The following is a 55262-nucleotide window of genomic DNA, read 5'->3' on the forward strand; positions in this document are numbered from 1 at the left end:
ATGGTGCGCAGCTTCAAATCGGAATGCTGCGCGTGATCACGTCGGAATGGTGCGCACGATCAAATCGGAACACTGCGCGTGATGACCCCGGAATCCGCAATTTCGGATCAGACTCTAAAGAAAATGACGAAAATGAAGATACGAACCGCATTGCGCAATCTGGACAAGCATGGCCAGCAGCGCGCGCCGGAGGTGATTGCAGAAGAGGGCCGGCAACTTGAAAACCATCTTAAGCGGTTTCGTTCTGAGTTGGTCCGGCTTGAGGTCGTCACCTCGCAGACGAAGGGCAAGACGCGAATCCAGGTCAGACTGCGGCTGCAACTGCCCTCAAGCGTGATCGCGGCGCAGGAAGAGGGGTTCGAGATCGAGCCTGCCTTGCGCAAGGCCTTTGCCGACCTGCGCCACCGCGTCGACCGGCATGCGGCGCGTCTCAAGCACGAGTCGGAGTTCAAGCGTCCCGCCCGCCGGCGCCGGATTGGCGCCCCACTCCCGCCCGCGCGGGACGCGGCGGAGGCGGGGCGGCGCCAGCTTTTCTTCGGCCTGATCGAGGACCACCTCGATACGGTCTATGATGCGGTCCGGCGCGAATTGACCTATTTCGAATGCAGTGGATCGGTGCCCCAAGGATACCTGAGTGTTCGCGATCTCGTCGATGCGACGATCCTCAAGGGGCTCGAGCGGTTCGAGCGGCGGCCGATGCGGTTCTCAGTGGGCGACTGGCTCGCCCAACTCGCCTTCGAGACCATCGGCGAAGAGGCCCGCGCCGCCCGCCGGGTTGTGCCGGAAAACGCCGCCTCGCTCGATGCCGCGCCCGAACAGCCGGCACAGGATCCGACTGAGACTGATCAGGAGCTGTTCGAATTTCACCAGCCTGACGAAGTGCTGCGGCTGGAGGATCTGGTCGGCGACGGCACGGCGACCGACCCCGAATCGGCCCTCGACCGCCACGAAACGGCGCTGTGCCTGCACCGCGCACTTTCCGCACTGCCCGCGCTCTGGCGACAGGTCCTCTATCGGACCTGCATCGAGGACGAGGCGGCGGCAGACACGGCGGCGCTTATCGGCATACAAGAGGACGAGGTGGCGACCATCGCCGCGGCCGCCCGCGGTTTCCTGCGCGCGAGACTGCGCGAAGCGGGGCTGGCGGTCCCGATCGCAGAGGATGATTGCGTTGACTCCGAGATCGCCCGCGCAATGCGCCTGCCCCAGCCGATCGACGAGCGCCGCCGCGTGGCTGCCGCCCTGAGCGAAGGCTCCACCGGCACAACGGCCTGACGAAACTGTAGGGGAGATGAGACGATGACGACAACCTCGGAAACTGCTTCGAACTCGATACAGGACATGCTGTGCACCCTTTCGCGCAACTGGTGGCTGTTCGGTCTGCGTGGGGTGCTGGCGCTGATGATTGCTGGGCTCGCTTTCCTGATGCCGGCCGAGTCGCTTCTGGCCCTGACGCTGGTGTTCGGCGCCTTCTCTTTTGCCGACGGAGTGTTCGGTCTGGTCGCCGGGATACGCAACATCCGCAAGGGCGAACGCGGGGGCTGGCTGATGTTCAGCGGCCTCCTGGGGATCGCCACGGGCGTGGTCGTGGTCGTCTCGCCCTTCGTCGCAACGCTGGTCCTCGCTACATTCCTCTGGGCCAGCATCGCGTTCTGGTCGGTGTTTTCCGGCGTCCTAGAAATCGCGGCGGCGATCCGCCTGCGCAAGGAAATCAAGGGAGAGGTCTGGCTCATCCTGAGCGGCCTCATCTCGGTCGCGCTGGGTGTAATCGTGACCTGGATGCTGCTGACGCGTCCGCTCGAAAGCTTCCTGGCCCTCGGCTGGCTGCTCGGCTTCTACGCCGCCCTTTTCGGAGCAATGATGATCCTTCTGGGCCTGCGGCTGCGGCGCGCGAATCAGGCAGGGCACGACAAAACTCCCGGCGTCAACCTGTCCGCTGGCAAATGACGCGCTTGGGGAAAGCCGGGCGGCCCGTCGGCGATGACGACGATCTCACCCATTGGGACGAGACGATCTTCGAGCGCTGCCTGAGGGCCGGCTTCAATCCCTTCGGCAGCGGACCGACACCGGTCTTTCTTCGACAGGCAGACCAAAAACAAAGCTGCGAGAAGCCTGATGCTTGGCTGGAGTCAGATTGCGAAGAGGACGATCGCCAATGAATTTCGGACTGCGCGACCTTGCCTATATGGTTGTCGCCGCCTCGTTGGGGATCGGCGTCTATTTCATGTTCCGCGCCATATATTTGGTGGAAGAGCCTCTGCCGTTCGCCCAAGAGATGACACTGGTCTTTCTGGGCGCCGTCGTCACGATCGCGCTGACCGCAGCTCTCCTCAACCGTCAGACAGAACTCGAACTTCGAAAAGAAGGAAGAGTGCTCATCCTTCAGCAACAATGCGACATTTACATGTCGTGCATAGAAAAGGTGGCGGAAATTGTCGAGAAATCAGAACATGATGAGAGACTGATCGACGATTTGAGGGTTCTGAACCACAAGCTTGCAGTGGTTGCCAGCGAAGAAGTTCTGACCTGCTTCGAGGCCGTTCTCGACACCTTGTTGGCCGGCCTCACGGATGGCGTGCTTGTCGAAGCAGACGGCGAGAAGGTGATGCAGTCCGTCGCCGATCTGACCTCGGCGATGCGATCTGATGTCCTTCACAACGTGCCTCCAACGTCAATGGATATAGCGAGCGCCATTCGCCGAAATTCGAGCCGAATGGAACAACTTGACGATCTCAGTTTCGAGGCGGAGGTTGCGACGAATAAGGAGAACAGCAATGCGCGCTCATAACTGAAGCGTCCCGGGTTTTCCGGAGGCGGTTTCATTTGAGTCATGCGACCATATCGAGGTTCTCTCTGGCTGCATAGTAATTGGCTTCGGCCTCGGCGGGCGGGATATGCCCGATAGGGCCGAACAGCCGGTGATTGTTGAACCAGTCGACCCAGCGCAGGGTTGCCATTTCCACAGCCGATACGCTCGGCCATGATCGCTGTCGCCAGATGACCTCGGCCTTGTAGAGCCCGTTGATCGTCTCGGCCAAGGCGTTGTCGTAGCTGTCGCCAACACTGCCCACCGACGGAACGAGGTTGGCCTCAGCCAGGCGCTGGGTGTAGTTCATGGCCAGATATTGCACGCCCCTGTCACTGTGATGGATCAGGCCGTCATCGGGCCCGGGCCTGCGCGCATGGATCGCCTGCTCGAGGGCATCCAGCACGAAGTTCGCTGTGGCGCTGGTGCTAACCTTCCAGCCCACGATCCTGCGGGCGTAGGCATCGATCACGAAGGCGACGTAGACGAACCCCGCCCAGGTATGCACGTAGGTAAAGTCGACCACCCACAGAGCATTGGGCCGACTGACGCGGAACTCGCGATTGGCCTTGTCGAGCGGGCATGGCGTCTTCGGATTGCTGACGGTGGTGACCGTTGTCTTGCCGCGCCGCACGCCTGCCAGCCCCATGGTCCGCATCAGCCGTTCCACGGTACACTTGGCTACCGCGATGCCCTCGCGGCGCAGCTGGTGCCAGACCTTGCGTGAGCCGTAGAGGCCAAAGCTGTTCTCGTGGACACGCTTGATGTCTTCCTTGAGGTCGTCATCGCGTCGCACACGGGCCGGACGCCTGCCGGGATCGGCAAGACGGACGGCATGCTCGTGGTAGGAGGATGGGGCGACCGCCAGTTCGCGGCAGATCGGCTCGATACCCAGTTCCTCGCGGTGAGCGTCGATAAACGACATCACCATTTGCCGTGGCGGTCGAGCTCCGCCTGAGCAAAATATGCGGACGCCTTGCGCAGGATCTCGTTGGCCCGGCGCAACTCCTTCACTTCGCGTTCCAGCGCCTTGACCCGGTCCCGGTCGCTGGCGGCCTGCGCCGCTGGTCCCGCTCGTCGGCCAGCCTCCTCACGGCACCAGCGGCGCAAGGTCTCGGTCGTGCAGCCGACCTTCCCGGCAATCGAGGACATCGCCGCCCACTCCGACGGGTAATCCCCCCGGTGCTCCTCCACCATCCGCACCGCGCGATCGCGAAACTCAGGCGAAAACTTGTTCCTTATAGCGCTCATCGTAGCTCCTTCTCACAAATAGGAGCCTCCGGAAAACCCGGGACGCTTCAAACCGTTGGGGGCGTACCTTCAAATGAAAGCAACCCGTGGGTAATTAGTCCTGTCAAGGTGTTGTTCGCCTTCCCTGTGTGTGCCGCGCGATCAGACGGATACAGCGATACTCGAGATCAGCCTGATTGTGATGTGGCGGATCAGCCGACAAAGGCTTGCCGTGCGCGTGAAAAAGCAGTGGGAAAAAAATGTGGCTTGGCGCGAGACCCAGCGCCGCCCCGCAGCGTAAGTGATCCTCCAACTTCACGGCCGGATTGCCACTCTCAATTTCGCGCAGCCACCGAATGCTAATACCGACCCGCGCTGCGAACTGTCGTTGCGAGAGGAATTGACGTCGTCGTTCTCCCTCAATCCGTCGACCTGAAGATTCCTTCAGTTGCGCCAGCAATGCATCGTGACTGGTGGTTACGATTGTCATTTTAATTCCTGCCCGAAATGGCCAAGCATTGACTGCGTTCGGCAGGTGCAATGCTGATCGGCCATCGTGAGCCGGGCAACGGGAACTGCTTGCAAACCGAAAGTTTCGTTCAGCTTGTCGCCAGATTGGGATCACCCGGATCCCGCTCCGTTTAGAAATGGCGCGCTCATCGGCGGACCCGCTTTGCACTCTCCTGCCTGCTATGGGCAGCACGGTGCCCCCTGCCTTGTCCCGCCGCGCCGTAACCGCGATCCACCCTCCACATGAACAGCGGTCAGGGCGCAATGATGTCTTCATGCCCAGTCTCCGCCCCGGTCAATGTCGAATGGCGCACTCCGCGCTGAGGAGGACACATGCTACGCAATTTTGCCGATGATTGCTCTTCGCGCCTTTTGTCCGTCGCAAGCCTTCCGCTGATTGCGGCGTTGTTCAGCATCAGCCCCGCCGCCAATTCCCAGGAAATCGGCGAGAGGATGGCACTGGCAAAAGCTGCTGCCGACGCGGAGCAACAGCTCCACCAGACCTTCACCAATCTCCAGTTCGAGGACTTCGGGCCGGCACCGGTGAAAGGACCGCTCTACCAGGCAAGTGCCGGTGGCCGCATCGTGTACTATGCCCCCGAGAGCGAGCATCTGCTGTTCGCGTCGATCTTCGACAAGAACGGCGTCAACCTGACGGCGCTTGCGCAGGAGGCCGGGGCGGCGAAGCGACTGAAGGCGATCGACACTGCGGTCGCATTCGCTGTCGGCCCCGAGAACGCGCCGACCATCATCGAGTTCACCGATCCCGATTGCCCCTATTGCCGCGCGCTCGACCGCTATTGGGCGGCGAAAGCAGCGGAAGGCAAGCCGGTCCGACGCCTGGTCTTCTTCGTCAGCGGCATCCATCCCGAGGCGGCCGCGAAGGCCGAGCATATTCTCTGCTCATCGGACAAGGAGGCTGCATTCAAGTCTATCTACGCCGGCTCCGCGCCCGCGGTGCTCCGAACTTGCGCCGAGGGCCGCACCAAGGTCGAGGCCCACGCGCGGATTGTCGGCTCGGCCGGTATCACCGGCACGCCGACACTGATCGCCGGCGGCAAGCTGATCTCCGGCTTCCAGCAAGCCGAGATCGAGGCGTTCCTCTCTTCAGCGAAGACCGCCCATGCGCCTCGCTGACGCCTTCCCCTTTTTGGCGGACGCCCGAGCACCGGGAGCATCATCGCTCCCTGCCCGGGCGCACCGGAATGCCGGCGGCGGCGCCCCCATCGGGCCGTCCAGCGCAGTCGTCGGCCGACAGCGATACTCGTCGATGCCGGCAGGCAGGTCAGCGGACAGCCCGACTTTTGAGAAAGTGAGTAAGGTGATCAAAAATCTCCGAAACAATGCGCTCTCGGTCGCCAACATCGGCATCCCGGTGCTGCTGCTGTCGATCATCGCCGCGAGCGCGCATGCGTTCACCGCGCCGGTCGCCGGCGACCTCGGTTACGACATCTACGACATCGTCGTGAACCAGGGGGTCAAGGGCCCGCTCGGCTTCGTCGGCGGCGTCGCCGCCTTCCTGTTCGGCGTGTCGCGGCTATTTTCCAACATCATGATCGGCATCCCGACGATCGTGGCGGCGGTCTGCCTGATCAAGGCGGACTCGATCCTCCAGACCTTTGGCATGGTGATCTGACGGCATCGGATTGCAGGCGATCGTTCCGGTTCCACCGTTCGCTTGCAATCCGGTCACCGGGAGGATGGCTCCCGGAAAAAGCCCCGTGGCCAGCGCCTGCGGACGCGGGGTTGTGAAGCAGGAGGAGAAGGGTCGATGGACGAACGCCTGCCCCAGTATCTGCACAAGCCGGTCCAGATCCTCTGGTTCGGATCGGACGAGTTCGTGCTGGTGGTCACGACCATCTTCGTCGCCGTCATCGTCGGCGGTCTGGTCGGCTGGGCGTTCATCGCGGCCCTTCTCCTTTTCCTGCCGTGGAAGCGCGCGCAGCCGCGCGGCTTCCTCGCGCATCTCGCGTGGCGATGGGGAATGCTGCGCTTCCGTCATTATCCGGGTCCGACTCAGACCCGCTTCTACGAATGAGGGCGCCCATGTTTTCGCGTTCCCGCAAAACCGCTCCCGTCGACCCGCTGGTTGGCAAGCCGGCGAGCTTCGGCATCCACCGTTATGTCCAAGGCTCGTCGAACCTGTTCGAGGAGAACCGGCTGCTCAAGTTCGCGATCGTCGGGCTGTTCGGCATCACCGCGGTGCTCGGCGCTGTCATCTACAGCTCCGACCAGAAGCAGCGCACCGTGGTCGTGCCGTTCGGCGCCGGTGGCGATCTCTATGTGACGGGCTCGAAACCGTCAGCCGCCTATATCCGCACGATCACGCGCAACATCGTCGCGCTTGCCGGAACCTATTCGGCCTATTCGGCCGATCGGCAGTTCCAGGAACTGCTCTCGATCGTCCATCCGTCGGCCTACAACAGCATGCGCGACAGCCTGAACAGCATCCTCGACGAGCTTGCCGGCAACCCGACGCTGTCGATCGCAACCTATATCCGCCCCGACCAGCCAGTCCAGTGGACCGACCGCGACATCCTCGTCCCCATCGAGAAGGTGCGGGTCATCGGCGGCGTCATCCGCAAATTCCGCGGCAACCTTCGCATTCGCTACGCCATCGAGAACGGCCGCTTCTGGCTGGTCTCGCTCACCGAGGAGAGTTTTGATGTCCAGGCTCGCTAGGACGGGCGTGGCGCTCATTTGCGCCGCGTCGCTGCTGCCGACTTCCGCATTCGCGCAGGCGATTACCGCGTTACCCGATCAGGTCAGCACGATCCGGCTCTCGAACCGCGACGTCAATCATATCGTCTGCGTCGGCGGCGAGATCGAGGATGTGAAGTTCTCGGCCGAGAAGGCTATCGCCGTCGAGCGCGCTGGCTCGGACGCCTGGATCAAGTTCCTCGTCAAAGAGATCGACGACATGGGGGCGGTCACCCGCACCTATGTGACGACACCGAGCGAGTTCTTCATCTCCTGCAATGGCGCCATCTATCCGCTTCACGCCGAGCCGTCGGATATCCCGGCCCAGACCGTGACTCTCGTACCCGGTCGTCCGCAACGCGCGCGGGCCAACGAGGATTTGCTCGGCCCACTGGTCGAGGAAGAGCGGGCCATCTCGATCAGCCTCGCCATGCTGCAGGACCGCGTGCCGGCGAGCTTCACCGAAGTCGCACCGCGATCAGGCCTTTTCACGATCCAGGCTATGCCGTCGGCGACACTCACCGAACGCCGCCAGCTAGAGATCGAAGGATCTGGCCTCTCGGCTTCCGAATATCGCATCACCAGCGACAGCGATGCGGCTCTGGAGGAACGGCAGTTCCTCGACCGTGCGCTCGGCTCCGACATCTTTGCGGTGACGCTCGACCGGCTTTCCCTCAAAGCTGGCGAGAGCGCCCGGCTGGTCGTCATCCGGCGCGGAGATGGACAATGACCGCCGCCCCCGAACAGGAGGCGCTCGACCTCGGCGAGATTGGCCAGCCGCTACCACCTGAATCCGCGCGGCCCGAGCGTGGCCCAGCCCTGCTCGCGCTCAAGGAGCGCTGGGCGAGGATGAACTCGAAGCAGAAGCTACGCGCCAAGCAGCTCGGCGTCGCCGGCGTCGTCGCGCTGCTCGGCACCGGCCTCTACACCGCCAGCACGGGCGGTGATGACAGCAAGCCCGAAGCCCCCGCGGCGACCAAGCTCGACATGGGTGCGGGGCTCCGCGGCGACAGCCTCGAGGTGAAGCTGCGCGGCGACCTCCAGAAGATCCTCGAAGGCCAGTCGCTGCTCGGCGAGCGCGTCGCGGCGATTGAGGAAGGCAAGGTCATCCCCGGCAGCAAACCCGCCTCGTCTCCCGATGGCGATCCGGGGCTGCCGCCCGCGCTGCCCGGCGCCATTCCCGATTACCCGCCGGCGCCCGGCGAAGCCGAAGGCATGGCGGGGGCGCCGCCCATGCCGCCTGCCGCTCCCCCTGCCCCGCCCGCACCACCCGTCGAAAAGACGATCGGCGCGATCGGTGCCGCCGTGTCGGCGCCAGGAGCGGTCGCTGCGGCCGACGGGAAGGCCGCGCCAGGTAGCGCTAAAAAAAAGACGCGGACGATCTATTTGCCGCCTGGTTTCATGAAGGCGAGGCTGCTGACCGGGATCGACGCGCTCGCGAGCCGCGATGCGACTTCGAACCCCGAGCCGCTGATTGCCCGCGTCCAGGCGCCCGCGGTCTTGCCCAATGATGTGAAGGCAAACCTCTCGGGATGCTTCGTCATCGGCAACGCGACGGGCAGCCTCGCGAAAGAGCGGGTCGAGGTCCAGCTCGTCTCGCTGTCCTGCGTCGATTTCGACGAACGCTCGGTGGTCGACCAACCGATCAAGGGATTCTTCGTGGACACGGACGGAAAGAAGGGGCTGTCGGGCAAGGTTGTCACGCGCGCCGGGGCGAGCCTTGCCCGCGCGTTCCTGGCCGGCACGATCAGCGGCATCAGCCAGACGGTCGAGAACACCATCGGCGACGTCTCGACGTCAGCGCTTGGGTCGGTGCGGACGCTCGATGCGGGCGACGCCGCCAAGGCTGGGATCGCCGGAGGTCTTTCGAAGTCGTCGGACAAGCTGACGGATTTCTATCTCGATCTCGCGCGCCAGGCCGGTCCGATCGTCGAAGTCGGCGCCGCGAAAGATGTTGTCGTGGTTATCCAGGAGGGCGTTACCCTCGAGATCAAGCCGACGGCCGGAAGCAAATTCTGATTTGGCGGGTTGCCCTGCCGTCCTTTGCGGCGACTGCCGCGAGATCGCGGCCGCCCATGGTCCCTATGACCTGATCATTGCCGGTCCTCCTTATTGCATCACTACCCTCTGCTGGGACAGGCGTGTCGAAGGCCGGCATGCGCTCGCCGCGGCATTGCTCAAGCCCGTAGGCTCGCTTTGGGTCTTCGGTTCGTTACGCTATCTGCTCGCCGACGCTGGCCGTTTCGAAGCAGTGGGGTTGCGTTACGCCCAGGACATCGTCTGGCGCAAAGCCAACGGAACCGGATTTGCAGCCGACCGCTTCAAACGAGTCCACGAGATCATCGTGCAATATTATCGTCACGACGCGCTTTGGAGAGACGTCTACAACGACGTTCAGCGCGTACCAGCGACAACGCGAAACAAATCGGTTCAACTGAGGCGAGCGCGGACGAAACACACCGGGTCAATCGGCGGCGGCGCCTATCATGACGACGGCACGCGGATCATGAAATCGGTGATCGAGATAAACAGCGTGCGCAGCGGCCTCCATCGCACCGAAAAGCCCGTGGCGTTGCTCGCGATCCTTATGCGCACCTCCTGTCCGACTGGCGGTCTCGTCGGCGATTTCTTCGCCGGCTCCGGCGCCGCCGGCGAGGCGGCTGCGTTGACCGGGCGCCGCTATGTCGGCTGCGAGGTCGATCCGCTCATGGCTGCAAAGGCGCGGGCGCGATTGAACGCACTGCATAACCGTCCCTCCTAAGCCGGCAGCAAAAAGAAGGGCCGGCTCACGCCGACCCTGCGAAGTTTTGGGAGAGGATGCCTGAAAGGCATCAGGGATATGGGTATCCTCATTTCATGCTGCAAGTGCGAACAGAAGAAATTCTGACCGGTTAGTTTCGGCCGACGGAAGGGAAGCACGACGCTGCCTCCGACCGGCAGGTTCCTGCCCCTGCCCTTGTTCGCGACCCGGAAACGCGGCCATCCAAAGATTACTAACCCCGGTTCGCGAGCATCCAATCCACAATGATTGGTCGACCCTCGCACGGCCGCTCTCACCCCGCGCCACCGGCGCAAAGGAGGACTCATGATGCATTGCCGCCCACACGATCGCCCCATTCGCAAAGCATGGCTGTCATCCCTCGCTGTCATCCCCACGTTGCTGTCGGGCTGCACGGCGCTCGGATCGGCGATGTCGCCCTACAGTGAGAAGTTCAGCTGCAAGAACGACGATCACGGCCAATGCATCCACCCCGAGAAGGCCTATGAAGATGCGGCGCTGGGCCACGCGTCGCACTCGGACCCGCCGGTCACCCGCGACAAAGCTCTGCTCAAAACGAACTCGCGCGGCGCGGTAGGCCGCGGCCGCGGCGACACCGGCGCCTACGGTAGCTATCGCGACAGCGTCTATCGCGAGCTCCAGGGACTTATCGACGCACCCGATACGCCGATGCTGCGGCCCGCCCAGGCCGTGCGGACGCTGATCCTCCCCTATGCTGATCGCAATCGGCCCGACCGGCTCTACATGCCGCGCTTCGTCTACTCGGTCCTCGAAACCCCCTCCTGGGTGGTCGGCGGCTATCTTGTCCCGCCCGTCTCGGCCGCTACGCGCGCGCCGGTGCTCGAACAGGTGCGCGAGACGCCCGGGACCGAGCCAGCCCCAACGATATCGCTGCCCGCCGAGCTGCGCCCGTGAAGGCGCCCGGGACGCGAACGGGCGGCGGCCTCACCTTTGCCGACCTCCATCGCGGCGTCGCGCGCGACCGTTATTCGGACTTCCTGCCGCTCGTAGCGTGGGTCGAGGAAGAGGAAGCCTTTCTCTGCATCGACGACGGCTGGGGCTATGCCTGGGAACTGACGCCCGCGGCCTATATGTTCGCGCATGTCCACCAAGCCCTTCTCGGTCTGCTCAATATCCAGTTCCCCGAGAACAGCGTCGTCCAGCTCATCAGCTTCGCCGACCCGCTGATCGCGCCCGCGCTCGACCAATATCTCGATCTCAAGACGCGGCCCGATCCGCTGATCCAGGCTTCGGCGCGGCGAACCCATGCCTATCTCAACGAAGGGCGAAATGGTCTCGCCGCGCTTCACGGCATCCCCGTGCGCGATTTCCGGACCTTGCTTGCCGTCAAGACGCGCGCGCCGATGCACAGCGACCTTCGCCGCCAGATCGAGGAGCAGCTTGCCAAGCTCGGTATCCGCCGCCTCGAGCCCGAAGAAATGGTCGCCTTCTATCGGCGCATCTTCAATGGCGTCTTCGACGCCGCGCCCGGCGTCTACGCCACGGCTGCAGCCGCCCACGCGGCGCCGCCGATCCGCAAGCAGATCATCGATGCCGGCCCCGATCTCGCGTTCGATGGTCCGGAAGTCTTTCTCGGCAACCAGGTCGCGCGCTGCCTGACGCCGAAAGCACCGGCGCGGCGCGTCACCGCGGAGCGCGCCAACCGGTTGACAGGCGGGATGCGGGGGAGTGCCGAGGACAGCGACCAGATCGGCGGGCCCTTCCTCTATTGCCTCAACATCCTCTTCGACCATTCGCAGTTCGAGATTCACAAGCGCGCGCAGATCCTCTCGGCGCAGAAAGCCGCGGGAAGCTTCGCGGTCGAGGTCGGCAAGCAGATCGAGGAGATCGGCTGGGTACTCGACGAGGCAGGCAACAGCCGCTTCGTCTCGGTGATGCCCTGCGTCTGGGTGTTCGGCCGCGACCGCCACCAGGCGCGCGAGATGGCCGCGCGCGCGAAGCGCCTCTGGGAAAGCGAGCCGCTCCCCTGGATGGTGCAGGAAGAATCCTACCTCAATCCCATCCTGCTCACCGCGAGCCTGCCGTTCGGCCTCTATCCCGAACGCCGGACGATCAGGATGCTCGAGCGCGATTTCAAGATGCCGGTGAAGGCGACTGCCCTGATGGCGCCGATCCAGACCGATTTCCGCGGCGGCGGCCGCCCTGCCCTGCTCTACACCGGACGCAAGGGCCAGCTCATCACGCTCGATCTCTTCGACCCGCGCATCAACAATTATAATTTCATCGTCGCGGCCGAAAGCGGCGCCGGCAAGAGCTTCCTGCTCAATGACCTTTGCCGCCAATATTTCGCGCAGAACGCGCTGATCCGCATCATCGATATCGGCGGCAGCTACCGCAAGCTCTGCACCCTCTGTTCGGGCCGTTATATCGACGTCGGTGAGGAACGGCTCGTTCTCAACCCCTTCGATCTCGGGCTTGCGCTCGACGGCGAGGACAAGCAGTCGGCGATCGCGATGGCGGTCGCGATCGTCGCCGAGATGGCGAATGCCGCGACGCGCAAGGGTGTCTCGACCTCGGAATGGAACCTTATCAAATCGGCGGTCCAGTGGACGATCGACGAGGGCCATGCCGACGAAGGCATCGATTCCGTCCGTGCGTGGCTCGGCGCCTATCCGCAATTTGCCGCAGCCGACCTCGACCGCGTCGACCATCTGAAGCCAGTCGCCCGCGAACTCGCGTTCAACCTGCGCGATTTTGGGTCGGACGGAGCCTATGGGCATTTCTTCAATGGGCCGTCGACCTTCGACATCAGCTCGGACGAGTTCGTCGTGCTCGAACTCGAACGCCTGAAAGCCATACCCGACCTGTTCAACGTGGTCGTGATGGTCGTGATCAACGCGGTGACGCAAGAGCTCTACCTCTCGGCCCGCGATCGCCCGCGATTCGTGATCTGCGACGAAACCGCGCAGTTCATGCCCAACAACCCGGGCCAGGATTTGTCCCGCCTCGCCGAAGCCATCGCCCAGGGCTATCGCCGCGCGCGCAAATATCGGGGCAGTTTCGGTATCATTCTCCAGAGCATGAACGACCTTCTGCTGTTCGGGGGCATCGGCCAGGTGATCCTCGAAAATGCCGCCACCCGGTTCCTGTTGCAGGGATCGACCTACGACAAGGCGGTCGAAAACAAGATCCTCGATTATTCGGGGTTCGTTCTCGACCTCCTGAAGTCGGTTCGCAACAACAAGCCGAACTACAGCGAGGTCTTCATCGACAGTCCGCTCGGGCTCGGCATCGCTCGCATCGTTGTCGATCCCTTCTCGTACTGGATCAACACGTCGGCGCCCGAGGATGTGGCGGCTTTCGAGGCGCTGGTACGCAGCGGTCGTTCGCCGCTCGAAGCCGTGTGCGAACTGGCGGGCGTGGACCCGCGCGAGATTCTCGGCGAGCGGTCGTTGCCAGCCACCGCGCATGAGCACCTGCCATGACGCGGCGCGCGGCTAACGCGGACCAGCTTCGGCTCGATCTGGCCGCCATGCTGCCGTCCGACCGCATGCGCTTCGAGGCAGCTGTCGCGGCGGAGGCCGAGCGTCGTGCCTTCTATTGGCGCTTCCGCCTTGTCGCGATCGAGACGGTGATGATGTCGGGACTGGTGCTGATCGCCGGCCTGCTTGTCGAACAGCCGACGGACATCGTCGTCCAGGCATCCGTGACGGTCGGCATCGCCTGCTTCGCAAGCGGGATGCTGCTGATCTGGCTGTCGAACGTCGCGAGCGGGTTGATGATCCGGTGGCGCGGGCGTCGGCAGCGGTGAACGGCATCTTCTCCAATGCGCCGTCGCCCGGCGTGATCCGGCTCGTGGTCTCAGGGCTCCTCTTCGGCGTGGTGCAGGCCGCAATCCTGCTGGTTGCGCCTGCGAACATGCCTTCCCCTCGGTCGCTGATCATCCTCCTCGGTCTGCTGACCCTAGGCTGCTTCATCGGCGCGGTCATCGGCGAAAGCGCGGTCGATCCGAAGGACAGGTGGAGAAATCGCGGTGGACCATGACGCCCAGCGTATCCGGCTCGCGGCCTTGCAGTTCGGGATGTCGATAGGGCTTGTCGCCGCCGCCGTCTTCATAGGCGCGTCAGCGCATGGTCAGACGTCGATCATTGGCCGGACCTGGCCGATTGCCGAGCCCGACGCCCTCGCCGAGATTGAGGCGCGCGCGGCGCGGCAGCCGCCGAGTATCGCCGAGCGGTTCGGGCCACGAGAAGGCTGGAGCGCTATGAAATCCGCGGCCCTCGGCGTCGCGGCGGTGGATCGGCGGCGCACCGTCATCCCCTTTCATACGCTCGATTTCGAAATTCGCTTGCCCGATGGCAAGCTGCTCTACCCGAAGGGCTACACCTTCAATCCCCTTGCCTATGTATCGTTGCCGCAGCGGCTCGTGGTCGTGCATCCGCGTGATATTGGCTGGGCGATCATGCAAGCCCGTCCGATCGACTGGATATTGCTGGCCGGGGGAGAGACAGCATCGACCGATCCGATCGCGCTCGGTGAGAAGGTGGGACGACCGCTTTTCATCCTCGAAGAGCGTATCAGGGATCGGCTCGGACTGACCGTCGCGCCCGTCATCGTGGAGCAGGTTGGGCAGAAGCTCGAACTGCAGGAGTTCGAGATCGAACGTCGACGTCCGATTAAATAGACCGCGCGCCCTTCGCAACGATTGGCCATTGCTCGCTGCCCAGAGCGGAACGATCTTTCGCGTCCTGGCCTTTTGGCGCTTTCATCCAATCCCGAATCGAACAGAGCGCATAACCCGGCACTGCGACCCAGGAGAGCTCTCCCTCGGCAACGAGGACAGGGATCTTCATCTTGACACCCATTCGGCTTCGGCCGGGTGGGTGTCATTTTTTTGATCGTTATTCGACGAAGTTGGCGAGCTTCTTGAGCATCATATCCATCCCGGCGCGACAATCGCCTTCGCTGATCCCGGACGGAACATCCGCCGCAGCTATCGTAACCTTTGTCCCGTCTTTGACTTGCTCGAGTATGGTCGTGATCGACAATTCTCCCTGCGAGGGAGGGTTTGCGATGTCGAAGCGGACGCTCTCGACGATCCGCTCGTCGGGAAGAATTTCCGCGAACCTGCCGTCGACGACACCGGCAACCTTGCTCGATTCGCTCTCCTCTGGCCCCTCCCGCGATTGCTGAAATGCGATGCGGTAAGCCCCGCCCGGGCGAGAGTCGAAATGTTCGATCTGGGCCGTCACGCCGCTCGGCAGGCGCCACGCCGGAATCGTCTCAGGGTCGAGCATCGTGCGAAATATCGCGCGCGGCTTCGCGAGGATGACGCGGGAGTTCTTGTGAGTCGCCGGGAAGGTCATGACCTTCCCACCTATTGCGACGACAGCCGCGAGAACAAGACATTCCTGCGCCGGCACGCCAATCTCGTGAAATACTAACCAGAGCGACGCGGCTTCCAGGCCGCCGACGATCGATGCGCGCTGGGTGATCACCGCTGAGGCGCCAGTTCGAGCGGATCGTCACTCGTCATTAGTCCGGATAGTTCGCGGGGATTCCCGAAGCCTCCGCCGGCAAATGCGGAACAGCCGCGCCTCTCGTCGGCACGTTCGCGCCCCACCCGTTGTTGCGGGGCGTTCAGACCTGCATTCCTGCCCGCGGATAGGGCCGAGATACCGGCAGATCGCAGGATCGAACACCGCCTTTCCATCTTTCGCTGACCTTCACGCGCCCCGAGCGGCGCAACGGAGATTCTATGCTCGCTCGCTCCGTCCCTTTCGACGCGCCGTCCGGCACCGAGCCGCGCGGCGCGAGCGCGAAGCGGGCGAGACGGTTGAAGTTCGCCGCGCTTGCCGCCGCGCTCCTCGCCGGAATCGCGTTACCTGCAGCGCCCGTCCACGCCTCCAAATGCCCCTCGGACGCGATCTTCAACCCGATCACCAAGGTACGCTGGAACTGCATCTTCCCGATCACGATCGGCGGCGTGCGCGTCGGCAGCTATGACAAGCTCGACAAGGCGCTCGACGCCCAGTCGGCCTCCAGGCCGCTTTGCGCCTGCCGCAAGGGCGCGAGTTTCTGGTTCGGCGTGAAGGTGAGCTTCTGGACGCCCAACCGGATGATCGACGTCGTGACCGAGCCCGGCTGCATGATGGCGCTTGGGCTGGACATCATGCCGACCGGCGGGCGCCTGCAGGGCAGTCAGTCGTCGATCTCGGATGGCACCAACACGACCAAGCTGTTTGCACAGATGCATTATTACCAGGCGCCAGTCTGGAAGATGCTCGACATGCTCACGGACCTTCCTTGCCTCGAAGATGACGGGTTCGACGTTGCGCTGATGACCGAGGTTATGCCGACCTGGCAGTCGGGAACATTGGGTGCGATCATCCAGCCCGAAGGCATCCTCTTCGGTAACCCCGCGGCGGGTCTCGCTTGCATGGCAGACAGCGCGGCCGCCGCCGCCGGCAAGGTCGTCGATCCGCTCTTCTGGTGCATGGGAAGCTGGGGCTCGACCTATCCAGTCGCCGGCGACATCCACATGGGCGACCGGGTCGAGGCCTGGGCAGGGCTGGCCGCGCGCGGCACCTTCATGATGGGCCGCATGGGCGCGCTCACTATTCATTCGGCGGACGGCTGCTCGTTCAAGCCGCAGCCCATCTGGACCAAGAGCCGATACAAGCTCCAACTGATGGAGCCGGTGAAGGGCGGCAAGTGCGTCAACATCGGCCGCCCGGGCGCACTCTGGACCTCGGGCAAGCATGCGCCCGGCAAGGACAACGCCCAGTTCATGCTCTTCGAGAAAGCGATTTGCTGTGCTGGCATCTCGACGCCCTGATGCGGCGCCGGTTCCGGCGCATACCGATCGCCTTGCGCGCAGCCCGGAATCGGCCCGGTCTGCCCGCCACAGCCCTGGTGGCTGCCGGCAGGCGCGCGAGGCGGGGGCGGCGCCCTGCCCCCTCTCCTTGGGCGCCGCTCCACCTTCAGCCGAGGCGGCCACCGAACCTCGGACGGCGGAAAGCTGTGCCTCAACCCCGCTGCGTTCGCAGGTGAAGGCCGTGCTCACCGTCTTCGAAGGCCAGGCGGCGTTTCGGCTCCTCCCGCCCGGATGCGATGATTTCCGGGCGGGAGACCTGTTTCGCGTGGCCCATGGCTCGCGCACCATCGACGGGAATCGCTCGTGACCCCGCGGTTTCTTGCCCTGTTGCCTATCTCGGCCGCGCTCCCCGGCGTGGCGCTGGCCCAGACGATCGAGGACCGTGCGCGCACCGCGGCCGAGGCCTCGCGCTCCAAGAGCAGCGACAGCGAAGCCATCCTCGAAAATTACATCAGCCCCGGCCTCGCCGGGCAGTCCATCGCGACGGTCGACAAGAGCAAGAGCTTCACGCCGAACCTCGCCTGCCAGAAGACGGCGAACTTCCTTGAAATCCTGATCCAGCCTGGCGCGGGCGGCGATATCACTACCGTCCGCATCGCGCGCGACAAGGATATCGACGGCCAATTCGATAGCGTGACGACCTTGCCCGTGCCGGTGTCGGGGATTTGCGCCAACGGCGTGATCTCCTGCCGCCCCGGGAGCTGGAGCGACTGCCGCAGCTTCCAATGGGATGTCGACAGCAGCGGCGACCTCAAGCTCGCCGAAGTCGAGATGCCTGCGCTCGCCGGCTGCTATTGCGTCAACAACAGTTGCGGCGCGAACCTCGTCATGGGCAATCTGCCGTCGGTGCTGAAAGATCTTGGCGGCGGTGCGGTCGGCGCGCTGTCGAGCCACGATCCGCGCAACGGTGTCGCCGACGCACGGGTGAACGGTCCCGTCATTCAATATGTCGGCGCGCAATCGACCGCGTGCAGCCCCGATCCCGCCCTGCCCCAGACGGCCTATCGCGCGAACCCGACCGCAATCCAGGGCGACGCTTTTGCCGCATCGCGGTCGAACAGCCTGTTCCAGTCGCTCGCTGGCTCACCTGCCGGCACGGGCCGTGCCGAGCAGGTCCGGGCCTGCACGATCGAGCGCGAAGTGACCTTCCTGCCGCTCGGTTACGACGATATCGTCTCCGCGTCGGGCTCCATTTATTCGGTTCGCGACTGCGGCGAGGGATGTCGCCGCTATCGCATCATCGGCGACGGCGATTGCAGCGGATCGCCGCCAATCTTCACCGCGCGCTTCGAAGTCAGCGACCCCGCGAAGCTTATATCCGCACAGATCGTCGAGATGGGCGCCGACGACTGGGTCCAGGGCCGCGTCAACGGCCGCATCGTCAGCTCGGCCGGACCGCGCCCCTGGCTGACCACTGGATTGCCTTCTGGCGATTGCCGCACCGACGGCGGCGCGGCGCGCAACTATACGCCTTATGATTTCACGGCCGACCTCCGGGCAGGTCCCGCAACCGTATCGGCGCGCGTGCGGGGCGGGGGCGGCGGCGCGCCGCTCACGACCCAATGGGGTCTCGTCGATGTCGAGATCCGCGTCTCGCCCGGCTGCGAGCCCAGCGAGCGGCTCGTCGACCTGTGCGCGGGCACAGGCGGCGATACGAAGTGCCGCCTCGACAGCGAAAATGTCGACGGCGTCCAGACCTTCCGCAATGGCATCAGCGCCGGCCTGAGACCCCTCACCCAAACCCGCCTGTTCGGCACCGGGTCGTGCACCATCCGACTCACCCGCGACTTCTTCCGCCGCGAGCGCAGCTATAAATGCGTCGTCGACACGGGCTCCATGCCCGAGCCCGATCTCAGGCGCGGCGCGTGGATCATCGACCATTCGACCGAGACGATGCTCGCCGACCGCGTGCGCACCGCCGACGGCGGCATGGCGTCGTTGACGCGGCCGTTCGCGCTCCCCGACCGCGGCTCGGTGCCCGCCTGCGAGGCGATCTGCAAGACGCGGGCGCCCAAGGCGAACGCAGACGCCGCGCCCGATGGCGTCGTCGGCGCCAGGCAGACGAACCCGACCGGGTTCGACACCTTCTATCATGTCTGCCGCGCCGACAATGTCTGCCCGGCGGGTCCCGGCGAGACGATCGTCAGCCCCTGCGGCTGTCTCGACGATTTCCCCGAAGCGGTGGTGGTGATGCAGACGGTCCGGCTCGCCGGCGCCGATCTCGCCTGCACGGCGACGGCGCGATGAGCTGGCGCGACATCCCTTGGCCGCACCGGGCCGCGCTGATCCTTTTGCTAGTCCTGGGGCTGGCTATCGGCAGCGCGCTCGCGGCCGCGCCAGCGCACGCCCAGCAGATTTGCGCCGCCGATCTCGACGGCAGCGGCGAGGCCGACGGCCCCGGCGAAACAGCAAGCTGCACCGGAACAGCAAACGGCGGATGGCAATGTCCGCTCGAGCGCGCCTGGTGCGCAGCCGAGCCCGGCGGCGGCTGGTCGTGCCCGCTTGGACCCCAATATGGCTGCGAGACGCCGACGAGCGGCGGCGTTCCGGCCTGCTCGCCGCATAGCTGTATCGATACCGCCGCGAACCCGATCGAGGATGAGCCCGTTATCGACGATCCCGGCGCGCCCGCCGATGGGCCGGTCGATGCCGATGGCAATTGCCTCGGCAATATCGAGATCTTCGCGGGCCGCGCGCTGCGCTGCCGCCCCGCCGGGCTCAAGACCGGCTTCCAGAGCTGCTGCAAGGACAAGGGCAAGATCGTCAAGGACGGCATGGGCTCGTCGCTCGCATCGACCCAGACCAAGATCGCGATCGCCAAGGGCGTGTTCACCGGCGCCAAGGCCGCCTATGCCGCCTTCCAAGCCGGGGCGACAGCGAGCCAGGCGGCGAGCGCGGGCGCCAATGCGATCATCGTCGGCATCGATCCGACCTCGATCGCGATCAGCCTCGCGATCAACGTGATGATCGATTTCCTGCTCACCTCCTGCGACCAGCAAGATATGGAAGTCGGCATGCTGCGCGGCTCGGGCATGTGCGTCGAGATCGGCAGCTATTGCTCGTCGAAGATCCTCGGCATCTGCGTCCAGAAATCGCGCAGCCATTGCTGCTTCAACACCAAGCTCGGCCGCATCATCCAGGAACAGGGCCGTCCGCAACTCAAGTCCTTTGCCGATGGCTGGGGGCCGGTGAAGACGCCGAACTGCCGGGGGTTCACGCCCGAGGAATTCCAGGCGCTCGACTTCAGCCGGATGGACCTGTCCGAATATTACGACGAGATCGAGGCCCGCGCGCAAGCCGACATCCAGATCGACATGAAGGATCGCATCGATGCCTATACGCAGGCCATCGGCCGCTAGGCCGCGCCTTGCCGCGCTGATCGCGCTCGCCGGATGGGCGGGGATGCCCAGCGCCGGGACAGCGCAGGTGTCGCCGGGGACCGAAGAGCCCTCGTCGGCGCGCAGTGAGATCGAACGCGAAGGCAATGCCGCGATGGAACGGCTGCGCGGCGCAATCTCGCGGCCAAAAGTCGAGCCTGTCCACGCTCCATCGGAGCTGCCGGAGCCGACCGAAGCCGAGCGCCGCCGCGCCTTCGAAGCCCTGCGCGGCCACTCCAAGTCTCCGGCAATGGAATCACGTGCGCGCGACGCGCTCAAGGCCGGCAAGGATCGCTTCGCTGCCGAGCGCGAGGCGATGGCGAAGCGGCTCGGCCAGGCGCTCGGCCTCGAAGCGCCCGACATGAAGGCCATCGCCGATGCGGGGCCGGCGCAAGCGACCAAGGGCTGGGTGCCCGTGCTGTTCGTCTCCTCGTCGATGCCGACGGCAACGCTCAGAACCTATGCCGCGCAGGTTGAGAAGGCGCGCGGCGTGATCGCATTTCGCGGCATGCCGGGCGGGATGACCAAGGTGGCGCCGATGGCGAAGCTCACCGCCGAGATGCTGCGGCTCGATCCGGGCTGCGAAGGCCCGGCCTGCGTGATGCGCGACATCCAGGTGATCGTCGACCCGCTGGTCTTCCGCCAGCACGGCGTCGCCCGCGTGCCTGCGCTCGCGATGATCCCGGGCGATCCGGCGCTCCCCTATTGCGAGCGCGAGGACGAGAGTCCGCGCGCTTCCCATGTCGTTTACGGTGACGCGGCGCTCTCCGGCCTGCTCGAAGAAATTGCCCGCCTCGGCGGAAAGGAGGAGGTGCGCGATGCTCAGTCACGCCTGGAAGCTCGGTAAGCGACTTGCCATCGCGCTGAAAGGACTGCCGCGCCGCGCGGCGGTCGCGCTCGGCAGTGAAGGGCTTGGGCAGCCCGCGCGCCCGAACCGGCTATGGAAGGCCTGCGCGATCGTCATTCCCTCGGGCCTTTTCGCCTGCTGGGCGATGGCACAGGTCACTTGGGTCATGTCGCCGTCGATCGACGCCTGGGCCGTGCGCGCCGCGCCGGGGCCGATCGCGAAAGGCGACCTCGTCATGTTCACGCTCTCGCATCCGCTCGCGGGACCAAAACCTGTCAATGTCACCAAGTTCGCGCTCTGCTTTCCCGGCGAGCGCATCAGCCTGATCGAGAAGCCTTCGACCTTCGAACCCAATGCGCTCGACGGCTGGTATTTCTGCGAAGGCAAGCTGCTCGGTATCAGCAAACCGTTCGGGCGAAACGGCCAGCGGCTCGAGCATTGGCGTCCCGACAACGGGCTGATCCTGCCCGGCACCATCTATGTCGGCTCGCACCATCCGAGCGGGTTCGACAGCCGCTATTATGGCCCGGTGCCGATCGGCGAGCTCAAGCGGATGGAGAAGTTGTTGTGATGCGCGCTTCCCTGCTCTCGCTCGTCGCGCTGGCCGTCGGCGTTGCGGTGCCCGCTGCGGCTCAGCTTTCCCGCACGGCTCAGCCCGAACCCAAGCAAGGCTATTGGTGGTATCAGGCCCCGCCGCCTAAGGATGACGATGCGGACCCCGAAGCGCTGGCGAAGCCCCGGATTCCGCCGATGGCAGAGCTTGCGCGCCTAACGCCGCCGAAGATCCGCAAGCTGATCGAGGCGCAGCGCGACTATGCCGCGACCGTGCTCACGATCGATGCCGTCGCCGATTTCTGGCGCTTGCAGGACTTTGCGAGGCGAAAGGCCCGCGCCTTCGCCGGCGTCACCCAGGTCGCGATGCTTCATCACCCCGAACTCAGCGCCAAGTCCGCCAACCCGATGGTCGGGGACGCGCGTGCCACGATGGGGGCCGAGAAGGAGCAGGTCCGGCGGCACTATCTTCGCGGCCAGGCCGGGCAGTTCGCGCTCGTGATGTTCTCGCGCTCGAGCTGCGGATACTGCCGCGTGCAGTGGCCGATCATCGAGCGCTTCCGCGAGGAAACCGGTTGGCAGGTCACGCTGATGGACATCGACCAGCGGCCCGAACTCGCCACGCGGTTCGGGGTCGAGATCACGCCGACGACGATGGTGATCCGCCGCGGCAGCGCCCAGCGCATGGTGATCGCGAGCGGCGTCGAATCCTATCCGAACCTTTCGCAGACCGCTTACCAGGCGGTGCGGCTGCTGCTCGGCGATATCCGGCCCGAGCAATTCCTGACCGGCGCGGGCGAAGAGGACGGCTTCTTCGATGCCCTGTCGGCGGGGCCGGTCTCTGCGACCGATCCCCGCGTACTCGGCGGCGATCTCGTCACCTCGAGCCTTGAACCTCGGCCATGAAGGCGCGCGCCCTCCTCTCGCTGCTCTGCGTCGGCCTCGCCTTGCCGGCGCTCGCGCAGTCCCCTTCGCGCGAGCAGGCGGCGCGCGCCGCGATCCACCCGGTTGCGAGCGCGGCCGAGATGAACGTCTGGCTCGCGCGCGTTCCGGTAACGCGGTCCTTTCCGCCTAACTTCGCCGAGGAGTTGCGCGGCGCGGGCGGCGCCTTCATCGTCGAGATGAGCACGGCGCCGGGCTGCCTCCCCTGCGCCGACCTCTGGCCGAAGCTCCAAGACCTCGGACGCCGTTATGGCTGGCGGGTTCGGGCGCTCGGCGCCGACGAAGCGATGCTGCGCTCGGGTCGGGTCGGCCTCCCCTGGGTCGGGCATCCCGTAGCCTGGGTACGCCCGGTGAAGGACGCGAACCGTATCATCCCGATCGCGGTCGGCACCGACCATAGTCCGAACCTCGCGCGCAATCTTTATCTGTCCGCCAAGATGCTGACTGGGGTGAAACCCGCTGTCGGCGTGCGTGCGCTTTCCAAGTTTACGGGGATCGTCGGGAACAGTCCGGGAGCGCCATCGCAGCGCAGTGCCAAGCCATGAACACTGCCCGCCTATACCTCCGCGAGAAGTGCATGACCGGCGACCACAACCGGCATCACTTCGACGCCATCGGCAAGCGGGTAGCGCTCGCGGCCGGGATAGATCAGCAATCGCTTCGCGGGCGAGAGATCGTCGCAGGCATGATGAAAGCCGCGTTCAAGCTTGGGTTGCAGGCTCCTCTTAATCTCGATTGCCCAAAGCTCGCCGCCAGGAAGCGTCAGCAGCAAATCGATTTCCGCGCCCGCCGCCGTCCGATAGAAATTGGCTTTCGTCCCCTCCGGGGCAGCGGCGGTCAGCGTTTCGATGACGAAACCTTCCCAACTTGCCCCCGCGATGGGATGGCCGAGAATATCTTCGTAGGACGAAAGCCCAAGCAGTGTGTGAACGAGTCCGCTGTCGCGGACATAAATGCGCGGCGATTTGACGAGACGCTTGCCTGCGTTGCTGTGCCACGGCTCGAGACGTCGGACCAAGAGAAGATCGACCAGAAGATCGAGATATCCAGCGACCGTCTTGCCGTCGACGCCGAGGCTCCGGGCAAATTCGGCCGCATTGAGAAGGCCGGATTGATGATGTGCGAGCATCGTCCAGAAACGGCGGAGTGTCTCGGCCGCGATGCGGGGACCGAACATTGGAATATCGCGTTCGAGATAGGTGCGGATAAAATCCTGCCGCCATCGCTGGCTTGCCCGATCGCTCGCCGCAAGGAAGCTATCGGGAAATCCGCCGCGTACCCAAAGCCGGTCAATTTGATCATCGCCGACTTCAAGCCCGTCGAGCGGACGCATTTCGAGGTAGCTGATACGTCCGGCGAGACTCTCTCCCGACTGGCGCAGAAGATCGATCGATGCCGAGCCGAGGAGCAGGAAGCGGCCTGTCCTTTGGCCTCTACGCCGACCGGCGTCGATCAGCCCGCGCAAGATCTGGAACAGTCCCGGCAAACGATGGACTTCGTCGAGGATGACCAGCTTGTCCGCATGTCCGGCAAGATAAAGTTCGGGTTCCGCCAGCTTGGCGCGATCCGCATCGGACTCGAGGTCGAGGTAGATCGAGGGTCTGGATTCGCCGATTTCAACCGCGAGCGTGGTCTTGCCGACCTGTCTTGGGCCGATGAGCGCAACAGCTGGCACTTCGGCCAACCTTTCCGCCAGTTCCGTCGAGATACGGCGATCAATCATCCTTGCATTTATGGAGTTCTATTCCAGTTTTGCAAGGTTAATTTGCATAACATGCTGATCATGGCGAACCCGGCCCGAGAGGATTGAAAGGAGCAAGTCATGCCAAAATCCCGCCAGATGATCGCTGCGCTCACTACGCTATCAGCTATGGGAATGGCCGCGCCGGCTCATGCCCAAAGCTGGGCCGAGCATTGGTTCGACAATGTGACCTACACCTCGCCCGGCAGCTTCGAGGATCAGGCGCGCGGCTATGTGACCGCGGGCGGCTTCTCGGGCCGCGTCGACGTCCACAACGATTACCTCATGAGCGTGACGTTGCCGAAAGTGCGCGCCGGCTGCGGCGGGATCGACATGTTCCTCGGCGGCATGTCCTTCCTCGATCCCGAGTATCTCGTCCAGAAGCTGGAAAGCATCCTGCAGGCCGCGCCCGCCGTCGCCTTCCAATATCTCCTCGAAACCCTCGACGAGAAGATGGGCAACATCATCTCAAAGATGGAGGCGGCGACCAACTATCTGAACTCGATCCAGGTCAACGACTGCCGCCTCGCCAACCGCATGGTCCAGATCGCCAAGGGCGACGACAATATGTCAGGGATCATCGAGGAGATGACCGGCTACAAGTCGATCAAGGAAGGCTATGCGAAAAGCTATCAGCAGAGCCGCGAGAAGATCCAGGCGAACCAGAACAATCCGACGGAAGACCTGCGCGACGCGCTCGCCAACTGCCCGCGCGAGGTCACCGACATCTTCCGCACCGGCTCGCTCCTCGCCCATGCCGCCGCGCGGGTCGGCGCGAGCGAATGGACCGGGGTCATGCGCGCCCGGGTCGGCGACGTCTATATGCGCTGGGATGCCACCGACAAGGTGCCGCTCTTTTCGGCGATCCCCGCCTGCCCGCGGCAGGAGACCGAAGGCGTCGAGGACTTCCTGACCGGACGTGTCCAGCGCCGCGCGCTCAATATCCCGCCGACCGGCGCCGATTGCGGCGTCGACGGACCGGGCCGCGGCGCGCTGATCCTCGCGCGCGAGCGGATGCAGGCGATCGCGACGAAGATCCGCACCCGGGCCGCGCTCACGGCCGAGGAACGCCAGTTCGTCGCCAATGTGAAGACGCTGCCGATCTACCGCATGCTTGAGTGGGGCGTGCGCGAAGGCGTCGAGGACAGCGTGATCGGCGACACCGACGAACTGGTGGCGCTGACCCTCGCCTACCAGATGCTCAACGACCTCACGCGCAGTCTCGATTTCGCGCTGTCGAACGCCGAGCGCGGTACCACCGCGGCGGGCGCCGCCGATGCCGGAAACTCCAACATCTGCCAGACGCGCATTCTCACCAAGGGGATCGAGCAGCTCCAGGGGCTGCGCGAGGAGGTCCTCCGCCAGCGCGCCCAGATGCGCCAATCCTATATGGCCGCGCTGAACCAGGCCAACCTCTCCGCCAATTACGCCGGTCTCGTCCGCCAGCGCGACCGCGATGCTCGTGATGCCGCGGGCGCCGCGGCCAACCGCTGACCGCCATGCGCGCGCCCTTCCCTTCCACGCTCGCCGCCGCCTTCGCGCTCGTTCCCGCTCCCGCGCTGGCGCTCGAGACGAGCTTCCACACCTATGACGGGTTCAACGAGACGGTCGACGCGTTCCGCCTTGTCTCGATGATTTTCGCCGACCCGCGCTACGAGACGCTGGTGGTGATCATCGCCGTCGCCGGCATCGCGCTCGGCGCGCTCCTCGCGAGCGTGCGCGGCAACGGCATGGGCATCGTCGCCTTCGGCTTCCAGACGCTCGTCGGCATCGGCCTCTTCGTCGGCCTCGTCGCGACGACGGGAACGGTCCATGTCTACGACCGTGTCCGCAATGCCTATCAGCCGGTCGGCGACGTGCCGAACCTGATCGTGCTCGTGGCCGGCGTCACCAACATGATGGAACGCGCGATCGCCGAGACGATCGACGACAATACGCTCGATCCCAATGCCAAGCTCGAGTTCGGCGCCGGCGGGCACAGCTTCGATCTCTTTCTCAATGCCGTATCCCCGCGCGGGCCGATGACCGACAGCTTTCTCGACGCGACGATCAAGGACTATGTCCGCCAATGCTACCCGGTCGCGCGCGTGTCGCCCGCCTATGGCATCGACGACGATCAGCTGTTTAGGACCACCACCGACCTGCCGCAGGCGTTCGCCGCGATGGCGGGGCCGGCGACCTTCAGCACGGTGTTCACCGCCTCCGACAAGGGCGGCACCACGGTGAGCTGCACCGAGGCATGGACGCATATCTCAGACCGCCTCTCCGATCCGGCGCTTTTCGAGGATTATAGCCGGCAGGTGTGCGAACGCACCGGCTATGACATATCGAACGCCGCCCAGCTCCAGCGCTGCCGCTCGAACCTTGGCGCGCTCGGCGACAAGATGCTCGGCACCCCGCTCACGCTCCAGCAACTGATGACCAACATCAACCTCGGTAACGCCGTCGGCGACGTGCTCTTCGAAGACAGCCCCGCGACCGCGGCGCGCGTCATGGCGAACCGCGCCGTCGTCTCGAGCGGGCTTGCCACCATGTCGACCGCGAACGAATGGATGCCGACGATCCGCGCGACCGTCTTCGGCATCATGCTGTTCATGATGCCGATCGCCCTCCTCTTTATCTTGACCCCGATCAACCTGCGCGTCGCGAGCTTCGCGCTCGGCCTCTTCGTGTTCGTCGCCATGTGGGGGGTGATCGACGCCGGCATCTATCAGCTGACCCTCGGCCGCGCGATGGACGTGCTTGCCGAGATGCGCTCGAACCATGTCGCCGCCAATGCCTGGATGCTCGCGCCCGGCTCGGCCATGAAGGCGCTCGCCATCTTCGGATCCTTCCGAACCGCCGCCGCCGGGCTCGCCGGAGCTTTCGTGTTCACCGTGTTCCGCTTCTCGGGCAATGTGTTCACCTCCTTCACCAGCGGCGCGCTCGGGGCGCAGGGTCAGGGCACCGCGGCCGCGACCCCGATCATGACACACGAAGGCCGAGCGCAGGCGCTCGAGGCGCAGGCGTCGGCGAGCGGCACGATGGCGCGGCGCGGTGCGACGTCGAGCTTCGGGGATTTCGGGGAGCGCTCGACGCTCGGCAGCAACCGCGCCTTCGGCGCCGCCGGAACCTATCTCGCCGATCGCACACCCGGCGTCGGCGGCACGACGGGCTTTGCGCTCGGCGCAACCGATGCCGCGCGCGACCTCGGCAACCTCGCGCCCGCTCTGGTCGGACGCGATCTCACCCATCCTGCAACGGCGGCGGCCGTGCGCGCCAATGCGACGACGGCGGCGATCCACAATTTTGCGGAGAAGGATGCGCTGCGCGGGCTCGGCACGAGCTATTTCGGCGAGGGACAGGCGGGCGAGCGCGCCTTTGCGCGCTTCACGCAGAACATGGTCCAGTGGAAGGCCTTCGGCGACACGCGCGCTTACGACATGATGTTTCAGGGCGCGCAGCGGCATTTCGAGCGCAACGGCTATGCGGGGAAGGACGCCGAGCTCAAGGCTTCGACCGTGATCGCGCAGGCGTCGGCCGACCCGACCTTCGCCAAGCTGATCGCCAACAGCTTCGACCAGGAGCAGATGCTGCGGAACGACCTGACCGGCGCGCAGATCAATGTCGGCGCAATGGAAGGGCGCCGTGACTACGCCAGCGACAATGTAGCCGCCGTCGAGCGGCGGAATGTCGCGACCGAGCAGGCATATCGCACCGGCAGCAACGAGGGCCAGCGAAACGCCGCCGCAATGCTCGGCCTTCCCGTCGACGAAACCGCGCGGCGTATCGGCTTCATCAACACCCTCTCGGGCGAGGCGCGCTCGTCCGCCATCTCCTCCCTCTCCCGCGCGACGGGACGCAACGAGGCGCAAGTCATGCGCGCGCTAGAAACCTATAACGCCTCGGTCCAGCTCGGCACCGCCGATGGCGCGACCGAGCAAGCCGGACGCGAAGGCACCAGCGTCTATGGTCGCACCCGCGAGGCAGCGGGCTATGACTTCGCGGAACGGTCGGGCAAGCTCGACGCGCAGCGCGAGATCGGCCATTCGGGCGTGCGCGGCTCCGCGCGGATCGGCGAGCAGCGGCGGCAGAGTGACAATTTCGGGTTTGCGGAAGGGGCGGCCGCGGCAGGCGTTTCGACGCGCGAGGCGGCGCAGCTCGATACCTTCATTGGGGCGCTAAGCCGCACGGCGGGGAACCAGGTCGACATGGCCGAGGGCGGCGCGGCGGGCATCGCCGATCGCGCACGCAACGAGCGGCTGACGCGTATCGTCGACAATGAGCGGCTGACGCGCATGCAGGGCCTACTGCGCAGCGAGGGCATCAACATGACGAAGCGCGAGCTCGCGATGGCGCAGAATGGCGACCTCAATCTCAATGTATCGCCCGACGTCGCGCGCCAGCTCCGGGCGGCAGGACTCATCAACGACAGCCAATATGGCGCCATCGCCGAAGGCGGCCGCGCACGGTTCAGTTTCGCGGACAATGATCTGCTGGTGTCGAGCAGCACGGGATTCTCGCAATCGGCGCGCAGCGACACCAGCACCAAATATGAGGCCGGCAAGCTGGCCGGACCCGACACGATCGAGAATATGCTGAGCAGCGAACAGGGTCAGGCCATGATGGCGAACTGGCTCAAAGGCGGGTTCGAGATGGATCGCAATGGCGAGTGGCGGCTTAATCCGCAGGTGGCCGATACGCTGCAGCGCGATGTGTCGGCAATCATGGCGCAGACGGGTTGGCAGCGTTCGATATCGCGCTCGGCACAGGATCAGATCACCATGGGAACGACTGTCGGCGGCAACATCGGCGGCAGCGCGCAAAGCAGCGATTATGCTTCCCGTGGCGGTAAGCAAAAAGGCGGTTCACGATCGCAAACCGCGACTTCGGGAAATGTCGGCGGAAGCCTCGGGTTTTCCAGCCGCGACGTCGGGATCAGCAGTGAAAACGCCCAAGCTTCCCTTGATATCGTCAACTATGAAGTTCGCGGGGCGATTTCCGCAGCAGAACGCGCCGCCGCGCGGTCAGAAACTCCCGAAGCGACGTTCACCCGCGAGTTGAACCGACAAGTGCTTGGACAGGAAGGGCTACGGAATCGCTATCTTGGTCAGGCCGATTCCGCGCGAGGTACTGCGGACATCACGGCCCCGATGACGTCGTATGAGCAGTCATCGATCTTGAGCAAAGGCCGGTTCTCGACTGATCTCGCCAACGGTCCATTCGACGGAGATAACAGCGACAAGAAGCGCTAGATTCGCGAGCCGTTGTTGGGACTGAGCGGATTGCCGATATAGATCGTGCCCGAGAACGGATCGTAGATATCGCCTACGGGACGCAAATGGTCTGGGGGATACCGCAGAGTTTCCTGCTCGATCTTGATACGTTCGAGTTCCTCGATTTCCTCATCCGAGAGCGGGTCGCCGGCGAAAGGCCTATCGAGCCACGCGCGCACGAATCCGAACCCCAGAACGAGCAGCGCCGTGAGCGGGAAGAAGAGGATGGTCAGATAGCCAGCGAATGCGCTCTCGAAGAACGGCCGAAGGGCTGGGTTCTTCAACGACGCCGCCGCCACCGTCCAATATATTGGGATCGCTGCCCACCAGAGCTTGGCATACCACGGGCGCCACAGCCAATCGGCCGCAGCGGGCTGCGGAATTTCAAGCTCCGGGATCGCTGAAGAAGGCGTGTTCTGCATGGCTTACCTCGCGTTCAAATGTAGCATCGACGGCAACGCATGGGAATTCGGAGTGGTGCCGAAATCGAACGAATTACCTCGGGAGCTAAGCGACATGTGCTCCCCTCGCCGATTTCGATTGCACGCTCGCCACGCCCCCTCCCTTCCCTCAGGTTGCAATGGGCTAATTCTTCAGGGCTGGCGCTGCAGCCCTGTTCGCCACGCAATCGTCAAAGATGCACCGAAGAGATGCTCTCCCGCGTGCCGAAAGCGCCACATTTGTTCGGCGCGCATCGTGCGGATCTCGTTGACGTTCGACGATCGCGCGCGCTTCTAGACTTTGGGTCAGCCGAACGGCCGTCGCGATCGAAACGCCGCTCGCATAGCCGAGGCTGGATACGGACAATCGTTTGCTAGCGGCGTCAGCTGAATAAAGCTCGAGCAAGATGATCCAGCTTGCAGGGCTCAGGCTGATTTCCCGGATATAGCGGTCCATTATTCGCCGCTCCATGAGCAGCTCGCGGCAGAAACGCAGTCGGTTGGCTTCGACATCGAAAGTCGGATCATCTTGATGTGCCGCGACATCCGACATTCGCCCAAACCAAGCCTCTGCGCTTTCCGGCGCGAAAAGCCAGATAGGCAGGCGCCGCAGACGAAAGCTGCGGCCCGGCGCCGGTCTTGCAGAGGCTCGAATATTGGTACCACAAAAAACGAGCCTCCCGTTTGCTTGCGGTGATTCCAACGCCCCTTAGGCTGGTCGGTTGATAGACGGCACATAAGATGATAAGCGTATAACCGCTTTAGCGACGATGAGGGAATGTGTGATGGGCGAAGTAACCCGCTGGACGGTGAATGTCGCACCGGAAACCGACATCGATGTCCGAACCTATCTTGCCCAGCGTGGCATGAAGAAGGGCGACCTGTCGCGTTTTATCGAAGAATCGGTGAAATGGCGCCTGCTCGACCTGACGTTGGCGGAGGCCCGTGCCGGTTTCGATGACCTGTCACCGGAGGAGATGGATAGTCTGATAGACGAAGCGGTTGCCGACGCGCGTCGGAACTGACGCATGCGCGTCATTATCGATACCAATGTGCTTGTGAGCGCCCTGTTGCATGAACGGTCGCTGCCCTACCAGCTGATTGCCCTATGGCGTCAGGGCAGGGTCGCGCTGGTCACATCTGCCGAACAATTGGACGAACTTCGGCGCGTCACTCGTTATCCGAAAATCCGCGCTCGGCTGAACCCTGCAGTCGCCGGACGACTGGTCAACGAATTGAAGGGTGCTGCCATCATGGCGCAGGACCTGCCCGACGTTTCTGTCAGCCGCGATCCATGGGACAATTATCTGCTGGCGATGATCGAAGAGTCGAAAGCAGGATATCTGATCACGGTCGACAAGGCCGACTTGCTGATCCTGGAACGCCATGCCGGAGCACAGATCGTCACAGTACGAGAATTCCTGAAACTGATCACGGGCAACGAACCAGGATTTTAGCTGCCGCCGGCAGCTTTCTTCAGGTCCGCGATATGTGAACCGCAGATCGCCTCGACGATCGCGCGCAATTTCTCGGCCGACGCTGCAAGCGCTTCGAGGTCGGCAGCGCTAATTTCGTAACTGGCAGAGTATCGAGCCTCAACATAAGCGCGTTTCAGCAATTCGAAGCGGCGGCGGTCGATCTTACTGTCGCGAGCCCAGGCTTCAACCAGGCGCGGCTCGCGGTCCTCTGCGAGCGATCGCAGGAACTTGATATTGTGCGAGCGTGGAAAATAGAACGTGTTTGCAAGCAAATAGCACCCGTAAAGCCGCTCAACGGCTTGGTGCAATGCGAATGCAGCTCCCTTTAGCCATCCCCCGTCAAGCATGGCCTTACCAAACTCGAAATCGAACGCTTCCAGTCTGCGCCCGGCTTCCGCAAAATTTGCCGAGAAATACCCCACGGCCATTTCATAGGCATCAACTGGCGTCAGCGGCTTCGGCGTTGCCAAAGGATGGTTCGGCAGGTCGTATAGCATCACGCCATCGCGGATGATATCGACCCAGAAATATTCGCCGCGGCTGAGCGCGCGGTTCACGTCGGCGAGCGTATGGACAATGATGTTCAGCGTCCGTCCGACATCGGGGTCGCGGAGGATCTTGTCCTCGGCGATGTACCAATGGTCGGAGATGTCGGTGAGATCCTCATGGCTGACAACGATCAGCAGGTCGAAATCGGACTGATAGCCATTCTCCGGCTCATCGACCCAATCGTCGCGGGCATAGCTGCCGAACAGGATGATCTTCAGGATCTTGCCGTTGCGTTTGCCAGGCTGTGTCGCGCGCTCGATCGATCGCGCGAACTCCTCCATCAGCACGGCCTTGATGCGTTCGAGTTCGCCCTGCTGCTTTGCCGGAAGGTGGTCGATTTCTGTTTTCATTTTCGCCCTGCGCTTCGGAACTGCCGCAGCCCCTTATGCCGCGGTGTCGTCGCGGAAACGATCCATCTGATGCATGCGTTCGTGAAGGATCGTAACGATGCCCGCAGTTCCGTCGCCGAGCAAACGCCAATAGACATAATGATGTTCGCACTTGCCGTAATAGCCATCAACACCGAATTCAGCCGGAATAGCCCGCCAAAGAAGCTCGCGCCTGGCGATCCGACCAAAACAGTCGAAAAGGCCCCGCACATAGGCTTCTGCCTGCGCATCTCCCCACTTCTCCCGCGTATAGGCATAGATTTCGTCGAGCCGCTGCCCGGCGATCGCGGAAACCCGAAAATTAGCCATCGTCAGTTTCGGCGCGCCCGACCGATCACCGCATCGGCATCGAGAGGCACGAAGTCAGAGTCAGGCGCTGCGAAGGCCCTTTGCAACTCCGCCTTCAAGCGGGCGAATTGCTCCGCTTCCGCGCGTTCCTTATCGCGCCGAATGAGATCACGGACATATTCGCTGACATTCTCATAGGAGCCGTCGTCGCCAACATTGGTCGCCACGAAATCGCTGAGGGCGCCGCCAATACGGACATTCAGGGTCGTTTGTTTGTTCATAAAAACCTCGCGTCCGTCACAATGTAGAGGAATAATATGGACAATCAATCCTGATCATATTGACCCCGGCATAGTCGGATATCTTTCTACCTACTGGCCGCCGCTTCGACGACGGAAATAGACGCATTCGCGAGCCGGTTTGGCAACCGCCTCGAAGCCCGCATCGAGCCAGACACGTCGATGGGGCGGCTCTACTTCCGAAAACTCTGCCGCTGACCACCAATCGGCACCGAACGCCGCGCGCGGAAGAACCGCGCCAATGATGCTCTCGATGTGCGAAAAGCTGAGCTCGACGCCATCGGCATCGTGGCAAACCCTCCACCGCCTGAGGAAGGCGCCAAGCGCATCATATTTTCCCATGACGCCGTTTCAGGGCGGTGGCGTCTCGAAGTCAAGGGCGCGGCCTTCAATAGCGCCAGATCTGCCACCACGGCGGGGGCGGTGTGGTGATCAGGATATGGACGGCGCGCGCAAACGCCTTCTCGATCTCTTCAATGCCCATGCCGTGTCTTTCGGCCAAATCCTCGTAGCCCGCGTTCTCGAACCGGATCGCAAGAAAGACGGCGCGATCGAACGGCTCCATTCGGCGGATCGCCCGCCGCGCGATCCGCAACCGCTTACTCCCGCTCCCGTTGCTGGACATGATGATCCTCCTGCCAGACCGGCAGCCTGAGCGACCGCCACCACCTTTCTGACTCCCCCCCTTCACTCCCTGCATTCCGAACAAGAAGCGCGCGCATCCCCTTGCTTTTCCGAGTGTCCGGGCACGATGAGGCATGGTCCGGCGGAAGTCTTGCTCTTGGAAAGCAATCGATTATGCTGAACGGGCATCGGGCTGGCAGGCGGCGCGATGCCGGGGCTTGAGAACCCTTTGAGCAAAAACACCTGTTCGCCATCCTGTCCGGGTGGCCGTCGCGTATGTACAAGCCTTCGGGCTAAAGGCGACGGCGCACGCGCCTCAAGTGTGTTCTCAACACCCGGCTTTAGGCCGCCTTTCCTCCCGTCCGGGAAGGCGAGACAATGGATTATGACGAAGAGGCTGCCGAAGCGCGCCGGCGAGCGGAGCCTGCATTTCAGATCGAAATCGATGACTGGGGCAACCAGCATAAGTCTGCGGCTATCGAAGCCATGTATCAAGAGCACCAGCCGCAACTTTCCCGTTTCCTGCGCCGACGGACGAATTCACAGGATGTCGGGGATCTGGTCCAGGAGTGCTTCCAACGCCTTGCCGCAAGCGGCGCGGATATTGTGTCGCGGATCGAAAAGCCCGGAGCCTATTTGGCACGAGCGGCACGCAACCTGCTCATCGAACGTGCCCATGTCGACCGGCGTCGCTTCGCCTCGGCACATCATGAATATGACGATACCGAGCATCCAGGGTCCGACCCCCACGCCGCGCTCGAAGCAAGGGACATGATGCGCCGTGTCGAGGACCGTCTCGAACGCCTGAAACCGAAAACCCGCGACATCTTCCTGATGCACCGGTTCGAGGGTATGTCCTATGCCGAAATTGCGGCTGCAACAGGAATGAGCGAGAAGGGCGTGGAAAAGCAAATCGCCAAGGCCATGACGGCAATCCTTCGCGTAAAAGGTCCGCGGTCATGAGCCGCGAGATACAAGCGGGAAAATGGTTCGCGCGCATGCGCGCGAGCGATGCGGCGGCTGATCGCGCGAAGTTCGATGCGTGGATGGCCGATCCCGAAAATGCCGCGGCCTATGCCGAGGCGGAAAAGCGCTGGGCGGCTCTCGATGTGAATGTCGCGGGCCGGATCAGGGCGCGTGCGCTGCGCCCTTCCGGATCAAACCGGCTACGCTGGGCAACGGCTTTCCTGCTCGTCGTCATGCTTGCCCTCGGAGGCGCCTGGTATGCCGGGCGTGCCGGGACCGGTCCGCAAATCGCGACCCGGTCCGTCGAGGGCGAAGCCGTTCGGCTGGTCGACGGCACATTGGTTGAACTCCTCGACGGAGCGAAGATCGAGACCAGATTTTCGGAGCGTGACAGGGAGGTCGTCATGACCGGCGGCCGTGCCCGTTTCACCGTAGCGCACGATGCCTCCCGGCCCTTTCGTGTCATCGCCGGGGGATCCGAAATTGTCGCACTCGGCACCATCTTCGAAGTCGATCTGACACGACGCAATCCGAGCGTCCGGCTGGTCAGCGGCTCTGTCGATGTGCGGGCGACAGCGCCCGGCGGACGCACGGTCAGACTGAACCCCGGCGACACGGTCGAGGTACAGGGCGGCGAACCGCTTCATCTGCCGCGCGGCGACGCCGCTCGGTCGACGCCCGACACGGCAATGACGCTACCCGTGGCAAACGTCCAACCGACATCTCGGGTCGTCGCCGACAAGTTGCCGCTCAGCGAGGTCATCGATCAAGCGAACCGGGTGAACAGCAAGTCAATCCGGCTGGCTGACCCCGCGCTCGGATCGCTTGAGGTCACGGGCCGGTTCGATGTCACCGACAGCGCGTCGCTCGCGCGAAAACTCAGCGCGGTTTTCGGACTTTCGGCCCAAGAGAGTGACGGCGCCATCATCCTGTCCCGAAAAAAAACGGGGGGATAATTCAGCCGGCCTCGTCTCGCCCTTCCAGACGGCCATCACGGCCGCGCGGGAGGGAAAGATGAGAGTGAGACTTCTGGCAGCTATCCTGGCTTCGACGGCTGCGACGATTGGGCTTCCAGTGCCCGCCGCCTCGGCTGAGACGGGCCAACAAAGCTATGACATCGCGCCGCAGGATCTGGCGGACGCTTTGCGGCAATATTCCGAACTTTCGGGCCGGGACGTCATCGCCAATTCGGACGTTGTCGCGCGCAAGAAAAGCGCCCGGGTCAGCGGCACCTTCAACGCCGATGCGGCCCTGGCGCAGCTTCTGGCCGGCACCGAACTGGTCGCCGAAAGCGTGGACGGAACGCTCGTTATCCGCGAGGGAAAGGGCGACAGGTTCGCCGAAAGCTCGGCAAATCGCGGGACCGCGCAGAGTGATGACGCGCAGATCATTGTCACCGGTACCCGCATTCGCGGAGCCGGCCCGGTCGGCTCGCCCGTGACGATCGTGGATCGCGATGCGCTTGACCGGAGCGGGCGCACGACGCTCGCCGACTATCTTCAAACCATCCCGCAGAATTTCTCGGGCGGCCCCAGTGAGGCCACATTTGGCGCGACCGCGCGAGGCAATGCGAACACAAATCTCAACTTCGGGTCGGGGATCAATTTGCGCGGTCTTGGCAGCGCCTCTACGCTCACCCTGTTCGACGGCGTTCGCCCGGCCATGGGCGGTGCCTGGGGTGCGTTTACCGATCTCTCCTTGATCCCCTCGTCCGCGATCGACCGTATCGAGATACTGACCGACGGGGCGTCGGCCATTTACGGTTCGGACGCGGTAGCAGGCGTCGTCAATCTTCGCTTCCGCAATCGCTTCGAAGGTGCGGAGACGCGCATGCGAGCCGGGACGGCGGACGGCGATTTCAGCGAGATGCAGATCGCCCAGCTGCTCGGCAAAAAATGGAACAGCGGTCACCTCGTACTCGCCGCCGAATATTACAGCCGCGGCAACCTGCCCGCAACGAAGCGGCGCTTCACCAGCGAAGATCTGCGCCCCGTAGGCGGCCCCGACCTTCGGTCGAATTTCGCCAATCCCGGGACGATCCTTGCCGCCAATGGTCGCGTTTTCGCAATTCCCCCTGGACAGGACGGGCGGGGCCTCACCGCGGCCGATCTGATCGAGGGGAGCTTCAATCGCGCCGACGCGCAGCGGCTCGTCGACATCCTGCCGCGCCAACGCAGCCTCAGCTTCTATGCCTCAGCCGAACAGGAGATCGGGGCGATCACCCTTTTTGCGCGGGGTCTCTATGCGGACAGGCGTTACCGTGTGAACCAGCGCCGGTTCGGACCCGTTCCCGTCACCGTCACGAGCGCCAATCCCTATTATGTCGATCCGATCGGCACCGGTCAGCCGATCACGGTATTCTACGACCCGTCGGCCGATTTCGGTCCCGAGGGCGCGCGCGGTAGAGCGCGCGCCCTCAACCTCTCAGGCGGGGCACGCGCCAATGTTGGCGACTGGTCGCTCGAGATCAGCGGCGGCTACGGCCTGCAGCGCGAGCGCGCCGACGACATCAATATCATCCACATCACGCGCCGCTCCGAGGCGCTCGTATTATCCGACCCGGCAACAGCGCTGAACGTGTTCGGAGACGGCGCGGTCAATGATCCGGCGCTTGTCGGCAGACTTCGCGGCGGCCTTGTCTCGCGGGTGCGCTCGCGAGTCTGGACGGCGGCTCTGCGCGCGGACGGCAGTTTGTTCGATCTTCCCGCCGGCACAGTGAAACTCGCCGCCGGCGCCGAGATTCGCGGCGAACGCCTCGACTATACGTCGGTCTTTGACCTCTTCGGTAACAGCACAACCACCTCGCGCCTGCCCGGGCTTCCGGGCAAGCGCACGGTTCGAGCCCTTTATGGCGAGTTGGTAATTCCCATCTTCGATGCAGGGACGAGCCTCCCGGGTGCGCTGCAGCTGTCGCTCGCCGGACGCCATGAGGATTATTCGGACGTCGGCAGCACGAGCAACCCCAAGCTGGGTCTGCGCTGGACGCCCGTTCGGGGCGTGGTGGTCCGGGCCTCCTATGGCCATTCCTTCAGGGCACCCTTCTTCACCGAACTGGTCGGCGCCGCCAATGCGACCTACCAGCCCGTCTATCTGCCCGATCCTCAATCGCCGACCGGCCAGACGCTGGCGCTCGCGCTACTTGGTTTCCGTCCCGACCTTGGCCCCGAGAAGGCGACGAGCTGGACGGCGGGCGTCGACCTCGAACCCGTCGCCCTGCCGGGGTTGAGGCTTTCAGCCACCTGGTTCGACATTGTCTATCGCGACCGTATCGCGAGCGCCTCCTTCGATATTTTCAACTTCCTCGCACGGCGGGATGTCTATGGCGAGCTTGTCGACGAGACGCCCGACCCGGCGGAGGTCGCTGCCTATTTCGCAAATCCGAACCTCAGAAATCCGCTCGGTGTCCAAGCTTCGGATATCGAGGTCATCGCCGATGCGCGAACTTTCAACCTGTCGCGGGTGACGATCCGCGGCCTGGATTTCGACGCTTCCTACCGCCATTCCATTCCGAATGGCGCGCTCACGCTTTCGCTGGGCGGATCTCGCCTGTTCAGCATCGACCAGCAGGTCACGCGCTCCGCGCCAGCGATCAACGCGGTCGGGACGCTTGGCAATCCCGTGAAGCTCCGCCTGCGCGGTCGCCTCGGCTTCGAGGCGGGGCCCTTCGACGGCGGGCTGTCGCTGCTCCATATGTCGGGTTATCGCAACCAGACCGCGACGCCTGCCGAAAAGGTGAAGAGCTGGACGACATTCGACCTCCAGCTCGGCGCGCGCATCGCTGGCGCTCCAGGTGGGCGAGCCTTCCGCCTGGCACTCAACGTCAACAATCTCTTCGATCGGGACCCGCCTTATGTCCTTTTCAGAACGGCGACCTCGGTACTCGGCTATGACCCCGAGCAGGCGAGCGCTGTAGGGCGAACGATCGCGCTGCAGGGGATCGTAACATGGTGATGCTGGCGGCGGCGATGGCCGCCGCCACGCCGCTCGTCACCGTCGAGGATATTGTGGCGACACGCGACATCAGCGGCGTCACCATATCGCCCGACGGCCGCTGGGCTGCCTATCGTGTGAGCGAGCCTTCGGTGGCCGAAAACCGCGTTGCACTTGGCTGGCATATCGTTGGGGTCAATGGCGGCGACCATCGCCGCGTCGCGGATGGAGGCGCGGCGAGGTTCAGCTTTGCCGGCACGCTGATCGAGAATGCGCCCATATGGGACGCGGATTCGAAAGGCTTCCACTTTCTTGCGATGCAGGACGGCGCGGTCGGCGTGTGGTCGTGGCGCATGGGCGGCAAGGCCCGGCTCGCGATTTCCGATCCTGCCGACATCGTCGATTTCCGGATGGCGGACGATGGTCGCCGCATCATCTATCATGTCGGGGCGACACGAGCCCAAATCGCGGCGGCGGAAAAGCGGGCCTATGATGAGGGGGTGCTCGTTGATCCAACGGTCGATGTCATGCAGCCGTTCGCCGGGGGCGCGATCGTCGACGGGAAGCGCGTCATGCAGCGGCTGCGGGGAGGATGGTTTGAACGCGTGCGCCTCCTCGCGGACACGCCGCCGACGGAAAAATCGGCGATGGTGTGGGGATCGGCCCAGCCCGACTCTCCCGTGCCGCAGACCTCTGCGATCGGGCAACATGTCGTCGCCGGCGACAGCGCGGAGGCCAGAATCGTTCGCGATGGAGGCAAAACCCGCGTCGACGTGTTGCAGCCGGGCCATCCGCCCCTCGAATGCGCTATCGCTGCCTGTGCATCACCCAGGCTCCGCGCGCTTGGCTGGCGCCCCGACGGCAAGGCGCTTTTGCTCTTCGAGGCCAGTCCGGGATCCGAAGAGACAATTTCGTTGTGGCGTCTGAATGGCGAAGCGCCTGAACGGCTCGCGGTCACCGACGGGGCGCCCTTCTCGCCCTTCAATCCCGATCGCTGCGCGATTGGACCCGCCTTCCTTGTCTGCGCCGAAGCCTCAGGCGTCTCGCCGCCGAGGCTTGTTCGCGTCGATTATAGCAGCGGGGCCCGGAAACTCCTGGTCGACCCCAATGCGGACCTGCGGCGCAAGATCGCCACAAAGGCCACGCCCATGTCCTGGTCGATCGCCAGTGGGCAAAAGTTCAGCGGTTTCCTGCTTCGTCCAGCGCACGCTGCGCCGCCCTTCCCGCTCGTGATCCAATATTATCATTGCGACGGTTTCTTGAAGGGCGGCGTCGGCGACGAGATCCCGATGCTGCCCCTCGCGGACTCCGGGATAGCGGTTCTCTGTATCCGAAAGGCTCAGGGCAAATTCTCCAACGCTGAGGAAGAATATGACCTGGCGCTTTCGGGCATCTCCGCCGCAATCGATACGCTCGCCGCAGACGGCATCGTCGATCCACGGCATGTCGGTATTGGCGGCCTCAGTTTCGGATCGCAGGTCGCCCTCTGGGCCATCCGCAAGTCGGATCGCTTCGCCGCCGCGATGCTCTCGTCGGCGCAGTTCGAACCCCATTTCTATTGGGCCACTGCGTTGCCCGGCAGCGGTATGCCCGACACGCTGGCGAACCGATGGGGCCTCGGCGATCCCGACACCGATCCCGAAGGCTGGAACCGGCTTTCCGCGACAAGCGACGCCGCCGGCCTCGACACCCCTCTCCTGATGCAACTACCCGAAGCCGAGGCTCGCCTTGTCATCGAGTTTCACACGCGCCTCAAACGGGCCGGAAAGCCCGCCGAGCTCTTCGTGTTCGCCGACGAGCCTCACATCAAGACCCAGCCGGTGCATCAATTTGCGGTCAATGCGCGCAACCTCGACTGGTATCGCTTCTGGCTGGCCGATTTCGAGGATCCGAACCCTCAAAAGCAGGATCGATATGCGCGTTGGCGCGAATTGCGCGCGGGACATCCCTTGCAACGTCCCGCGCCATAGGTTCGTGCCGGGCGTCCGTTCCCCGGCGGACATCCGGCACGGGCTATTGGCCGCCAGCCGTCGGTGCCCCTGCAACCGAACGCGCCCATCTTTCCATGTCGACGAGTTGCAATATGCGAACATAGTCATTGTCGAGCGCGCCAGCAGGACGCGCGGTCGCGGCGCCAATCGCGTCACAATCAATGATACCCAGCGCCGCCAGCAGTCCCTCCTGCAAAAAGTCGCGCAGATGTGCGCGGTTTCGATCATAGGCCGGCACAAACAGGGATTCGAGTCCGCCCTTCGTTCGGCGCTGTAAAACAAGCGCCGGAAGATCGCCCGCAAACGCCTTGCGCGCTAGTGAGCGATCGTGCCCGCCCGCCGACCATTGCCAGACCGGGACGCCAAGGCCGTATTCGACCAATGGTTGCGAAAGCAGCGGCGCGATCACGGGCACATGAAAAGCGCGGTCATAACCGTCGAGAAAGGGCAGGATGCGCATCAGCATGCCCACATAGGCGCGCTGTCCGTCGCTGGCGGCGGACGCATCGGCAAACCAGGGATGTTCTGGCACCGTCGAAGCATGACGGCTAGCCAGGAACCGCTCATCGCGAGGCCAGGGCGGAGGCCGCTTCAGAAGGCGCCTGATAGCGAAGCGCCATGCTTCGAGCATATGGGTGTTAGTGAGGCGCCCAAGGTCGGAGGCCGCTCGCCAGGCCGCGCCGAGCCCGGCAAAGCGCAGCGCGTCGACTACGGGAGCTGCGGAAATGATATAGCCGAAGAGATTATCGCCGCCGACGCCGGTGAATATCGCGCCCGCACCATAGCCCTCGGCTGCTTCGCATAACCGGATATCGCTCTCGTCGATCAGGCCGAAGCCGCCGGGCCTGACGCGCGGTTCGCCGAGGGCAGCAAGCGGGTCCGGTGGGGCCGCATTCAGCAATATTTCGAGAAGCGCTATGTCGGCGTGATCGGCGACCGCATGGGCGTATCGGCGTTCGTCCCCATCAGGACGCCGCGTCACAAGCGTCACCGCGCGCCACGTCGCACGCGTCCGCGCGAGCGAGGCGGCGACGATCGAGGAATCAAGCCCGCCCGAGAGCTCGAGCTGGACGCGCTCGAACCGCGTCGACCATGCGCCGACCGCTGACATGACGTGTCGGCGGAGCTCGTCGAGCGACGCCTCGACTGGTGGACGCACGGTGAAGGACCATGGCGACCAGGCTTGGCGAACGACCGCGGGCGAACCCATCATGAGTGTTTCGCCGGCGAGAAGCTCGCGCACCATGGCGATCCCGGTTGCCGGACCGCGCAAGATAGGGAAGCGAAGCTGGGCATCGATCGCGGCGGGATCGAGCCTGTCGAGGGAAAGGCCCATCGCCTTGCCAATCTCGAGGTGCGAAAATGCGCAGGCGCCGTCTTCGGCGAAAAAGAGCGCTGGTCCCGTCACCGGCGATCGCAGGACATGGACATCGCCCGCCGGCTCCTTCCAGGCCAGAAGATAATTGCCCCACAAATGTTTGACGGCCCATTCAGCGCCGCGCGCTTCGATTTCACGGGCTTCGTCATCACCGAGCTCATCGCAGGCGCGATTGTCCGAGCGGCGGAACGCCCAGCCAAACAGAAGCGTGTTACCCTTCTTCGAAAACGCTACCGCCGCGTCGCTCAGCAACCGGACATGGGCCAGTCGCGCGACCTCGCGGAGGCTCCCACGGGGTTCAGAATGCGACGCAGCGCGCGCTTCGAAGGCGATGCGCAAAGTCACAGCCTGAAGACCGGTGAGAAACTGAGCACATTCGCCAGCGGATCGGACAACAGATAGTCTTCGGCCTGCACCCAGCAATGCGCGGCGAAAGGATCGAGGCGAACGCCGAAATAGAGGTCGGCGTCGAGGCCCTTTCGCCAGAGGAGGCGCATCAGGGCGAGCGAGTCCGGAACGCAGCTTCGCTGGATCGGGACGTCGGCACGTCGAAGAGCGAAGGCGCGCGCGTGGTCCGCAGTTTCGATCGAAAACTGCCGCCCGACATCCACCGGGCGAGCCCGGCGCCATGCCGCGATACTGCGCTTGATGCCCAATATCCGCAGGCTGGCGCTCGCCTCCAGTTGCGCGCGCAGCGCATGGTGAAATGGAAGATGGGCTGACACACGGGCTTCCGCCTCGAGGACACTTGAGCCGGGCAGCGCAGCCTCCACCGGTTCGAAACCGTTGCTGCCTTCGACCAGCAGCGACCGCCCGCCGGGCCGGGGAAGGCGACGAATTGTGCCTGCATCAATGGTCCCGGCGATCAGGTCCCGCAGAGCCTGGGCGGCCTCGGCCTTGATCAGAAAATAGCGGTTGATGTCGAGGTCGAGCAAAACGGCGCGTTCGCCGATGAAGCCAAAGGAAAGCCCGGGTCGAAGCTGATATGTCATGAGAATGTGGAGGGCGCGGCGATGTGCCGCGCCCTCCCCGGCCTTCAGTCAGCCAGGATGGCCGGAACGAGCCGTTCGAAGCCGCCGATTTCGGCGACGTAGATGAGCGAGCCGCGCGTCTCGATGCTCGCGACGCCCAGTTCCTCGATGCCGTCTTCGACAATGTCATTGCGGTCCATGGGACTCTCCTTCGTCAATGCCGCGGAATTGCGACACGGCCAAGGCTATGCTCCCTCGTTCAAATAGGAATTTTATACGGCTCATATGGGTCGAATATATTCTAGAGCGACTCTTCGCGCGGCCTGAGTTCCGCCACGACGCGGCCCGCGAGAAGGATACGGCGGCGATGGAAACGTGTGATTTTGCTGCGCAAGGCGCTCCAGCGCCCGAAACGAAAATCATCGTCCATCGCGATGATCGCCGCGTCGCTCCGCCGGTCGACGCGTACTTCGGCGGCCCGAAACACATGGCAGCGTTCGATCAAACTCACCGTCGCAAATCGAAGTTCTCGATTAGAGTTGGTCCAGGCGATCGCCCGAAACAGCGCCGCAACCCGCTCGGGATAATCGCCGGCGCCTGAGTCGCTGAACGATCTCTGCGGAATGTGGGGGTCGGGCGGCTGCCCCTCGAGCGCCAGCGCCAGAAGCGACGCGCCCCAGGCATAAAGGTCGTGGAGGTCGGCTTCGGCCAGTATCGGTTGCCGAAACCCTTCGTGACGCCAGGCTTCGAGCAGCCTTTCGCCCGAAAGCCGGTAGAGGGCGTCGCGGACCGGCGTCGGGCTGACGCCAAGCACCCTCGCAAGTTGCGCGGGTTCGAGCCGCTCCCCCGGCGCGAAGTCGCCGCGCATCACCTTCGCCTTGAGCTCGGCATAGACGAGTTCCATCGTCGCGCCGGGACTCATGATCTCGTCCCCGAGGCGACCGCTTGCTGGGACGCGACATGCTGCGCGAGCATGGCGGCTTGATCGGGCCGAAGGGCATCGACCGCCGCGCGCGCGTCCTCGGGGTCGGCATCGAAGAGGACCGACGGGCATTGACCCTCGAAATTGCCGAGATTGGGCCGGTGCTGGACATAGCCGACGAGTTCGGAGATCTCCCTTGGAAAGGATCGCGCGATATGCGGAGGATAGGCCAGCCATTGATTCTCATAGGGCTTGAGCCATCCAAGACAGTAGCTGACAATGATCCCCCGCCGGACAGCTTTGCTATGGTTTGCGCCGGCTCCGTGCAGCGTCGACCCGAGGAAAACGATCGCATCGCCGGGTTCGGCCTCAGCGATGATGGGCGCCTCCCTTGGCTCTTCCACCAGCGCTTCGAGCCCATGGCTGCGCGGCCAGATGATCGTTCCGCCATTTTCTGCAGTGAACGAGGTCAGCGGCCACATGACGTTGACGAGATATTCGACCTCGCCGAGCGCGCCTTGCCACATATCCTGATCGCGATGCGGGAACTGGGCGAGCGCGCCGGGATGAAGCTCGATCGCCTGCGCTAGGTTGAGCTGAATGCGCTCGCACCAATTGCCAAGCGCGATCTCGGCCAATTCGAGTATCGCGCGGTTCATGACGAGGTCCGCCATGTGCGGCGAGCGAATGAGCAGGCGTCCGAAGCGCTTGGTCCTCGCGCCGTAGAAGCCGCCTTCACAGAAGGGTGTGGCAGCATAACGCGAATCGAGGTCGACATTGATACGGCCGAGCAATGACGGTGGCGCGGCGCCCCGGATGATCGCGAAGCCATTGGACATGAGGTCACGGGCCGCGGGCGAGCCTCGACGGTTTATTCCGTATGATGCTGGATTGATGATCATCGCGCCCTCCTCAAGCGGCACGCGCGGCGGGGGCCGCAGCGGACTTGACGGCGATGCCCGCTGCGGCGAGCTTCGCCACCGTGGAGCGATCGATATCGATGCGAAGCGCCACAAGCGCCTGTCCCTGGTGGAGGACCGGCTCGCCAAGCGCGTGGCAATCCCAGCCGAAAGTCTGAATCTGCCGGAACCAGGTATGTTCGGCGACGCCAGTGTAGGTGTGGATGTCGTTCGCGAGGGCATGTTTGGCGAGACCCACGAGGAGCACGTCGCGCGCGATCCGGCGCTGCCGCGCGCCGATCCCCGGCGAGAGACAGAAGCGGGTGATTTCGAAGATGGCTGGCCCCTGAGGGATGGGGCCGGTGACGAGAAAGGGAAAGAGCGCATCGAGCAGCGCGGGCCGCGTGGTTGGCAGCAGACGTGCCGAAGCGAGCCCGCCTCGTCGGTGACGATCAGATAGGTGGCATGGATATCGTCAAAATGATCGACTTCATATTGATCCGCGAGGGCCGGAATGTCCCATTTCAGAAGATCGATGAAGACGCGTTTGCGCGCCGCGAACATCGAACGAAGCGCGATATGTTCGCGGTCCCGGCTATCCTGGTCGATGGTGAGAAGCATGAGATTGTCCCCTTGTTTGAAAAGAGACAATTCAGATGAACCGGGAAATGCGGCCGTGCCATAACACAAAGGGGGGGTGTCAGCCTCGGGCGACATCCCCGAAACAGATCGCGCTGTCGAACAGGGCGCGAATGGCGAGCGCTATCCGCGTCGGCGCGTCATAGGCTGCCCGCGCATTGCGCAAATGCTCGCGCACCGTCTCCTCGCTAATATCGAGCAGCTGCGCGATGACCGAATTGGATTTGCCGCGCGCCGCCCACATCAGACATTCGATCTGCCGATCGGTAAGCTGCGGCCGCTCATCGAGCGAGACGGGATCGCCGAGCCGGCGCGCGGCTTCGAAGACGAACGCCCCGAGGCTTTGCGCAAAGACAAGCGCTTCGGGCGGCATCGATCCGCTATCGGTCCATGCAAAGGATACAGAGCCATGCGCCTCCCCCGGCAAATGCACAGGGACCGTCAGTCCGTCGGCGATGTTGTGACGGCGGGCGCGTTCCAGCACCTCGGCATCTTGAGGTCGCGGCCGATGGAGCGTCATATCGCGCCAGCGAAAACCCGATGTTCGGCGATGACTGAAGCGGTGCACGGGATCCGAGACGCCGAGGCGATTCTCGTCGAACCAATGCGCAAAGCCTTCAGGATAGTTGTGGAGACGGATGCCCTTGTCGGGAGCCGCGAGAAAATCGACATGGTGGCTGATCGCAAACCAGGCGCAGCCCATATGCGAGCAAATCTCGCGGAGGATATCGACGAGCGCGTCCTCGCTATCGACCGCCATGATGTCGTCTTCAAGTTGCCGCGCGGCCTCGATTGTGCGCATTCCGACCCATTGGCGGCACCGGCAGCGTCCTCAAGCCTGACTGCCGGGTGAAGCCCCTGTTTCAGTGCTGCCCCCCAGCCCTCTCAAGCAGGCGAAAGTCCAGCCATGACGCCTGCCGTTGGTCCACCAGCAGCGCGGAACAGGGGCGACGCTATCGGCGGCGCCATATGTTTCAAATATATTCGTCAGTTAGAACCAGATTGGGGATTGTTTCGAAGTCGAAGCACACCGACAATCAAAGGTCACCGCCCGGTCACGGGCAATATCTGTTCGAGGATGGGCTTAATGAAGAAGCCAAATTTCAAAAGCGGCTTGCCTCAATATACAGTGTCACGAAACTGACGGGATGGATGGGGCGCAGGAACCTGACGCAGCCGAAGCAAGGCTCTGGGCGCTGCTCACCGACAAGCAGCGCCTGTGCCTCGACCTCGTGCTACAGCGCAAGACGTCGAAGCAGATCGCCCGCGAGCTCGGCATTTCGCGGTACACGGTCGATCAGCGGATATCGGCTGCGCGCAAGACGCTCGCCGCCATCAATCGTGACGATACCGCCATCCGCTATGCCCGGCTGAAGAGCATATGCGATCGGATCGCATATGATCCGGTAGAGCTTCCCATCATGCCCTCCCTCGCGCCATCCGATTTCCCGGACGGCGATCCGGACCATTATCTCGATGTCCGCGAGGGCAAAGGGGCGATGGCCGGATTATCGGGCGAACGCCCACCGTCCGGGACGATCTGGAGGCATGACCATGCACCGACTGCCAAGGCTACAATCATCGCCATCATGCTCATGGTGGTGGTGTTCGCCCTGCTCGGCGGGCTCGGTATTGCAGAGGCGCTGACGCGGCTCATGTCCGGCTAAATCCCTTCATCTTGCCCTACAGCAACAGCCGGAAGCCCTGCTTCTGGCAAAGGAGAAGTCATGTCCGAACATCTCATATCCATTGCCACCAGCTTGCAGCAGCAATTGCCGTCAGCCGAAATCCGGATCGACGATGCCCTCATCGCCGTATCGTCGCTCATGGCGAGCGTGGTCACGGCGCGGCGTGATACCGAAGGCGTGCCGCCCGCCAAGGGGCAGGCGACGATCCAGCGCCTTGCGAAAGCGCAGATGGCACTGATCGACGCCGGCGGCGATGTGCTGCGCGTCCATGGCGAACTGGTCGCCATCGGCCAGGAAACGGCGGGTTATGACCTGCACGAGGAATGCCCGAAGCGGGCAGCCGTCCACCGGCTGCATGCGGTCGCAACGTAAGAATTTGACCGGGGGCCGCGAGAGTGAAACAGATGCGAAATGCGTGTCGCGATCTTCGCCCTGTTCCTGCTCGCGGCTCTTGGCTACGCCGCCTGGCGGGGTGGCGGCCCCGAACGGGTGATGGCGGGGATCGCGGCGACGATGGTCGGATCGGACCTTCTGCTGCACCAGTTCGTTGCGCCCGAATATGCGGTTCTCGACTTCGGGCATTTGCTCATCGATGGTTTCGGCGCCTCCGCGACATTGCTGCTCGCACTTTTCGCCTATCGTTTTTGGCCGATGATCGCGGCCGTTCTCCACATATTGCCGCTGCTGGCCCATTCCAGCCGCGCCCTCAATCTCGCGATGGATCCGGCGGCCTATATGGTCATGCAGGTAGCGGCCTCCTGGGCGGTTCCCCCTCTCCTGTTGTTCGCAACCTGGCGGCACCAAAGACGGCTTCGCACCAACGCCAATTATCCGTCCTGGCACAGCTCATCGCAGCGATTTCTCCGGAAGACAGCGAAGACCTAGCGCGCGCGCTTCTCGAAGAGTTTCACAGCCTCGAGAGGATCTGGGCCCAAACGCCCGAAGCCCTGGCCCGCATTCTCGGCGACCACGCAGCGGTGATCGACCTGCTCCTCTGCACGCGGCGCGCGATGCTCGCATCGATGCGCGGCAGGCTCTATTCGAGGCGGATCGATCCGGACGATGCGAAACTCGGAGACTATCTCATCGCATCCATGGGGTCGCTCGCCGACGAACATCTGCGCATCCTGTTCCTCGATGGGTCGCGCCATCTTATTGCCGATGAATGCCTGCAAAGCGGCAGCCTCGCCCATTTGGCGCTCTATCCGAGGGTCATCTTCCGCCGCGCGCTCGAACTCAATGCCGCCGCGATTCTGCTCGTCCACAATCATCCGAGCGGAAATCCGCATCCGAGCGACGAGGACATCGAAGCAACGCGCCGCCTCGCGGATATCGGACATGCTCTCGATATCCGGCTGTCGGGTCATATTGTCGTGACCGCAAACCAGACATCACGGATAATCGTCGATGATACGGCCCGACGCGGCACCTTCTCCTTCACCCTGAAGAGCCCCGATACCGCCGCCGATCGGCGGGCCAAGGCAGAGCTCGTGCTGACCAACGCGCGCATCACGCAGCGTCGCCGCTTTCTGCGCCGACAACTTATTGGCGCCGAATGTCTTTTCGTCGAGCCTGCCTGGGACATGCTGCTCGACCTGTTCATCCACCAGTGCGAAGGCCGGGTGCTCCATCTATATCCCATGTGCGTCGCATCGGGCATCCCGATGAGCAGCGCGCTACGACTCGCCCAAAAGCTCTGCGAAGCAGGCATATTACGGCGGCAGCCCGATACCTTCGACGGGCGACGGAGCATCATGACGATCGAGCTCGAGATTATGCATCGACTCAGCGCCTATTTTGCGGAAGGTGCCGAATAGCCGGCTAGCCCTGCTCCCGGCGCCGCATGTGCGCGCCGGAGACCCGCAAGCCCGGACAATGCAGGTTCGGGTCCGCGGAGGTAAAGCAGCGTTGCAACCACCTCGCCTGGCGCAACCGGAACGTGCCGCACGGCACGACATCACCACTCGCCAAGCTTCCGGAATCTGAGGGATATCGACAAGGGCCAGAACGACGCTTCATGAAAATATTCCGAATATATTCCGGCTATTTTGCATGAACAGCGGTCCGCCTGCAGCCGATTGGCAGGTGGCCAGTGAATATTCGGCGCTTATGCTGTGCGACCGCCGCGCCTTCGCGTGGGAATGGCTGCGGCGAACACCCCGGTATCGCCGCCTATGGGCGGCCCGGGACCGGCTCCCGATCGATGCACCGATAAGGGTCGGTCTGCTTGCCTGGATCGACCCCGCCATTTCCGCACCCGAAGCTCGCCCCATCTGGTCGCCTGACGTCGACCCCAAAGTTCTCCAGACGCGCGCCGGACGCCGCGCGCCTGGTCCCGGCGATAATTTCGATGTCCTCGCGCTCGCCGACTATGTCTCGATCTCGGTCGATCAGGCGAACAGAGAACATTGGCTCATTTCGGACGGTCGCTGGCTGATCCGGCTTATGCACCATGATGGCACCTTGCTCGGCCGATCCACTCTTCTCGTGCATGAGATCGAAGGCGTGGATTCAGCGGCCCCAAAGATCGCGGCGTTGCAACAGTTTCTGGCATTGACGGCGCGCGGCGAAATGCCGGCGTCGCTGCGTCCGCGCGAAAGCCGGGCCGCGCGCTGGATACTCGAGCTACGAACCGCCGATGCGCTGGCCGCGGGCGCATCGCAGAAGAGAATCGCCGAGGTCCTGTTCGGTGAGAGTGTCACGGCGCGTCGTTGGCGAATTGAAAGTGCATCCTACCGCTCGCGCGTCCAGCGGCTAGTGAAGGCCGCGCAGCAGTATCTCGCCGACCCATTCAGCGGGCCGTGGTTCCGCTGAGCCACCCAAGCGCGGGTCATCTCCGCAATATCGGTGTCACCATATCGATCGTCCAAAGCGCCGCCGTAAATGGACTGCGACGCTGTTTGCATATCGCGCCTGCCTCCACCCCGTTGGACTATGATAGACGCCGACCGCTTTCCAATAATCGCCTGTGACGGCCAGCCCGGACAGAAATATCCAGCGCGCGGCCTCGGCGTTGAAGCAGGCATCGTTCTGCAACCATGATCGGACATGATCCTCGGGACGTCCGACGAGTTTGGCGATTTTCGGAACCCACCAGCTGTTGACCTGAAGGGGTCCGAGATCATGTGTGCCATTGCTGTTGGCGACCGCGGCGCCGATCCAGCCGCCCTCCTGATCGCGGAGTCCCCACAGGGTGCGCTCAAGCCAGGCCCTGCCTTTTGAGGCCTTGCGAATGCAGGTGGCGAGTTCGACTTCCTGCTGCGCGTCCGGAGGCTTGGCCGATGCCGTGCTTGCGTACCCGGCAAAGGTTGAAGCCGCGACAATGATGGTCAGCAAACGGCAGACAATAGGGAATTTCATCATGGGGCTCGTCGCTCCGACAATAAAAGGGTGTCGATGTCGATGGGTTCGAACGCCATCGGTCCGACGTGACTTCCGCTCGCTGATCCGCAGTCTTCGTGGTCCGGTCCGGGACCATCGGATTTCATCGATCATGGCCTCCGCGATCGGGTTCCTGGTGGCGCCGCTGTTCGGGTACCGGCTCGGGTGCCGCTTGCTTGCCCGCACCCAATAGCCCGTGCAGATAGTCATCGAATTGGCCTGCCGCACGGTGGGCGCGCCCGGCAAGCCGTTCGGCGAGGCTGGCCGGACGGAACATCTCCGCCCAAGCGCGTTCTCGGTCCGCCCGCCGCTGCGCGCGCTCAGTTCGTGACTGCAACATTGCAGCGCGCTCGCGTTCGATTGCGCCCGGGTGGCGCAGGCTCCGTATTCGGTGGCTGTCGCGCGCGAGGCGCCCCAGCCCCTCCAGCGCCGATGTCTTCTCGCCCGAGTTCGCCTCGAGCTTCCGGACGAGGCGCTCGGGATCCTCGGTCCAGAGCTTGACGCCGAAGCGCGCGCGCGTGATCGCGGTGTAATAATTCTGGGCATTGACGAGGCCCGATCCGAGCGGCGCCAGCACATAGGCGCGGTCGTAGGTTTTCGACTGCGCCGAATAGACGGTCTCGGCATAGCCATGATCCCAGGTGCGATGGAGCGCTAAATCAATAGCTTGCGGCTCGGCCTTGCGATCCCAACGGATTGTCGCGACCGAGCCGTCGATCCGCTCCACGGTCCCACGTTCCGCATTTTTAAGATCGAGCTCCTTCGCTGCCAGGCGCCACTGGATGCGGTCGCCCGCTGCCACGTCGCGTGTGTCCTCCAGAAAGACGGCGACCTCGGATGCCCGTCCCAGCCTCGGGTTCCAGAGAAGCTGACCGCCATTCTCGCCCGCCAGCCGTACCCATTGGCGACCCTTGCTATCGGGCTCGATGCCGGCGACGCGATATTCATGGTCCTTGGCAATTCCGCGCGCTGCGTCATCGCGCGCAAACCGGACGACCTGCCCGCACGAATAGAAGCGGGCGAAGCGTTTCTCCTCGTTGGTCATGCCCGACGATGTGAGGACGGAGTGCCGCAGATCCTCAAGCCCAATTGCGCCTTCCCGTTTCAGCACCTCGCGAATCCGGCTGTTGACGATCAGCCGCGTCGCATTGTCGAGAACGAGAATGTTGGTCGTCTCGCGGGTGCCGGGTTTGAGCCGCGTCCATTCGCCAACCAACGATTCCGCAAGCTTGTCGGCGCGCTGGCCGCTAACCACCTTGTCGAGCGCATCGAGCGACGCGGCATAATCGCCGCGCCGCGCGTTTGCGACGGCAGCCTTCATCGACTTGGTTTCCTGCCGAACCGCGACCTTCAGCCGCGCTGTCGGAAGACCGAGCTGCTGCATGAGCCAGGCGGGTTTTCCCTGCTCGATCGCCCCGGTCTGCTTGTTGTCGCCGAGCAAGATGACGCGGGCGCCCGTGTCGCGGCTGATTTGCAGCACGCGGAGCGCCTGCCGGCTGCCGAGCTGGCCAGCCTCGTCGAGGACGAGCACATGGCGGTCGGTAACGTCATGACCGCCGCCGGCAAGCAGCGCCGCGACGGTTCGCGATTCAATGTCGGCATCGGCGCCGAGCTTGCCCGCTGCCGACGAGGTGGGCGCCAAACCGACGAACGTCCAATCGGGATCGGCGGCCGCCTTCAATTGCTGGACCAGCGTCGATTTGCCCGAGCCCGCAACCCCATCGACGCTGACGACCCGGTCACTCGACAATGCGAGCCAGCTTAGCACCTTGCGCTGATCGTCATTGAGGATGCTGCCCCGAAGCGATCCCTCGATCCGTTCTGGTGAAGCTAAGGGTATAGTGTCGTCGAGACTGAGCGAGATCTGGCCCGAAAGCGCGATCTCGAGGCGCGCGGTACGGCGCGAGGTCCGTCCGCGCGTCAGTACGCCGTCGCCCGTTTGCTCCCTGGTCCGCAGCAGCTTGAACCTTTCTTCATGCGCTTCGAAGAGGGGCCGGACATCTTCGAGCCGCACCTCGCCGACATGCGAGGCGAGCCCGGTCCGAATGAGCCGCCCGAGATTGTTGACGGCCTCGCGCGTCTCGGACTGGCGAAGTCCGTAAAGCGATGCCCGGCTCGCGGTCGCCCGATCGACGCCTATTTCCCGTTCGCCGCGCTCGTCCGCGCGGCTGCGAATTGCGTCGAGAGTTGGAGCGTGCGCCGCGGACCGCACCGACCATTGGCTATGAAGGCCTTCGAGCCCGACCTTCTGCTTCGCGCGGCGGGTTTCGAAGAAGGATCTCGTGCGTGCCGCCTGCCCCTCGAGGCCATGATCCTTGGCGTGGGCGTCGATCTGTTCGGCGCGCCGCGACATGTCGGCGATCATGTCCTGCGGTACGCCGCGTATCTCGAAGAGCCCCCGCCGCGGGTCGAAGTCGATATCATATCCGAGTCCGCGCAGGCGATGCGCGAGATCGTTGCGGTAGATTTGCCCGGCGGTCATCTGCTCGGCGAACATGGCGCGGGTTTCGAGGCTGACCATTTGTTCATCCCCCGCGTGCCGGGTCATGTTGAGAATGACGACATGGGTGTGGAGATGGGGGTCGAGCTCGCGGGAGGCATGTTCGGTGAAGCGCGCGTAGAGAAGCTGGCGGGTCGTCTCGTGGACGATGTCGCCGTTCATGCGGCGGCGAAGCGCGGCATCTTCCTCGATCCAGCCGATCGCAGTACCCACCGCTTTCTCATGGGCTGCAACGATACGCTCGTCGCCCGCGACCAGCGCCATGATCGACACCGATTTCGGCGCGTTGACCGAGAAGTCCCAGCCGGGATGATGCTCGATGGTGCCATGGCGGCGACGGCCGAGATGCTGCTCGCCGACCTTGCCGGCGAGCAGCATCTCGAGCGCCCCGCGCTCGACCGCACCTTCGAGCCCGAGTTCGGTAGCGATCCGCCCGCCCCATGCCGAGGGCTCGTTCCCTCCCTTCGTATAATAGTCGCCGATGGTGTAATAGCGGGCGACATTAGCGGGCGTGCCCCCGAGGCGGCGCGGATGGATCATGCCGGATTCGCGGGACTGCGGCGGCCGCCCGGGCGACCGTGCTGGCGAAGCGAGTGCGTCCACGGCGTGGCGATGATCTCGAGGCGTGCAATCGGCGCATCGGGGTCATGTCCCCCGATACCACCGGCAGGATCGATCGGCGCCTTTCCGTCGCCTTTGTCGCCATCGCCAGCGGTGGCGACCGGACCCAGAGGAAGTTCGGGCGCCGCCGAACCGGCGGCCTGTTTCGGCGGGCGCTTGCGCGTGGCAGGCGGTTTGGATGGAGCAGCGGGAGCAGGCAGCGAAGGGGTCGACACGGTGCGCAGCGGGGGATCGCTCCGCTCGATGAAAGCCTCCGCGGAGGACGGCGTCCGGTTGTAGCGATCGTCGAACCGGATCACCGGCAAGCCGCGGCCGAAGCGCAAGAAGCCTGCAAGGTTCGGCAGGTTCGTGACCTCGGTGTGGAGGACGAGCGGCCGCGTCACCTGGATGCGCGAGAGATTGACCCCGTCGCGCATATCATTGACGCCGTAGCTCATCCCCTCATTGGCTTCGACCTGCTCGACCTGTCCCAGATTCTTCGAGACGAGATCGGCGGTGTCGCCGTCGTTCCCCCGGAGTGCGACCCAGGTCGAGCAATAGCCGGTCACGGCGGCGGCTTCCTCCTGGCCATAGGTTGCTTTCAGCTGCGGATAGGACTGGAACCCCAAAATGCCGCAGCCGCCATATTTGCGGGCGCGGGCGAGAAAATCCGAAAGCGAGGGCAGTTTCTGGAGGCTCGGCAGCTCGTCGATCACGCAATAGAGGCGCCGGGCCTGATCGGGTTCAAGGCTCATGATCGCGCTGATCGCAATGTCGAGCCAGACGGTGATCAGGGGGCGGAGCGACGGAAGCTGGTCGGCCTTGACGGTGATGAAAAGCCAGCTGTCATCCCCCTCGGTGGTCACCCAGTCGCGGATCGAGAGACCATCGTCGGTATCGTCGAGATAGGCGAAGCTGCGCATTACCGAGGCAAGCTCGGCCTGCACCCCCGCCGAGGTCCGCTCGCCTTCCGACGACACAAAGGCCGCCGCATCGGTCCCCGCGACATAGGCGCCGAGGGTCTTCAGCGGCGAACGCACGATGGTCTCGAGGAGCGCCGAGACATAGGTGCGCTTCTCGGCCGCGAGCTTGCGCATGACTGCGACCAGAGTCCCGCGCGCGGCCTTCGACCAGAAGGGGTCGCCATGCTTGTCCGGGATCATCGATTCCGCGATCTGGTCATAATGATAGTCGCGCGGGACATCGACCCAGGGCGACCAGATGGCGGTTCGCTTGTCGAGCGGATTGAGGAGGATGTCCTTCCCGGGCCGGTAGAATTTCTCGACGAAGGTGCCGGCGGTATCATAGACGATCGCGCGCCGGCCCGAGGCGCGGATGCCGGCGAGCATCTTGACGATCATGTTGGTCTTGCCCGTGCCGGGAGCCCCGCAGATCAATATATGTTCGGGCTCGAAAGCAAGCGGAACCTTGACGCCGCCGATCGCGAAACTCCCCTTGCGTTCGCGCCAGAGCGCGCGGCGGATTTGCCAGACGGACCCGAAGCGCGCGCCGCGCAGATATTCGTTCGAACCGAGTCCACGCCCCATCCGGGTAAAATAGAACCAGGCGACGAGGAGCGCGCCGAGCGCGAAGAAACCGGAGAGGATCGCCCCGGTGATGATGTCGCTCTCGAGCGTTTTCAGCGCTTCCTTCATGATCGGCGCGCCGATGAGCAGGTCGGCCGAGGTCCAATATTCACGCCCCTCGGGGCTGCGGAACAGCACCGGGTCGGTGGTCCCTCGCGCCGTATCGG

Annotated in this window: 57 protein-coding genes, 1 pseudogene and 1 other annotated feature (1 of these 59 running past the window's edge); of the genes and pseudogenes, 36 read left to right on the plus strand and 22 right to left on the minus strand. The window is 63.9% G+C overall.

The window, feature by feature from the left end; genetic code table 11:
• Nucleotides 1–132 precede the first annotated feature (132 nt).
• From ABS88_RS03810 to ABS88_RS03825, 4 genes are read left to right on the plus strand one after another with little or no spacing between them, the layout of a single operon-like run.
• Nucleotides 133–1275, plus strand: a complete 1143-nt coding sequence (locus tag ABS88_RS03810) for a hypothetical protein (protein WP_286749115.1) — start codon at nucleotides 133–135, stop codon at nucleotides 1273–1275.
• Nucleotides 1276–1299: 24 nt separating this feature from the next.
• Nucleotides 1300–1947, plus strand: a complete 648-nt coding sequence (locus ABS88_RS03815; protein ID WP_286749116.1) for an HdeD family acid-resistance protein — start codon at nucleotides 1300–1302, stop codon at nucleotides 1945–1947.
• A gap of 5 nt (nucleotides 1948–1952) precedes the next feature.
• Nucleotides 1953–2159: a hypothetical protein gene (locus ABS88_RS03820; protein ID WP_286749117.1), complete on the plus strand. Its 207-nt coding sequence runs from the start codon at nucleotides 1953–1955 to the stop codon at nucleotides 2157–2159.
• Entirely contained in the window at nucleotides 2156–2788 is a 633-nt protein-coding gene (locus ABS88_RS03825; RefSeq protein ID WP_286749118.1) for a hypothetical protein, read from the plus strand. The genes ABS88_RS03820 and ABS88_RS03825 overlap by 4 nt, the downstream gene beginning before the upstream one ends.
• 40 nt (nucleotides 2789–2828) lie before the next feature.
• Here ABS88_RS03825 and ABS88_RS03830 read toward each other — a convergent pair.
• Together ABS88_RS03830 and ABS88_RS03835 are read right to left on the minus strand one after the other, a co-directional pair.
• Nucleotides 2829–4057, minus strand: a protein-coding gene (locus ABS88_RS03830; RefSeq protein ID WP_286749120.1) for an IS3 family transposase whose coding sequence is annotated in 2 segments (ribosomal slippage) — nucleotides 2829–3769 and nucleotides 3769–4057 — 1230 coding nt in all. Because the reading frame shifts where the segments join, the coding sequence is not laid out codon by codon here.
• Nucleotides 3662–3776: a sequence feature (AL1L pseudoknot), on the minus strand. It overlaps the preceding gene by 115 nt.
• Nucleotides 4058–4160: 103 nt before the next feature.
• Nucleotides 4161–4526: a helix-turn-helix domain-containing protein gene (locus tag ABS88_RS03835; RefSeq protein ID WP_120694225.1), complete on the minus strand. Its 366-nt coding sequence runs from the start codon at nucleotides 4524–4526 to the stop codon at nucleotides 4161–4163.
• 353 nt (nucleotides 4527–4879) lie between these two features.
• Here ABS88_RS03835 and ABS88_RS03840 point away from each other — a divergent pair, with 353 nt between their 5' ends.
• From ABS88_RS03840 to ABS88_RS03895, 12 genes are all read left to right on the plus strand, one after another.
• A complete protein-coding gene (locus ABS88_RS03840; protein WP_414713247.1) occupies nucleotides 4880–5683 on the plus strand; it encodes a DsbC family protein in 804 nt (267 codons plus the stop codon).
• Nucleotides 5684–5867: 184 nt separating this feature from the next.
• Entirely contained in the window at nucleotides 5868–6182 is a 315-nt protein-coding gene (locus ABS88_RS03845; RefSeq protein ID WP_062770222.1) for a hypothetical protein, read from the plus strand.
• A gap of 135 nt (nucleotides 6183–6317) precedes the next feature.
• A complete protein-coding gene (locus ABS88_RS03850) occupies nucleotides 6318–6584 on the plus strand; it encodes a type IV conjugative transfer system protein TraL (RefSeq protein WP_054588706.1) in 267 nt (88 codons plus the stop codon).
• 8 nt (nucleotides 6585–6592) lie between these two features.
• Nucleotides 6593–7228 (plus strand): TraE/TraK family type IV conjugative transfer system protein, encoded by a 636-nt coding sequence (locus ABS88_RS03855; RefSeq protein ID WP_062770225.1) that lies wholly within the window; start codon nucleotides 6593–6595, stop codon nucleotides 7226–7228.
• Nucleotides 7212–7976, plus strand: coding sequence for a type-F conjugative transfer system secretin TraK (locus ABS88_RS03860; protein ID WP_286749121.1), 765 nt, complete (start codon nucleotides 7212–7214; stop codon nucleotides 7974–7976). Before ABS88_RS03855 ends, ABS88_RS03860 begins: the two co-directional genes overlap by 17 nt.
• On the plus strand, nucleotides 7973–9265 hold the full coding sequence (locus ABS88_RS03865; protein WP_286749122.1) for a TraB/VirB10 family protein: 1293 nt from the start codon (nucleotides 7973–7975) through the stop codon (nucleotides 9263–9265). Before ABS88_RS03860 ends, ABS88_RS03865 begins: the two co-directional genes overlap by 4 nt.
• 1 nt (nucleotide 9266) lies before the next feature.
• Nucleotides 9267–10007, plus strand: coding sequence for a DNA-methyltransferase (locus ABS88_RS03870; RefSeq protein WP_062770231.1), 741 nt, complete (start codon nucleotides 9267–9269; stop codon nucleotides 10005–10007).
• A gap of 324 nt (nucleotides 10008–10331) precedes the next feature.
• On the plus strand, nucleotides 10332–10940 hold the full coding sequence (locus ABS88_RS03875; RefSeq protein ID WP_246553339.1) for a TraV family lipoprotein: 609 nt from the start codon (nucleotides 10332–10334) through the stop codon (nucleotides 10938–10940).
• The gene (locus ABS88_RS03880) at nucleotides 10937–13471 is read left to right on the plus strand and encodes a TraC family protein (protein ID WP_062770234.1); all 2535 of its coding nucleotides are present in this window, start codon (nucleotides 10937–10939) and stop codon (nucleotides 13469–13471) included. The genes ABS88_RS03875 and ABS88_RS03880 overlap by 4 nt, the downstream gene beginning before the upstream one ends.
• Entirely contained in the window at nucleotides 13468–13797 is a 330-nt protein-coding gene (locus ABS88_RS03885) for a hypothetical protein (protein WP_062770237.1), read from the plus strand. Before ABS88_RS03880 ends, ABS88_RS03885 begins: the two co-directional genes overlap by 4 nt.
• Nucleotides 13794–14030, plus strand: coding sequence for a hypothetical protein (locus ABS88_RS03890; RefSeq protein ID WP_162928323.1), 237 nt, complete (start codon nucleotides 13794–13796; stop codon nucleotides 14028–14030). Before ABS88_RS03885 ends, ABS88_RS03890 begins: the two co-directional genes overlap by 4 nt.
• Before the next feature lie 37 nt (nucleotides 14031–14067).
• Nucleotides 14068–14670 carry a hypothetical protein gene (locus tag ABS88_RS03895; protein WP_062770330.1) on the plus strand — a complete coding sequence of 201 codons (603 nt, stop codon included), beginning with the start codon at nucleotides 14068–14070 and terminating at the stop codon, nucleotides 14668–14670.
• A 217-nt stretch (nucleotides 14671–14887) separates the two neighbouring features.
• Here ABS88_RS03895 and ABS88_RS03900 read toward each other — a convergent pair whose 3' ends face one another.
• Nucleotides 14888–15484 (minus strand): SRPBCC domain-containing protein, encoded by a 597-nt coding sequence (locus ABS88_RS03900; RefSeq protein ID WP_062770243.1) that lies wholly within the window; start codon nucleotides 15482–15484, stop codon nucleotides 14888–14890.
• Nucleotides 15485–15744: 260 nt separating this feature from the next.
• Here ABS88_RS03900 and ABS88_RS03905 point away from each other — a divergent pair, with 260 nt between their 5' ends.
• The 7 genes from ABS88_RS03905 (at nucleotide 15745) to ABS88_RS03935 (ending at nucleotide 23126) form a co-directional block, all read left to right on the plus strand.
• Entirely contained in the window at nucleotides 15745–16824 is a 1080-nt protein-coding gene (locus ABS88_RS03905; protein ID WP_286749123.1) for a TraU family protein, read from the plus strand.
• A 342-nt stretch (nucleotides 16825–17166) separates the two neighbouring features.
• The gene (locus tag ABS88_RS03910; protein WP_232003479.1) at nucleotides 17167–19110 is read left to right on the plus strand and encodes a hypothetical protein; all 1944 of its coding nucleotides are present in this window, start codon (nucleotides 17167–17169) and stop codon (nucleotides 19108–19110) included.
• Nucleotides 19107–20222 carry a conjugal transfer protein TraN gene (traN, locus tag ABS88_RS03915; RefSeq protein WP_286749124.1) on the plus strand — a complete coding sequence of 372 codons (1116 nt, stop codon included), beginning with the start codon at nucleotides 19107–19109 and terminating at the stop codon, nucleotides 20220–20222. Before ABS88_RS03910 ends, traN begins: the two co-directional genes overlap by 4 nt.
• 133 nt (nucleotides 20223–20355) lie before the next feature.
• Nucleotides 20356–21087, plus strand: a complete 732-nt coding sequence (locus ABS88_RS03920; RefSeq protein WP_232003477.1) for a type-F conjugative transfer system pilin assembly protein TrbC — start codon at nucleotides 20356–20358, stop codon at nucleotides 21085–21087.
• Complete coding sequence (locus ABS88_RS03925) at nucleotides 21059–21658, plus strand: S26 family signal peptidase (protein WP_062770252.1); 600 nt, start codon at nucleotides 21059–21061, stop codon at nucleotides 21656–21658. The genes ABS88_RS03920 and ABS88_RS03925 overlap by 29 nt, the downstream gene beginning before the upstream one ends.
• A complete protein-coding gene (locus ABS88_RS03930) occupies nucleotides 21658–22545 on the plus strand; it encodes a conjugal transfer protein TraF (protein WP_062770255.1) in 888 nt (295 codons plus the stop codon). Before ABS88_RS03925 ends, ABS88_RS03930 begins: the two co-directional genes overlap by 1 nt.
• Complete coding sequence (locus ABS88_RS03935; RefSeq protein WP_062770264.1) at nucleotides 22542–23126, plus strand: thioredoxin domain-containing protein; 585 nt, start codon at nucleotides 22542–22544, stop codon at nucleotides 23124–23126. Before ABS88_RS03930 ends, ABS88_RS03935 begins: the two co-directional genes overlap by 4 nt.
• An 11-nt stretch (nucleotides 23127–23137) precedes the next feature.
• Here the strand turns inward: ABS88_RS03935 and ABS88_RS03940 are convergent, their stop codons facing one another.
• The gene (locus ABS88_RS03940; RefSeq protein ID WP_062770267.1) at nucleotides 23138–24304 is read right to left on the minus strand and encodes an ATP-binding protein; all 1167 of its coding nucleotides are present in this window, start codon (nucleotides 24302–24304) and stop codon (nucleotides 23138–23140) included.
• A gap of 99 nt (nucleotides 24305–24403) precedes the next feature.
• On the opposite strand from ABS88_RS03940, the gene ABS88_RS03945 reads away from it, so the two are divergent.
• Both ABS88_RS03945 and ABS88_RS03950 read left to right on the plus strand, forming a co-directional pair.
• The gene (locus tag ABS88_RS03945) at nucleotides 24404–25816 is read left to right on the plus strand and encodes a conjugal transfer protein TraH (RefSeq protein WP_062770270.1); all 1413 of its coding nucleotides are present in this window, start codon (nucleotides 24404–24406) and stop codon (nucleotides 25814–25816) included.
• A gap of 5 nt (nucleotides 25817–25821) precedes the next feature.
• Nucleotides 25822–29556 (plus strand): conjugal transfer protein TraG N-terminal domain-containing protein, encoded by a 3735-nt coding sequence (locus ABS88_RS03950; protein ID WP_286749128.1) that lies wholly within the window; start codon nucleotides 25822–25824, stop codon nucleotides 29554–29556.
• On the opposite strand, the gene ABS88_RS03955 is transcribed toward ABS88_RS03950, so the two are convergent.
• Both ABS88_RS03955 and ABS88_RS03960 read right to left on the minus strand, forming a co-directional pair.
• On the minus strand, nucleotides 29553–29999 hold the full coding sequence (locus ABS88_RS03955; protein WP_120218835.1) for a hypothetical protein: 447 nt from the start codon (nucleotides 29997–29999) through the stop codon (nucleotides 29553–29555). The two genes, ABS88_RS03950 and ABS88_RS03955, sit on opposite strands and share 4 nt — an antisense overlap.
• Nucleotides 30000–30162: 163 nt before the next feature.
• Nucleotides 30163–30570: a MarR family winged helix-turn-helix transcriptional regulator gene (locus tag ABS88_RS03960; protein WP_120218834.1), complete on the minus strand. Its 408-nt coding sequence runs from the start codon at nucleotides 30568–30570 to the stop codon at nucleotides 30163–30165.
• A gap of 232 nt (nucleotides 30571–30802) precedes the next feature.
• Here ABS88_RS03960 and ABS88_RS03965 point away from each other — a divergent pair, with 232 nt between their 5' ends.
• Both ABS88_RS03965 and ABS88_RS03970 read left to right on the plus strand, forming a co-directional pair.
• Nucleotides 30803–31042 carry a ribbon-helix-helix domain-containing protein gene (locus ABS88_RS03965; RefSeq protein ID WP_172594965.1) on the plus strand — a complete coding sequence of 80 codons (240 nt, stop codon included), beginning with the start codon at nucleotides 30803–30805 and terminating at the stop codon, nucleotides 31040–31042.
• 3 nt (nucleotides 31043–31045) lie between these two features.
• Nucleotides 31046–31474 carry a putative toxin-antitoxin system toxin component, PIN family gene (locus ABS88_RS03970; RefSeq protein WP_286749129.1) on the plus strand — a complete coding sequence of 143 codons (429 nt, stop codon included), beginning with the start codon at nucleotides 31046–31048 and terminating at the stop codon, nucleotides 31472–31474.
• Here ABS88_RS03970 and ABS88_RS03975 read toward each other — a convergent pair.
• The 5 genes from ABS88_RS03975 to ABS88_RS03995 form a co-directional block, all read right to left on the minus strand.
• Nucleotides 31471–32394 (minus strand): HEPN domain-containing protein, encoded by a 924-nt coding sequence (locus tag ABS88_RS03975; RefSeq protein ID WP_120218831.1) that lies wholly within the window; start codon nucleotides 32392–32394, stop codon nucleotides 31471–31473. The genes ABS88_RS03970 and ABS88_RS03975 overlap by 4 nt on opposite strands.
• A 33-nt stretch (nucleotides 32395–32427) precedes the next feature.
• Nucleotides 32428–32742 (minus strand): type II toxin-antitoxin system RelE/ParE family toxin, encoded by a 315-nt coding sequence (locus tag ABS88_RS03980; RefSeq protein ID WP_120218830.1) that lies wholly within the window; start codon nucleotides 32740–32742, stop codon nucleotides 32428–32430.
• 2 nt (nucleotides 32743–32744) lie between these two features.
• Nucleotides 32745–33002 carry a ribbon-helix-helix domain-containing protein gene (locus tag ABS88_RS03985; protein ID WP_120218829.1) on the minus strand — a complete coding sequence of 86 codons (258 nt, stop codon included), beginning with the start codon at nucleotides 33000–33002 and terminating at the stop codon, nucleotides 32745–32747.
• A gap of 90 nt (nucleotides 33003–33092) precedes the next feature.
• A complete protein-coding gene (locus ABS88_RS03990) occupies nucleotides 33093–33362 on the minus strand; it encodes a DUF7662 domain-containing protein (RefSeq protein WP_120218828.1) in 270 nt (89 codons plus the stop codon).
• A gap of 46 nt (nucleotides 33363–33408) precedes the next feature.
• On the minus strand, nucleotides 33409–33645 hold the full coding sequence (locus tag ABS88_RS03995; protein WP_172594964.1) for a hypothetical protein: 237 nt from the start codon (nucleotides 33643–33645) through the stop codon (nucleotides 33409–33411).
• A 377-nt stretch (nucleotides 33646–34022) separates the two neighbouring features.
• Between ABS88_RS03995 and ABS88_RS04000 the strand changes: the two genes are divergently transcribed.
• The 4 genes from ABS88_RS04000 (at nucleotide 34023) to ABS88_RS04015 (ending at nucleotide 40510) form a co-directional block, all read left to right on the plus strand.
• Nucleotides 34023–34607, plus strand: coding sequence for an RNA polymerase sigma factor (locus ABS88_RS04000; RefSeq protein ID WP_120218826.1), 585 nt, complete (start codon nucleotides 34023–34025; stop codon nucleotides 34605–34607).
• The gene (locus ABS88_RS04005; RefSeq protein ID WP_286749130.1) at nucleotides 34604–35566 is read left to right on the plus strand and encodes a FecR family protein; all 963 of its coding nucleotides are present in this window, start codon (nucleotides 34604–34606) and stop codon (nucleotides 35564–35566) included. The genes ABS88_RS04000 and ABS88_RS04005 overlap by 4 nt, the downstream gene beginning before the upstream one ends.
• Nucleotides 35567–35684: 118 nt before the next feature.
• Nucleotides 35685–38561: a TonB-dependent receptor domain-containing protein gene (locus ABS88_RS04010; protein WP_286749131.1), complete on the plus strand. Its 2877-nt coding sequence runs from the start codon at nucleotides 35685–35687 to the stop codon at nucleotides 38559–38561.
• Between the two features lie 14 nt (nucleotides 38562–38575).
• Nucleotides 38576–40510, plus strand: coding sequence for an Atxe2 family lasso peptide isopeptidase (locus ABS88_RS04015; protein WP_286749133.1), 1935 nt, complete (start codon nucleotides 38576–38578; stop codon nucleotides 40508–40510).
• 43 nt (nucleotides 40511–40553) lie between these two features.
• On the opposite strand, the gene ABS88_RS04020 is transcribed toward ABS88_RS04015, so the two are convergent.
• From ABS88_RS04020 to ABS88_RS04050, 8 genes and pseudogenes are all read right to left on the minus strand, one after another.
• Nucleotides 40554–42161 (minus strand): asparagine synthase-related protein, encoded by a 1608-nt coding sequence (locus ABS88_RS04020; protein WP_162928326.1) that lies wholly within the window; start codon nucleotides 42159–42161, stop codon nucleotides 40554–40556.
• 89 nt (nucleotides 42162–42250) lie between these two features.
• Nucleotides 42251–42901 carry a lasso peptide biosynthesis B2 protein gene (locus ABS88_RS04025; protein WP_286749135.1) on the minus strand — a complete coding sequence of 217 codons (651 nt, stop codon included), beginning with the start codon at nucleotides 42899–42901 and terminating at the stop codon, nucleotides 42251–42253.
• A gap of 44 nt (nucleotides 42902–42945) precedes the next feature.
• Nucleotides 42946–43080 (minus strand): hypothetical protein, encoded by a 135-nt coding sequence (locus ABS88_RS04030; RefSeq protein WP_255266016.1) that lies wholly within the window; start codon nucleotides 43078–43080, stop codon nucleotides 42946–42948.
• Nucleotides 43081–43181: 101 nt separating this feature from the next.
• Complete coding sequence (locus ABS88_RS04035; RefSeq protein WP_286749136.1) at nucleotides 43182–43784, minus strand: GntR family transcriptional regulator; 603 nt, start codon at nucleotides 43782–43784, stop codon at nucleotides 43182–43184.
• 14 nt (nucleotides 43785–43798) lie between these two features.
• A complete protein-coding gene (locus ABS88_RS04040) occupies nucleotides 43799–44704 on the minus strand; it encodes a phytanoyl-CoA dioxygenase family protein (protein ID WP_062770338.1) in 906 nt (301 codons plus the stop codon).
• 10 nt (nucleotides 44705–44714) lie between these two features.
• The gene (locus ABS88_RS04045; protein ID WP_353745039.1) at nucleotides 44715–45119 is read right to left on the minus strand and encodes an acyl-homoserine-lactone synthase; all 405 of its coding nucleotides are present in this window, start codon (nucleotides 45117–45119) and stop codon (nucleotides 44715–44717) included.
• A 65-nt stretch (nucleotides 45120–45184) separates the two neighbouring features.
• Nucleotides 45185–45418 (minus strand): annotated as a pseudogene (locus ABS88_RS25005) (hypothetical protein); the annotation flags it as partial.
• A complete protein-coding gene (locus tag ABS88_RS04050; RefSeq protein ID WP_062769491.1) occupies nucleotides 45402–46142 on the minus strand; it encodes a LuxR family transcriptional regulator in 741 nt (246 codons plus the stop codon). The pseudogene ABS88_RS25005 and the gene ABS88_RS04050, both read right to left, overlap by 17 nt.
• 346 nt (nucleotides 46143–46488) lie before the next feature.
• Between ABS88_RS04050 and ABS88_RS04055 the strand changes: the two genes are divergently transcribed.
• The 5 genes from ABS88_RS04055 (at nucleotide 46489) to ABS88_RS04075 (ending at nucleotide 49842) form a co-directional block, all read left to right on the plus strand.
• Entirely contained in the window at nucleotides 46489–47007 is a 519-nt protein-coding gene (locus tag ABS88_RS04055) for a helix-turn-helix domain-containing protein (protein ID WP_062769488.1), read from the plus strand.
• A 60-nt stretch (nucleotides 47008–47067) separates the two neighbouring features.
• Nucleotides 47068–47400: a hypothetical protein gene (locus ABS88_RS04060; protein WP_062769485.1), complete on the plus strand. Its 333-nt coding sequence runs from the start codon at nucleotides 47068–47070 to the stop codon at nucleotides 47398–47400.
• Nucleotides 47401–47439: 39 nt separating this feature from the next.
• Entirely contained in the window at nucleotides 47440–47913 is a 474-nt protein-coding gene (locus ABS88_RS04065; RefSeq protein WP_062769482.1) for a hypothetical protein, read from the plus strand.
• A gap of 92 nt (nucleotides 47914–48005) precedes the next feature.
• Nucleotides 48006–48845 (plus strand): JAB domain-containing protein, encoded by an 840-nt coding sequence (locus ABS88_RS04070; RefSeq protein ID WP_286749138.1) that lies wholly within the window; start codon nucleotides 48006–48008, stop codon nucleotides 48843–48845.
• Between the two features lie 235 nt (nucleotides 48846–49080).
• The gene (locus ABS88_RS04075) at nucleotides 49081–49842 is read left to right on the plus strand and encodes a DNA -binding domain-containing protein (protein WP_062769479.1); all 762 of its coding nucleotides are present in this window, start codon (nucleotides 49081–49083) and stop codon (nucleotides 49840–49842) included.
• Between the two features lie 36 nt (nucleotides 49843–49878).
• Here the strand turns inward: ABS88_RS04075 and ABS88_RS04080 are convergent, their stop codons facing one another.
• From ABS88_RS04080 to ABS88_RS04090, 3 genes are all read right to left on the minus strand, one after another.
• A complete protein-coding gene (locus ABS88_RS04080; protein ID WP_062769476.1) occupies nucleotides 49879–50391 on the minus strand; it encodes a lytic transglycosylase domain-containing protein in 513 nt (170 codons plus the stop codon).
• Between the two features lie 121 nt (nucleotides 50392–50512).
• Complete coding sequence (gene mobF, locus ABS88_RS04085; RefSeq protein WP_062769515.1) at nucleotides 50513–53449, minus strand: MobF family relaxase; 2937 nt, start codon at nucleotides 53447–53449, stop codon at nucleotides 50513–50515.
• A protein-coding gene (locus tag ABS88_RS04090; protein ID WP_082813374.1) for a type IV secretion system DNA-binding domain-containing protein crosses the window boundary here: on the minus strand, nucleotides 53446–55262 show its 3' portion. 211 nt of this gene lie beyond the right edge of the window; 1817 of the gene's 2028 nt are visible here — the last part of the coding sequence; the start codon falls outside the window, past its right edge — the gene reads right to left on this strand; the stop codon is at nucleotides 53446–53448. Before ABS88_RS04090 ends, mobF begins: the two co-directional genes overlap by 4 nt.

This window comes from Sphingopyxis sp. SCN 67-31 (assembly GCF_001725095.1).

Bases quoted from the DNA above. Each gene is read 5' to 3' on its own strand.
- ABS88_RS03950 (WP_286749128.1), top strand. From the start codon at position 25,822: ATGCGCGCGCCCTTCCCTTCCACGCTCGCCGCCGCCTTCGCGCTCGTT.
- ABS88_RS03945 (WP_062770270.1), top strand. From the start codon at position 24,404: ATGCCAAAATCCCGCCAGATGATCGCTGCGCTCACTACGCTATCAGCT.
- ABS88_RS03965 (WP_172594965.1), top strand. From the start codon at position 30,803: ATGGGCGAAGTAACCCGCTGGACGGTGAATGTCGCACCGGAAACCGAC.
- ABS88_RS04055 (WP_062769488.1), top strand. From the start codon at position 46,489: ATGGATGGGGCGCAGGAACCTGACGCAGCCGAAGCAAGGCTCTGGGCG.
- ABS88_RS03990 (WP_120218828.1), bottom strand. From the start codon at position 33,362: ATGGGAAAATATGATGCGCTTGGCGCCTTCCTCAGGCGGTGGAGGGTT.
- ABS88_RS03980 (WP_120218830.1), bottom strand. From the start codon at position 32,742: ATGGCTAATTTTCGGGTTTCCGCGATCGCCGGGCAGCGGCTCGACGAA.
- ABS88_RS03970 (WP_286749129.1), top strand. From the start codon at position 31,046: ATGCGCGTCATTATCGATACCAATGTGCTTGTGAGCGCCCTGTTGCAT.
- ABS88_RS03840 (WP_414713247.1), top strand. From the start codon at position 4,880: ATGCTACGCAATTTTGCCGATGATTGCTCTTCGCGCCTTTTGTCCGTC.
- ABS88_RS04065 (WP_062769482.1), top strand. From the start codon at position 47,440: ATGCGTGTCGCGATCTTCGCCCTGTTCCTGCTCGCGGCTCTTGGCTAC.
- mobF (WP_062769515.1), bottom strand. From the start codon at position 53,449: ATGATCCATCCGCGCCGCCTCGGGGGCACGCCCGCTAATGTCGCCCGC.
- ABS88_RS03850 (WP_054588706.1), top strand. From the start codon at position 6,318: ATGGACGAACGCCTGCCCCAGTATCTGCACAAGCCGGTCCAGATCCTC.
- ABS88_RS04040 (WP_062770338.1), bottom strand. From the start codon at position 44,704: ATGATCATCAATCCAGCATCATACGGAATAAACCGTCGAGGCTCGCCC.
- ABS88_RS04075 (WP_062769479.1), top strand. From the start codon at position 49,081: ATGAACAGCGGTCCGCCTGCAGCCGATTGGCAGGTGGCCAGTGAATAT.
- ABS88_RS04025 (WP_286749135.1), bottom strand. From the start codon at position 42,901: ATGACATATCAGCTTCGACCCGGGCTTTCCTTTGGCTTCATCGGCGAA.
- ABS88_RS03810 (WP_286749115.1), top strand. From the start codon at position 133: ATGAAGATACGAACCGCATTGCGCAATCTGGACAAGCATGGCCAGCAG.
- ABS88_RS04005 (WP_286749130.1), top strand. From the start codon at position 34,604: ATGAGCCGCGAGATACAAGCGGGAAAATGGTTCGCGCGCATGCGCGCG.
- traN (WP_286749124.1), top strand. From the start codon at position 19,107: ATGAGCTGGCGCGACATCCCTTGGCCGCACCGGGCCGCGCTGATCCTT.
- ABS88_RS03885 (WP_062770237.1), top strand. From the start codon at position 13,468: ATGACGCGGCGCGCGGCTAACGCGGACCAGCTTCGGCTCGATCTGGCC.
- ABS88_RS03860 (WP_286749121.1), top strand. From the start codon at position 7,212: ATGTCCAGGCTCGCTAGGACGGGCGTGGCGCTCATTTGCGCCGCGTCG.
- ABS88_RS03985 (WP_120218829.1), bottom strand. From the start codon at position 33,002: ATGAACAAACAAACGACCCTGAATGTCCGTATTGGCGGCGCCCTCAGC.
- ABS88_RS03925 (WP_062770252.1), top strand. From the start codon at position 21,059: ATGCTCAGTCACGCCTGGAAGCTCGGTAAGCGACTTGCCATCGCGCTG.
- ABS88_RS03920 (WP_232003477.1), top strand. From the start codon at position 20,356: ATGGAACGGCTGCGCGGCGCAATCTCGCGGCCAAAAGTCGAGCCTGTC.
- ABS88_RS03835 (WP_120694225.1), bottom strand. From the start codon at position 4,526: ATGACAATCGTAACCACCAGTCACGATGCATTGCTGGCGCAACTGAAG.
- ABS88_RS03935 (WP_062770264.1), top strand. From the start codon at position 22,542: ATGAAGGCGCGCGCCCTCCTCTCGCTGCTCTGCGTCGGCCTCGCCTTG.
- ABS88_RS03865 (WP_286749122.1), top strand. From the start codon at position 7,973: ATGACCGCCGCCCCCGAACAGGAGGCGCTCGACCTCGGCGAGATTGGC.
- ABS88_RS03995 (WP_172594964.1), bottom strand. From the start codon at position 33,645: ATGTCCAGCAACGGGAGCGGGAGTAAGCGGTTGCGGATCGCGCGGCGG.
- ABS88_RS03905 (WP_286749123.1), top strand. From the start codon at position 15,745: ATGCTCGCTCGCTCCGTCCCTTTCGACGCGCCGTCCGGCACCGAGCCG.
- ABS88_RS03930 (WP_062770255.1), top strand. From the start codon at position 21,658: ATGCGCGCTTCCCTGCTCTCGCTCGTCGCGCTGGCCGTCGGCGTTGCG.
- ABS88_RS03815 (WP_286749116.1), top strand. From the start codon at position 1,300: ATGACGACAACCTCGGAAACTGCTTCGAACTCGATACAGGACATGCTG.
- ABS88_RS04080 (WP_062769476.1), bottom strand. From the start codon at position 50,391: ATGATGAAATTCCCTATTGTCTGCCGTTTGCTGACCATCATTGTCGCG.
- ABS88_RS04050 (WP_062769491.1), bottom strand. From the start codon at position 46,142: ATGCGCACAATCGAGGCCGCGCGGCAACTTGAAGACGACATCATGGCG.
- ABS88_RS03955 (WP_120218835.1), bottom strand. From the start codon at position 29,999: ATGCAGAACACGCCTTCTTCAGCGATCCCGGAGCTTGAAATTCCGCAG.
- ABS88_RS04060 (WP_062769485.1), top strand. From the start codon at position 47,068: ATGTCCGAACATCTCATATCCATTGCCACCAGCTTGCAGCAGCAATTG.
- ABS88_RS03855 (WP_062770225.1), top strand. From the start codon at position 6,593: ATGTTTTCGCGTTCCCGCAAAACCGCTCCCGTCGACCCGCTGGTTGGC.
- ABS88_RS03960 (WP_120218834.1), bottom strand. From the start codon at position 30,570: ATGTCGGATGTCGCGGCACATCAAGATGATCCGACTTTCGATGTCGAA.
- ABS88_RS04035 (WP_286749136.1), bottom strand. From the start codon at position 43,784: ATGGAACTCGTCTATGCCGAGCTCAAGGCGAAGGTGATGCGCGGCGAC.
- ABS88_RS04015 (WP_286749133.1), top strand. From the start codon at position 38,576: ATGGCCGCCGCCACGCCGCTCGTCACCGTCGAGGATATTGTGGCGACA.
- ABS88_RS03940 (WP_062770267.1), bottom strand. From the start codon at position 24,304: ATGATTGATCGCCGTATCTCGACGGAACTGGCGGAAAGGTTGGCCGAA.
- ABS88_RS03875 (WP_246553339.1), top strand. From the start codon at position 10,332: ATGATGCATTGCCGCCCACACGATCGCCCCATTCGCAAAGCATGGCTG.
- ABS88_RS03975 (WP_120218831.1), bottom strand. From the start codon at position 32,394: ATGAAAACAGAAATCGACCACCTTCCGGCAAAGCAGCAGGGCGAACTC.
- ABS88_RS04000 (WP_120218826.1), top strand. From the start codon at position 34,023: ATGGATTATGACGAAGAGGCTGCCGAAGCGCGCCGGCGAGCGGAGCCT.
- ABS88_RS03895 (WP_062770330.1), top strand. From the start codon at position 14,068: ATGTCGATAGGGCTTGTCGCCGCCGCCGTCTTCATAGGCGCGTCAGCG.
- ABS88_RS04030 (WP_255266016.1), bottom strand. From the start codon at position 43,080: ATGGACCGCAATGACATTGTCGAAGACGGCATCGAGGAACTGGGCGTC.
- ABS88_RS03825 (WP_286749118.1), top strand. From the start codon at position 2,156: ATGAATTTCGGACTGCGCGACCTTGCCTATATGGTTGTCGCCGCCTCG.